The sequence below is a fragment of the Komagataeibacter sp. SM21 genome, from assembly GCF_041402665.1.
Taxonomy (GTDB): Bacteria; Pseudomonadota; Alphaproteobacteria; order Acetobacterales; family Acetobacteraceae; genus Komagataeibacter; species Komagataeibacter saccharivorans.
The window spans coordinates 1-57,671 of sequence record NZ_JBGLOV010000001.1 but is presented as its reverse complement, the minus strand read 5'-3'; the positions used below and the strand labels follow the sequence as shown (position 1 = coordinate 57,671).

At 63.4% G+C, this 57,671-nt stretch carries 51 protein-coding genes (1 of these 51 running past the window's edge); 24 read left to right on the top strand and 27 right to left on the bottom strand.

The window, feature by feature from the left end; translation table 11 throughout:
• From ACBR42_RS00255 to ACBR42_RS00245, 3 genes are all read left to right on the top strand, one after another.
• Positions 1-944: the 3' portion of a cation diffusion facilitator family transporter gene (locus tag ACBR42_RS00255; protein WP_102324734.1), read on the top strand. It extends 106 nt beyond the left edge of the window; the window shows 944 of its 1,050 coding nt (coding positions 107-1,050); its start codon lies beyond the left edge, outside the window; the stop codon is at positions 942-944.
• 22 nt (positions 945-966) lie between these two features.
• Positions 967-1,869: a cation diffusion facilitator family transporter gene (locus ACBR42_RS00250; protein ID WP_102324857.1), complete on the top strand. Its 903-nt coding sequence runs from the start codon at positions 967-969 to the stop codon at positions 1,867-1,869.
• 198 nt (positions 1,870-2,067) lie between these two features.
• Positions 2,068-3,420, top strand: coding sequence for a chloride channel protein (locus tag ACBR42_RS00245; RefSeq protein ID WP_118963558.1), 1,353 nt, complete (start codon positions 2,068-2,070; stop codon positions 3,418-3,420).
• On the opposite strand, the gene ACBR42_RS00240 is transcribed toward ACBR42_RS00245, so the two are convergent.
• The 9 genes from ACBR42_RS00240 to ACBR42_RS00200 form a co-directional block, all read right to left on the bottom strand.
• Positions 3,403-4,440 carry a glycosyltransferase gene (locus ACBR42_RS00240; protein WP_371207012.1) on the bottom strand — a complete coding sequence of 346 codons (1,038 nt, stop codon included), beginning with the start codon at positions 4,438-4,440 and terminating at the stop codon, positions 3,403-3,405. The genes ACBR42_RS00245 and ACBR42_RS00240 overlap by 18 nt on opposite strands.
• 39 nt (positions 4,441-4,479) lie before the next feature.
• A complete protein-coding gene (locus tag ACBR42_RS00235) occupies positions 4,480-5,541 on the bottom strand; it encodes a WD40 repeat domain-containing protein (RefSeq protein WP_102324736.1) in 1,062 nt (353 codons plus the stop codon).
• Positions 5,538-6,539: a GTP-binding protein gene (locus ACBR42_RS00230; RefSeq protein WP_102324737.1), complete on the bottom strand. Its 1,002-nt coding sequence runs from the start codon at positions 6,537-6,539 to the stop codon at positions 5,538-5,540. The genes ACBR42_RS00235 and ACBR42_RS00230 overlap by 4 nt, the downstream gene beginning before the upstream one ends.
• Before the next feature lie 114 nt (positions 6,540-6,653).
• Complete coding sequence (locus ACBR42_RS00225) at positions 6,654-7,751, bottom strand: glycosyltransferase family 4 protein (protein WP_371207011.1); 1,098 nt, start codon at positions 7,749-7,751, stop codon at positions 6,654-6,656.
• A gap of 13 nt (positions 7,752-7,764) precedes the next feature.
• Positions 7,765-8,433, bottom strand: a complete 669-nt coding sequence (locus ACBR42_RS00220) for a glutathione S-transferase family protein (protein ID WP_371207010.1) — start codon at positions 8,431-8,433, stop codon at positions 7,765-7,767.
• Positions 8,430-9,524, bottom strand: coding sequence for a tRNA 2-thiouridine(34) synthase MnmA (gene mnmA / locus ACBR42_RS00215; protein WP_102324740.1), 1,095 nt, complete (start codon positions 9,522-9,524; stop codon positions 8,430-8,432). The genes ACBR42_RS00220 and mnmA overlap by 4 nt, the downstream gene beginning before the upstream one ends.
• Before the next feature lie 127 nt (positions 9,525-9,651).
• Positions 9,652-9,966 (bottom strand): ferredoxin family 2Fe-2S iron-sulfur cluster binding protein, encoded by a 315-nt coding sequence (locus ACBR42_RS00210; protein WP_102324741.1) that lies wholly within the window; start codon positions 9,964-9,966, stop codon positions 9,652-9,654.
• Between the two features lie 29 nt (positions 9,967-9,995).
• The gene (locus ACBR42_RS00205) at positions 9,996-11,177 is read right to left on the bottom strand and encodes a cysteine desulfurase family protein (RefSeq protein ID WP_371207009.1); all 1,182 of its coding nucleotides are present in this window, start codon (positions 11,175-11,177) and stop codon (positions 9,996-9,998) included.
• Entirely contained in the window at positions 11,174-12,307 is a 1,134-nt protein-coding gene (locus ACBR42_RS00200; protein ID WP_371207008.1) for a cysteine desulfurase family protein, read from the bottom strand. The genes ACBR42_RS00205 and ACBR42_RS00200 overlap by 4 nt, the downstream gene beginning before the upstream one ends.
• Positions 12,308-12,883: 576 nt before the next feature.
• On the opposite strand from ACBR42_RS00200, the gene ACBR42_RS00195 reads away from it, so the two are divergent.
• The 3 genes from ACBR42_RS00195 (at position 12,884) to ACBR42_RS00185 (ending at position 15,424) form a co-directional block, all read left to right on the top strand.
• Entirely contained in the window at positions 12,884-13,549 is a 666-nt protein-coding gene (locus ACBR42_RS00195) for an alpha/beta hydrolase (RefSeq protein WP_102324744.1), read from the top strand.
• A 111-nt stretch (positions 13,550-13,660) separates the two neighbouring features.
• Positions 13,661-14,905, top strand: coding sequence for a tyrosine--tRNA ligase (gene tyrS, locus ACBR42_RS00190; RefSeq protein WP_371207155.1), 1,245 nt, complete (start codon positions 13,661-13,663; stop codon positions 14,903-14,905).
• A 12-nt stretch (positions 14,906-14,917) separates the two neighbouring features.
• The gene (locus ACBR42_RS00185; RefSeq protein ID WP_371207007.1) at positions 14,918-15,424 is read left to right on the top strand and encodes a DUF4186 domain-containing protein; all 507 of its coding nucleotides are present in this window, start codon (positions 14,918-14,920) and stop codon (positions 15,422-15,424) included.
• Here the strand turns inward: ACBR42_RS00185 and ACBR42_RS00180 are convergent.
• Positions 15,351-15,716, bottom strand: coding sequence for a Rieske (2Fe-2S) protein (locus ACBR42_RS00180; protein WP_371207006.1), 366 nt, complete (start codon positions 15,714-15,716; stop codon positions 15,351-15,353). The two genes, ACBR42_RS00185 and ACBR42_RS00180, sit on opposite strands and share 74 nt — an antisense overlap.
• Before the next feature lie 113 nt (positions 15,717-15,829).
• On the opposite strand from ACBR42_RS00180, the gene ACBR42_RS00175 reads away from it, so the two are divergent.
• Both ACBR42_RS00175 and ACBR42_RS00170 read left to right on the top strand, forming a co-directional pair.
• Positions 15,830-17,077: an aminopeptidase gene (locus tag ACBR42_RS00175; protein ID WP_371207005.1), complete on the top strand. Its 1,248-nt coding sequence runs from the start codon at positions 15,830-15,832 to the stop codon at positions 17,075-17,077.
• Positions 17,074-17,610: a hypothetical protein gene (locus ACBR42_RS00170; RefSeq protein WP_371207004.1), complete on the top strand. Its 537-nt coding sequence runs from the start codon at positions 17,074-17,076 to the stop codon at positions 17,608-17,610. Before ACBR42_RS00175 ends, ACBR42_RS00170 begins: the two co-directional genes overlap by 4 nt.
• A gap of 96 nt (positions 17,611-17,706) precedes the next feature.
• Here the strand turns inward: ACBR42_RS00170 and ACBR42_RS00165 are convergent, their stop codons facing one another.
• The 4 genes from ACBR42_RS00165 to ACBR42_RS00150 all read right to left on the bottom strand — a co-directional run bounded on the left by ACBR42_RS00165 (position 17,707) and on the right by ACBR42_RS00150 (position 22,647).
• Positions 17,707-18,822, bottom strand: coding sequence for a glycosyltransferase family 4 protein (locus ACBR42_RS00165; protein WP_371207003.1), 1,116 nt, complete (start codon positions 18,820-18,822; stop codon positions 17,707-17,709).
• Complete coding sequence (locus ACBR42_RS00160) at positions 18,819-20,528, bottom strand: heparinase II/III family protein (RefSeq protein WP_102324750.1); 1,710 nt, start codon at positions 20,526-20,528, stop codon at positions 18,819-18,821. Before ACBR42_RS00160 ends, ACBR42_RS00165 begins: the two co-directional genes overlap by 4 nt.
• A 41-nt stretch (positions 20,529-20,569) precedes the next feature.
• Positions 20,570-21,247, bottom strand: a complete 678-nt coding sequence (gene rpe, locus ACBR42_RS00155; RefSeq protein WP_102324751.1) for a ribulose-phosphate 3-epimerase — start codon at positions 21,245-21,247, stop codon at positions 20,570-20,572.
• A 65-nt stretch (positions 21,248-21,312) separates the two neighbouring features.
• Positions 21,313-22,647, bottom strand: coding sequence for an RsmB/NOP family class I SAM-dependent RNA methyltransferase (locus tag ACBR42_RS00150; RefSeq protein WP_110546965.1), 1,335 nt, complete (start codon positions 22,645-22,647; stop codon positions 21,313-21,315).
• A gap of 83 nt (positions 22,648-22,730) precedes the next feature.
• Between ACBR42_RS00150 and ACBR42_RS00145 the strand changes: the two genes are divergently transcribed.
• The 6 genes from ACBR42_RS00145 to ACBR42_RS00120 all read left to right on the top strand — a co-directional run bounded on the left by ACBR42_RS00145 (position 22,731) and on the right by ACBR42_RS00120 (position 29,460).
• Positions 22,731-23,417, top strand: a complete 687-nt coding sequence (locus tag ACBR42_RS00145; protein ID WP_102324753.1) for a YggS family pyridoxal phosphate-dependent enzyme — start codon at positions 22,731-22,733, stop codon at positions 23,415-23,417.
• Between the two features lie 124 nt (positions 23,418-23,541).
• Positions 23,542-25,542 (top strand): potassium transporter Kup, encoded by a 2,001-nt coding sequence (locus ACBR42_RS00140; RefSeq protein WP_102324754.1) that lies wholly within the window; start codon positions 23,542-23,544, stop codon positions 25,540-25,542.
• 5 nt (positions 25,543-25,547) lie between these two features.
• Positions 25,548-26,735, top strand: coding sequence for a radical SAM family heme chaperone HemW (gene hemW / locus ACBR42_RS00135; protein WP_371207002.1), 1,188 nt, complete (start codon positions 25,548-25,550; stop codon positions 26,733-26,735).
• A 52-nt stretch (positions 26,736-26,787) separates the two neighbouring features.
• A complete protein-coding gene (locus ACBR42_RS00130) occupies positions 26,788-27,909 on the top strand; it encodes a nucleoside hydrolase (protein ID WP_371207001.1) in 1,122 nt (373 codons plus the stop codon).
• Positions 27,910-27,928: 19 nt separating this feature from the next.
• Positions 27,929-28,372: a DUF1489 family protein gene (locus tag ACBR42_RS00125; protein WP_110546969.1), complete on the top strand. Its 444-nt coding sequence runs from the start codon at positions 27,929-27,931 to the stop codon at positions 28,370-28,372.
• Between the two features lie 47 nt (positions 28,373-28,419).
• Positions 28,420-29,460: a transglycosylase SLT domain-containing protein gene (locus tag ACBR42_RS00120; RefSeq protein ID WP_371207154.1), complete on the top strand. Its 1,041-nt coding sequence runs from the start codon at positions 28,420-28,422 to the stop codon at positions 29,458-29,460.
• 14 nt (positions 29,461-29,474) lie between these two features.
• On the opposite strand, the gene ACBR42_RS00115 is transcribed toward ACBR42_RS00120, so the two are convergent.
• Positions 29,475-31,424 carry a glycoside hydrolase family 3 C-terminal domain-containing protein gene (locus ACBR42_RS00115; RefSeq protein ID WP_371207000.1) on the bottom strand — a complete coding sequence of 650 codons (1,950 nt, stop codon included), beginning with the start codon at positions 31,422-31,424 and terminating at the stop codon, positions 29,475-29,477.
• Positions 31,425-31,721: 297 nt separating this feature from the next.
• Here ACBR42_RS00115 and ACBR42_RS00110 point away from each other — a divergent pair, with 297 nt between their 5' ends.
• From ACBR42_RS00110 to ACBR42_RS00090, 5 genes are all read left to right on the top strand, one after another.
• On the top strand, positions 31,722-32,255 hold the full coding sequence (locus tag ACBR42_RS00110; protein WP_371206998.1) for a DUF3576 domain-containing protein: 534 nt from the start codon (positions 31,722-31,724) through the stop codon (positions 32,253-32,255).
• Positions 32,256-32,362: 107 nt separating this feature from the next.
• On the top strand, positions 32,363-34,996 hold the full coding sequence (gene leuS / locus ACBR42_RS00105) for a leucine--tRNA ligase (RefSeq protein WP_371206997.1): 2,634 nt from the start codon (positions 32,363-32,365) through the stop codon (positions 34,994-34,996).
• A 2-nt stretch (positions 34,997-34,998) separates the two neighbouring features.
• Complete coding sequence (locus tag ACBR42_RS00100; RefSeq protein ID WP_132305517.1) at positions 34,999-35,835, top strand: LPS assembly lipoprotein LptE; 837 nt, start codon at positions 34,999-35,001, stop codon at positions 35,833-35,835.
• On the top strand, positions 35,832-36,851 hold the full coding sequence (gene holA / locus ACBR42_RS00095; protein ID WP_371206996.1) for a DNA polymerase III subunit delta: 1,020 nt from the start codon (positions 35,832-35,834) through the stop codon (positions 36,849-36,851). Before ACBR42_RS00100 ends, holA begins: the two co-directional genes overlap by 4 nt.
• A 582-nt stretch (positions 36,852-37,433) precedes the next feature.
• Positions 37,434-37,976 carry a hypothetical protein gene (locus ACBR42_RS00090; RefSeq protein WP_282761128.1) on the top strand — a complete coding sequence of 181 codons (543 nt, stop codon included), beginning with the start codon at positions 37,434-37,436 and terminating at the stop codon, positions 37,974-37,976.
• Between the two features lie 520 nt (positions 37,977-38,496).
• Here ACBR42_RS00090 and ACBR42_RS00085 read toward each other — a convergent pair.
• From ACBR42_RS00085 to ACBR42_RS00070, 4 genes are all read right to left on the bottom strand, one after another.
• Positions 38,497-40,164, bottom strand: a complete 1,668-nt coding sequence (locus ACBR42_RS00085; protein ID WP_102323400.1) for an OprO/OprP family phosphate-selective porin — start codon at positions 40,162-40,164, stop codon at positions 38,497-38,499.
• Between the two features lie 167 nt (positions 40,165-40,331).
• Complete coding sequence (gene pstS / locus ACBR42_RS00080) at positions 40,332-41,342, bottom strand: phosphate ABC transporter substrate-binding protein PstS (protein ID WP_371207153.1); 1,011 nt, start codon at positions 41,340-41,342, stop codon at positions 40,332-40,334.
• Between the two features lie 243 nt (positions 41,343-41,585).
• Positions 41,586-43,043, bottom strand: a complete 1,458-nt coding sequence (locus ACBR42_RS00075) for a mannose-1-phosphate guanylyltransferase/mannose-6-phosphate isomerase (RefSeq protein WP_102324762.1) — start codon at positions 43,041-43,043, stop codon at positions 41,586-41,588.
• 63 nt (positions 43,044-43,106) lie between these two features.
• Positions 43,107-43,775, bottom strand: a complete 669-nt coding sequence (locus ACBR42_RS00070; RefSeq protein ID WP_102324763.1) for a hypothetical protein — start codon at positions 43,773-43,775, stop codon at positions 43,107-43,109.
• A gap of 183 nt (positions 43,776-43,958) precedes the next feature.
• Between ACBR42_RS00070 and ACBR42_RS00065 the strand changes: the two genes are divergently transcribed.
• Complete coding sequence (locus tag ACBR42_RS00065) at positions 43,959-45,230, top strand: histidine-type phosphatase (RefSeq protein ID WP_371206995.1); 1,272 nt, start codon at positions 43,959-43,961, stop codon at positions 45,228-45,230.
• Between the two features lie 9 nt (positions 45,231-45,239).
• On the opposite strand, the gene ACBR42_RS00060 is transcribed toward ACBR42_RS00065, so the two are convergent.
• Positions 45,240-46,592, bottom strand: coding sequence for a site-specific DNA-methyltransferase (locus ACBR42_RS00060; RefSeq protein ID WP_371206994.1), 1,353 nt, complete (start codon positions 46,590-46,592; stop codon positions 45,240-45,242).
• A gap of 197 nt (positions 46,593-46,789) precedes the next feature.
• Here ACBR42_RS00060 and ACBR42_RS00055 point away from each other — a divergent pair, with 197 nt between their 5' ends.
• The gene (locus ACBR42_RS00055; protein WP_371206993.1) at positions 46,790-47,740 is read left to right on the top strand and encodes a glycosyl transferase; all 951 of its coding nucleotides are present in this window, start codon (positions 46,790-46,792) and stop codon (positions 47,738-47,740) included.
• Here ACBR42_RS00055 and ACBR42_RS00050 read toward each other — a convergent pair.
• Genes ACBR42_RS00050 through ACBR42_RS00040 form a run of 3 tightly spaced genes read right to left on the bottom strand, consistent with a single transcriptional unit; the run spans position 47,717 to position 48,479 of the window.
• Positions 47,717-47,989, bottom strand: coding sequence for a hypothetical protein (locus ACBR42_RS00050; RefSeq protein ID WP_102324767.1), 273 nt, complete (start codon positions 47,987-47,989; stop codon positions 47,717-47,719). The two genes, ACBR42_RS00055 and ACBR42_RS00050, sit on opposite strands and share 24 nt — an antisense overlap.
• Before the next feature lie 28 nt (positions 47,990-48,017).
• Positions 48,018-48,173, bottom strand: a complete 156-nt coding sequence (locus ACBR42_RS00045) for a hypothetical protein (RefSeq protein ID WP_162900393.1) — start codon at positions 48,171-48,173, stop codon at positions 48,018-48,020.
• 21 nt (positions 48,174-48,194) lie between these two features.
• Positions 48,195-48,479 (bottom strand): hypothetical protein, encoded by a 285-nt coding sequence (locus ACBR42_RS00040; protein WP_102324768.1) that lies wholly within the window; start codon positions 48,477-48,479, stop codon positions 48,195-48,197.
• A gap of 133 nt (positions 48,480-48,612) precedes the next feature.
• On the opposite strand from ACBR42_RS00040, the gene arfB reads away from it, so the two are divergent.
• On the top strand, positions 48,613-49,020 hold the full coding sequence (arfB, locus tag ACBR42_RS00035; protein ID WP_371206992.1) for an alternative ribosome rescue aminoacyl-tRNA hydrolase ArfB: 408 nt from the start codon (positions 48,613-48,615) through the stop codon (positions 49,018-49,020).
• A gap of 21 nt (positions 49,021-49,041) precedes the next feature.
• On the opposite strand, the gene ACBR42_RS00030 is transcribed toward arfB, so the two are convergent.
• The 4 genes from ACBR42_RS00030 to ACBR42_RS00015 all read right to left on the bottom strand — a co-directional run bounded on the left by ACBR42_RS00030 (position 49,042) and on the right by ACBR42_RS00015 (position 55,882).
• Positions 49,042-49,707, bottom strand: coding sequence for an HAD family phosphatase (locus ACBR42_RS00030; protein ID WP_102324865.1), 666 nt, complete (start codon positions 49,705-49,707; stop codon positions 49,042-49,044).
• Between the two features lie 399 nt (positions 49,708-50,106).
• On the bottom strand, positions 50,107-51,603 hold the full coding sequence (locus ACBR42_RS00025) for an efflux transporter outer membrane subunit (protein WP_102324770.1): 1,497 nt from the start codon (positions 51,601-51,603) through the stop codon (positions 50,107-50,109).
• Positions 51,604-51,607: 4 nt separating this feature from the next.
• On the bottom strand, positions 51,608-54,733 hold the full coding sequence (locus tag ACBR42_RS00020; RefSeq protein ID WP_371206991.1) for an efflux RND transporter permease subunit: 3,126 nt from the start codon (positions 54,731-54,733) through the stop codon (positions 51,608-51,610).
• A 6-nt stretch (positions 54,734-54,739) separates the two neighbouring features.
• Positions 54,740-55,882 (bottom strand): efflux RND transporter periplasmic adaptor subunit, encoded by a 1,143-nt coding sequence (locus ACBR42_RS00015; RefSeq protein ID WP_102324772.1) that lies wholly within the window; start codon positions 55,880-55,882, stop codon positions 54,740-54,742.
• Between the two features lie 190 nt (positions 55,883-56,072).
• Between ACBR42_RS00015 and ACBR42_RS00010 the strand changes: the two genes are divergently transcribed.
• Positions 56,073-56,774, top strand: coding sequence for a TetR/AcrR family transcriptional regulator (locus ACBR42_RS00010; RefSeq protein ID WP_371206990.1), 702 nt, complete (start codon positions 56,073-56,075; stop codon positions 56,772-56,774).
• A gap of 391 nt (positions 56,775-57,165) precedes the next feature.
• Entirely contained in the window at positions 57,166-57,609 is a 444-nt protein-coding gene (locus ACBR42_RS00005; RefSeq protein WP_371206989.1) for an Arm DNA-binding domain-containing protein, read from the top strand.
• Positions 57,610-57,671 lie beyond the last annotated feature (62 nt).

Here is a 57,671-nt window from a genome sequence, read left to right as displayed (position 1 = left end):
ATGACCGGTGCGACCATGGCCATGGCGGGGGCTTTGGCCACCATCACGTGCATACGCCCGCGTCCTATGGGCGGGCGTTCGCGCTGGGGATTACGCTCAACCTTGCCTATGTAGCGGGCGAAGCCATATGGGGCGTGCGCAGCCATGCGCTGTCGCTGCTGGCCGATGCGGGGCACAACCTGTCCGACGTGCTGGCGCTGGGGGCCGCGTGGGTGGCGGAAATCCTTTCGCGCCGCTCTCCCAGCACGAATTTCACTTACGGGCTGCGCCGGTCCTCCATCCTTGCGGCCCTTGGCAATGCCGTGGCGCTGCTGGTCGTGACCGGCGGCATCATGTGGGAAGCGGTGCTGCGCCTGATCCATCCGCATCCGGTCGCCGGTGTCGAGGTGATGGTGGTGGCCGGAATCGGCATCGCCGTAAACGGGATGACCGCGATGCTGTTCGCAAGCGGCGGAAAAAACGACATCAACCTGCGCGGCGCGTTCATGCACATGGCATCGGACGCGCTCATGTCGCTTGCGGTCGTGGCCGGGGGCGGGCTGATCCTGCTGACCGGCTGGCTGCGGACTGATCCGGTCATCTGTCTTGTCGTGTCGCTGTCCATCATCCTTGCCACATGGTCGCTGCTGCGCGATTCGCTGGACATGGCGCTGGACCGCGTGCCGCGTGGCATCGATCCCGCGCAGGTGGACACCTACCTGCGCACGCTGCCCGGCGTATGCGACCTGCATGACCTGCATATCTGGCCACTCAGCACCACCGAGACGGCGCTGACCGTCCACCTTGTGCGCGCCGCCACCGAAAACGGTCAGGCGACCGACGGCCTGCTGAACCGGGCCGCGCGCGAACTGCATGAACGCTTCGGCATCGTGCATCCCACCTTCCAGATCGAGACCCTGAACGATGCCGACCAGTGCAGTCTTGCCAGCGCCCACACCGTCTGACCGCAGGGGTATGTCAGCCAGCATGTTTGCCAATACCGATACCAAGATCCTCGCGGCATGGTGCAGCGTTGCCGTCAGCCTTATCGCGCTGGGCATGAAATACGCCGCATGGCGCACCACCGGCAGTATCGCGCTGTATTCCGATGCGATCGAGACAATCATCAACGTGGTGTCCGCCGTGGCCGGGCTATGGGCGCTGCGCGTCGCCAGCCTGCCGCCCGATCACAACCACACCTATGGTCATTACAAGGCCGAATACCTGTCCGCCGTGGCGGAAGGCGTGCTGGTCGTCATTACCGCCGTGACCATCGCGCATGAGGCATGGATCGGATTCCAGCACATGCACCGGCCGGAGGATTCCCTGCTGGGCATCTCGCTCAATGGCGGGGCGGGGCTGCTCAACCTTGTGTGGGGGCTGTTCCTGCTGCGCATGGGCCGTGCCCACCACTCCCCCGCCCTTGTGGCGAGCGGGCATCATGTCCTGTCGGATGTTTCGACATCCGGCGTGCTGATCGTGGGCTTCATCCTGATCCCGCTGACCGGCTGGCTGTGGCTGGACCCGCTGCTGGCGGCACTGATCGCGGTGAATGTGCTGCGCACGGGGTGGGAGATGATGCGCACCTCCATCGCGGGCCTTATGGATGAAGCGCCGAATTCGGAAACGCTGGGCGAAATCCGCTCCATCATTTCCCATACCGCCGCTGGCGCGCTGGAAGCCCACGACATCCGTGCGCGCATTGTCGGCGCCATGACCTTCATCGAATTCCATCTGGTCGTGCCGGGTTCCATGAGCGTGGAAAACGCCCACCATATCTGCGACCGGATAGAAGATGGCCTGCGCGAAGGGCTGGGCGATGCGCTGATCAACATTCACGTCGAACCCGAACGCAAGGCCAAGCATAGCGGGGTGCTGGTCCTGCCCTGACGGGCAGCCTCCCGCCCGAATGGGGTCTCCATCCCGCCATGATGGGGCCACTAATACTGGCAATAACCACCGGGCCTGCGTTAAAACTGGTCCGGCACCCGCAACCGGCCTGCCCAACCCGGTTTATCCGTCCGTGCTGTTACTGAAAGTGCATTGCCGTTCATGCGCACCGACCTGACCGAAAGACGCAAGCGGCACATGCGCCACCTGCGCCGTTCCGCCCGCATCACCACCGAACAGTGGCGACGCAAGCTGGCCTGCTGGGCAGCGGCTGTCGTGGTGGGATTCGTGGCCGTGGGTTTCGCCATGGCGGCGGACGCGGCGGCCACGCTGCGCACGCATATCATCCATATCAATCCGTGGATCATGCTGGTGCTGACGCCGGGTGGACTGGCGCTGTCCTCATGGCTGACACGCACATGGTTCCGTGGCGCGCAGGGCAGCGGCATACCGCAGACGATTGCGACCCTGCATCTGGAAAACTTCGCCATCATCGATCGGCTGCTGGCGCTGCGGGTGGCGGCGGGCAAGATCGTGCTGACCTCGCTGGGGCTGCTGGCGGGGGCTTCCATCGGGCGTGAAGGGCCAAGCGTGCAGGTGGGGGCTGCGATCATGCATGCCTGCGGGCGGTGGCTGAACCTGTCCACTGTCAGCATGCGCCGTGGCCTGATTCTGGCGGGCGGCGCGTCCGGCGTGTCCGCTGCGTTCAACACCCCGCTGGCGGGTATCGTCTTCGCCATTGAGGAACTGAGCCATTCCTTTGAACAGCGCACCAGCGGCACGATGCTCACGGGTGTCATCCTGTCAGGTGTGACCGCGATAGCACTGGTGGGCAATTACAGCTATTTCGGCCATACCGACGTGATCGTGCCCGTGGGCATAAGCTGGATCGCGGTGCCGACCTGCGGCATTCTGGGCGGTATTGGGGGGGGAGTGTTTTCCGCCATCCTGATCCGCGCGACACGCGGACTGCCGGGGGGGCTGGGTCGCTTCGCCAAGGGGCGTCCGGTGGCGTTCGCCGCAAGCTGTGGTCTGGTTCTGGCCATCATCGGCATCGCATCGGACGGGATTACCTACGGCACCGGCTATATCCAGGCGCATGAAATCATCGAGGGGAAGACCCACTACCCCGCGTCGTTCTTCATCCTGAAATTCATCGCCACCATCATATCCTACTGTTCCGGCATTCCGGGCGGCCTGTTTGCGCCGTCACTGGCCATCGGGGCTGGATTTGGCGGCTGGGTGGCGCAGTTCCTGCCGCACACCACACCGGGGGCGGTGGTGCTGCTGGGTACGGTGGCCTATTTTTCCGCCGTTGTGCAGTCCCCGCTGACCGCATCCGTCATCGTCATGGAAATGTGCGACAACCAGCAGGTCACGCTGGCGCTGCTGGCCACATCCTTTCTGGCCTATGGCGTTTCGCGCATGATCTGTTCGCAGGCGCTCTATTCCGCACTGGCGGAAGCATTCCTTGATGGCATGGCGTCGGCCCCCAAGCCACCTGTTGCAAGCCCGCCACCGCCGGTGCCGCCGTTACCGGCACCCCGCTGACAGCACGCGGTCATACAGCGCCAGCCACTGCGCGGTGACGGCCTGCGGGGTGAAATGCGCCTCGTAATCCCGGCGGCCACCCGACACGATCCGGGCCGCCAGTGCCGGGTCATCCAGCACGCGGCGTAGGGCACCGGCCAGTGCCCCCACATCATCAATGGGAACCAGCATGCCATTTTCGCCGTCGCGTATATGCGCGCGCGGACCATCGGCGGCACAGGCCACCAGCGGTATATCCGCCGACCAGGCATCAAGGATAACGGTGCCAAAGGGTTCATAGCGTGACGGCAGCACGCAGATATCCGCTGCCGCCAGCAAGGCCCCCCGATCCGACCGCCAGCCGAGGAAGTGAACCCGACCGGCAATGCCCAGCCTTTCGGCCTGCGCCATAAGGGCAGCGCGCAGGTTGCCCTCCCCCGCCAGCCAGACATGGCAGCGCGGCAGGGCTGCAAGCGCATCCAGCAGGGTTTCAAGCCCCTTGGCGGGATGCAGGCGTGACAGCACCAGCAGTACCGGCGCATCCGCAGGCGTATCCAGCGACTGACGCAATACCGGCGCTTCGGGCCGGACAGAGGGAAAAGTGGGGATATAGGCTACCCGGTCAGCCGGTGCCCCCCGTTCACGCATGGAGCGGGCCATGTCCGCCGTGCAGCCCACGAACCAGTCGCAATGTGCGAAGGGACGCAGATCCTTGTAATTGCCGAACCAGCCAATGACCGGGATGCCTGTGCCCGTGGGCACGATTTCCGCTGCACGGCGCAGCCAGCAATGGATGATATCGGGCCGCATGCGCGCAATCAGCCGCCGCAGCGCCAGACGCGCGCCGAGGCGGAGGGGAAAGCGCAGCGGCGCTGTTTCCACATCCATCTCCGCCGCCCGCATTTCCGCCACGCGCGGCGCATGGGGATGCAGGACCGCCTTCTGCGACAGTCCGGCGGCCTGCAGGCTGAGCATGACATCGGTGGAATACAGTTCCGCCCCGCCATTGCCCTGGGCCGCCATGACATGAAGCACGCGCATGCGCTGTCCCGTTCCTTCCGGCATTGCCGTGACCGCCGCCTATCTGGCGGACAGGTCCACCACGCCGGCCCGTCCGTCTTCCGTGCCGAAAGCCAGCGCGCAGCCATCGGGGCTGAAGGCCAGCGCCGACACCGCGCCACCACCCGCAAGACAGACCGGCAGGATACGCTGCGCGCCCGTATCGGCCATCAGCACCGAACCATCGGCAAAGCCTGCCGCCACGATGTCATGCACCGGATGGCAGGCGATGCGGGTACACATGACACCGGGGATGCCGCCTGCCTCGGTCGGGGGCTTGCCCATCGGGCCACCACCGAAGAACGGCCACATCACGATGGTATCCGCCCCGCTTGTCACCAGCCACTTGCCATTCCGGGTAAAGGCCATCGACTGCACCTTGGACGGATAGCCGCTCATGCGCATGTTATGCCCATCGGACAGGCGCCATCCATGCAGTTCCGATTCCTGCATGGAGGTGACCAGCGCCTCACCCGCCGGGTGGATGGCGATGCCGATATGGCTGCCCTTCCATTCCAGCGGACGGACGGTGTCCACCTTCGCCTGCACGAACCACATGGATGCGCCGTTATAGTGCGAGGCCGCGATCCGCTTGCCCTTCGCATCGAACACGATCCCGCTGACGGTGGAGGGATGCTCCAGCACCTTCAGCGTCGTCTGCCCGCTGGCGTCACGCAGTTCGACCTGCCTGCCCGATGCGAACGCGATCACGCCACCCTTGTCGTTGCACCATGTGGTGATGTGTTCGATCCAGCGCCGCCCCTTGACCAGATCGGTCACGCTGCCATCGGCGGCGACACGGCGCAGGGCGTTGTCGTCCCCCCCGGTCAGGAAGCCGGTGCTGGCGGCATCGGGGGCGATGGCAAGGATCGCGCCGTCATGAACGGTCGTAACATCCCACGCATCCGAACGGCCCCAGTCCGGGCGGCTGGCGACCATGATGTCGCCTTCACCGGTGACAAAGGCGACCTGCCCGCTGTCGCGCGCGATGGCGCAGCCGGTGATCTGGCCTTCAAGCTGTCGGGTTGCTCCCCGCCGCTCCAGCAGGGACGGCGTCATTGTTTCGTTCACGGTCCCGCTCATTTCGCACGGCAGCTTTCAAAACCGCGACGAAGCTGCGGACGGTTGAGGTTACGCCCGATGAACACAAGGCGGGAGACAGGCTTCTCACCCGCTTTCCACGGGCCGATGAAATCACCATCGGCCATCATGTGTACGGCCTGGAAGGCGAAGCGACGGTCTTCGCCCGCATAGTTCAGGATGCCCTTGGCGCGCAGGATATCCGCGCCCTTTTCCTGCAGCAGCGCACCGATCCATGCCTGAAAATGCGCGGCGTCGAGCGGTTCTTCCACCTCGAAGGACATGGAGGTCACGTCCGCCTCATGGGAGTGGCTGGTATCCTCAAGGAAATGCGGGGCGTGTTCAAGCGCGCGCTGCAGGTCGAAACCACCCTGATCCAGCACATCGGACAGGGGCACATCGCCACGCTGCGCGCGGTGCAGGCGCGCGACCGCGTTGATCGAGCGGATACGCGATTCGATGGTCGCCAGCGCGACTTCATCCACAAGGTCGGTCTTGTTGAGGATGATGACATCGGCAAAGGCGATCTGGTTCACCGCCTCCGGGCTTTCCTCAAGCGTCTGGATGACGTTGTAGGCATCAACCACCGTCACCACGGCGTCCAGACGGGTCTTGCCGCGAACGTCCTCATCCACGAAAAATGTCTGGGCCACGGGAGCGGGATCGGCAAGGCCGGTGGTCTCGACAATGATGCCGTCAAACTTCGCGCGGCGTTTCATGAGGTTGCCGAGAATACGGATCAGGTCCCCACGCACGGTGCAGCAGATGCAGCCGTTGTTCATCTCGAACACTTCCTCGTCGGCATCGACCACGAGGTCGTTGTCGACGCCGAGTTCACCGAACTCGTTCACCACCACGGCGTATTTGCGACCGTGCTGGGCAGTCAGGATATGATTGAGCAGCGTCGTCTTGCCCGCCCCCAGAAATCCCGTCAGCACCGTAACCGGCACAAGGGCATTCTGGGCTGCGGCATCGGGCGACGCCTGAACGGTATCGGACATGTGGCCTCCGGTCTTTCACTCTGCGCCATGGTGGCGTGTAGCTTGATCTGTCCAGATATAGGGCCATGCGGCGGCGTGTCCCATACCCGGCAGCGCATAAAAGCCAAAAACCCTTCATCCAGCCCCATGATGCAGGGCGGCAAGGCGGGCCGCCTGACGCAGGGCCACGGCGCGTTCGATGCTGAACCGCGCAGCCCTCGCCCGCCCCCGCACGGCAAGGGCCTGGCGCGCGGGCAGGTCATCCATCAGGGACGCGATCGCCCGCGCAAGGTCGGCAGGCGGATCGGGTGCGCACAGGACACCGCCATCCCCCACCACTTCCGGCAGGCCGCCGGTGGGGGCCGCAACCAGCGCGGCGCCTGCGGCCATGGCTTCCAGCGCGGTGAGGCCAAACGGTTCGGGCCAGCGGCTAGGCACGACCACTATGGCAGCCTGCGCCATGGCGGACAGCACCGCCGCGTGGGGTCGGTAGCCTGTCATTTCCACACCCGCCGCATCCGCGCGGGGCGCAAGGTCAGTCAGGAACGGAGTGGCGGGAGCATCCACGCGGAAACGGTCGGCACCGATCATGTCAAAGCGCCAGCCCGGATGGGAGCGCCGCAATTCGGCGCAGGCGGCGACAAACAGGTCCGCCCCCTTGTCCGCCACGACACGCCCGGCAAACAGCACGCATTGCGCGCGCTCCGCCATGGGGGGCACCGTCGCGGGCAATACCGCGCCATTGGGGGAAAGGAGAACCCGCGCCGCGTGGTGCGCTGGCACGCCATCGACAAACCGCCCGCGCAACCAGTCCGAAACACACGCCACCGTCATACGGCACAGCAGGTCGCCACGCAGGGCGGGCGTATCGGCCCCGCGCATGCCCTGCGGATCGTTATGCAAAACAAGCAGCACCCTGTGGCGGGGGCAATGTCGGGCAATGTAGCGGGCGATATCGGGGCGGTTATGGACTTCAATCACGTCCGTTCCCAGATCGCGCACCACGCGCGTTACCGCAGCGGCATAGCGCACACTACGCCCGCCCGGCGGCCACAGCCCGGGCCGCACAGGCCGGTAATCATGCCGCGGCAGGAGTGAGGCTGCGGTTAGCGGCGCGCCGACAACCACATCGCCGGGCACGGCCAGCGCCGCCACCTGCCCCCCGATGGCCCCGACCGCGCCCGCGCTGAATCCCTCGCGCGCGGGCAGGACAATGGCGGCGGGCCGGATCATGTCCCGATATGGATCAGGCAATGCCTTCAAAACGCGGCTGCCGCCATTCCTTGGGTTCCTGCGCCGCAAGCTGGTACCATTCATCAACCAGCGGATGCGCGCGGACGGCATCCATATACGCCCGCGATTCCGGCGACGGATTGACGCCATAGGACAGGAAACGCGAGACGATGGGCGCGAACATGGCATCGGCCATGCCCATCGTGCCGCCGAACAGGAAGGGACCATCCTTGCCAAAATCCAGCCGGGATTCGGTCCAGATCGCGTCGATGCGCGAAATATCGGCATCGATATCCTGCGTGGTGCCTGCGGCAAGCGGCGTGCCGTCGCGGCCGGTATTCATCGGCATGGCGGCGCGCACGGCGCGGAACCCGGCATGCATTTCGGCTGCGATACTGCGGGCATAGGCACGCTGACGGGCATCGTCAGGCCACAGGCCCGGCGCCTGTTCGGCGCAGTATTCGCATATGGCAAGACTTTCCCACACCGCGATGCCCTTGTGTTCCAGATACGGCACCTTGCCGTTGGGGGAGATGGTGCGGATGGCGGCGGTCTCCCCATTATCGGCCAAGGGGATCATCTGTTCGCGCACATCCAGCCCGGCCAGACGCACCGCCAGCCAGCCCCGCAGCGACCAGGACGAATACCGGCGTGTGCCTATGACCAGAATACCATCGCTCATGATGCCAATTTTCCTTCGCTTTCGTGACGGCGGATGAAACCACCGCCCAGAACCCTGCTGCCGTCATACATCACGCAGGCCTGACCGGGGGCGGGAACCGCACCTTCGTCCAGTTCCACGCGCGCACCATTGCCTTCGGCCTGAAACACGGTGGCGGGGCGTGCGGCTTCGCGCGCACGGATCTGCACCGCGCACCGCATGCCTTCCGCCCCCGGCGGGGTCACCAGCCAGTTCATGTCACGCAGCATGAGCGTGCGGGCGACGGCCTGCGCGCGCGGGCCGATCACCACGCGCCGCGTCGCAGGCTGGATGCCCACCACCATCTGGCGTTCGCCTTCGCGCATCGCCGCATTGCCCAGCCGCTTGCTCTGGCCCACGGTGTAGCGGGTCACACCTTCATGCTGGCCGACCACATGGCCGCTCTGGTCAACGATCTCACCGGCCCCGGTCACGTCCGGGCGCAGCTTTTCCACCAGCCCGGCATAGGAACCATCGGTAACAAAACACAGGTCCTGACTGTCTGGCTTGGCGGCGACGGCAAGCCCGAAACGTTCAGCTTCCGCGCGCACGGCGGCCTTGTCGGGCATGTCACCCAGCGGAAAGCGCAGGAAATCAAGCTGGTCGCGCGTGGTAGCGAACAGGAACCATGACTGGTCGCGCCCGGCATCCACGGGGCGGTGCATCTCAACCCCGTCGGGGCCTTCCACGCGGCGGACGTAATGCCCGGTGGCCATGGCATCCACGCCAAGGTCGCGCGCCATGCCCAGCAGATCGGTAAACTTGACGCCCTGATTGCACGCAACGCAGGGAACCGGGGTTTCCCCCGCCGCATAGGCATCTGCGAAAGTGCCGATCACGCTGTCATGGAAACGGCGTTCGGCATCGATCACGTAATGGGGGATGCCCAGCCTGTCGGCCACGCGACGGGCATCGTGAATGTCGCGTCCGGCACAGCACGCACCCTTCTTGCTGCTTTCGCGTGAATCGTAAAGCTGGAGCGTGGCGCCGATCACTTCATGCCCCTCGTCCACCAGACGTGCGGCAACGACAGAACTGTCCACCCCGCCAGACATGGCCACAAGAATGCGCATGGCTCGGTTCCACTTTCCCTAAATGCCAGCAATGTCCGCAGGACTATCAGCCCCCGGGCACCACAGGTCAAACATCATATTTACGACAGGGCGCGGCCACCGGGGCCGGCGCCTGCCTGTCCAGCCGTCAGGACGTGCGCGGCAGGCGCACGACCAGTCCATCAAGCGCTTCGGTCATCACGATCTGGCAGCCCAGACGGGATGTCTTTTCCAGACCGAATGCAAGGTCGAGCATGTCTTCCTCGTCCTCGGTCGGCGGGGTCAGCTTCGTGGCCCATTCCGGATCCACCACCACGTGGCAGGTCGCGCAGGCCAGCGAGCCTTCGCATGCGCCTTCAAGGTCGACCCCGTTCTTATGGGCGATTTCCAGTACCGACAGACCCAGCGGGGCCGCGACTTCGCGGCGGGTGCCATCACGCTCTATGAATACTATATGCGCCATCTTTCCATCCTGCCTGTATCATCCGCCCGTTACCGGGGCGAAGAACTGCCTGTCGCGCGGCACCGTGCCACAGCCTGGCACAGGATCTCCGCCGCGCGATCCACATCGGCGGGTGAGGTATAGCGTCCGACGGCCAGACGCAAGCCTTCCGCCGCCTGTGCCGCGTCCATATGCATCGCCGTCAGCACGTAGGACGGCACCACCTCCGCCGAAGAACAGGCCGAACCTGTGGACAGGCACAGTTCCGGCACCGCCGCCAGCAGGTCCACCGCCCGCACCCCTGAAAAGCGCAGGTTCAGGTTGCCCGCCAGCCGCCCGGACAGGGTGCCATGCACATGCACGTCCCCACACCCGGCCCGCAGCGCCGCCAGCAGCCGGTCACGCAGGCTGGCCATTCTGACCCGTTCCTGCGCGCCTTCTTCCCGCGCGATGCGGCAGGCCGCGCCGAATCCGACCAGCAGTGGCGCGGGCAGCGTGCCCGAACGCAGCCCGCGCTCCTGCCCGCCACCGGAAAACAGCGGGGCCAGCCGCACGCGCGGCCTGCGGCGCACGAACAGCGCGCCCACCCCTTTCGGCCCGTACAGCTTGTGCGCGGAAACGGAAGCCAGATCGAGATCCCACGCCCGCACGTCCACATCCACCTTGCCCGCCGCCTGCGCCAGATCGCTGTGCAGCAGCGCACCAGCCCCGCGCACCAGCGGCGCGAGGGCGGCGAGGTCGTGCAGCACGCCGGTTTCGTTATTCGCCGCCATGATGCTGACCAGCAGCGTGGGCACTTCCAGCGCACGGGCCAGCACTTCGGGGTCCAGCGTGCCATCGGGCCGGACGGGCAGGATCACCGGCTCGCACCCTTCGCGGGCAAGGTCGCGCACGGATTCCAGCACGCATTTATGTTCCGTCGCCACCGTGATGACGCGCCTGCGCGGATCGCCACGTTCCAGCAGGTGACGGACAGCCCCCTTGATGGCGAGGTTGTTGGCTTCGGTCGCACCAGATGTGAACACGATTTCACGCGCTTCGGCACCCAGCAATTGCGCCACTTCGCCACGCGCCTGTTCCACCGCATCATGGGCCGCGCGACCGGCGACGTGATCCAGACTGTGGGGATTGGCGAAGCTATCGGTAAACCATGGCAGCATTTCAGCCACCACACGCGGATCACACGGTGTCGTGGCCTGATAATCCAGATAGATCAGATTCTGCGCGTTCATGGCCTGCCCCCTGCCCGCGCGCCCAGCCGCAGTGCCATGGCGGTATAGGCGGCAATGAAACCATCGACTTCGACCTGCGTGATCGACCATGGCAGGGAGACACGGATGGCGCAGCCTGCATCCTCTCCATAGCCCATGGCTTCAAGCACATGCGATCGCGCAACCTTGCCCGACGAGCATGCGGACCCGGCCGAGACACCATATCCCGCCATGTCCAGCGCGATGATCTGGGTCTGCGCACTGCATCCGGGCAGCAGCAGCGTGCTTGTATTGGCTAGGCGCGGTGCGCCTGCCCCGCATATCGTAGCCCCTGCGGCCACGGCAGCGGCATCAATCCGGTCACGCCATATGCGGTGTCGGTCCGCCTGCGCCGCCATGCCCGCGCAGGCGATGCGGGCTGCGGCAGCCATGCCTGCAATGGCGGGCAGGCCCGGCGTACCGCCGCGCCGCCCCTGTTCCTGTCCCCCGCCCGCCAGCAGCGGCTGGACGCTGCGGAAGCGGTCGCCCGCCAGCAGCAACGCGCCCGCGCCTTTGGGACCGCCAAATTTATGGCCTGAAATCGCGATGCTGTCCGCGTCCAGTCCGTCCAGCGTGAATGCGATCCGCCCCGCCGCCTGCACCGCATCGACATGCACAAGCGCGCCATGGGCGTGGCACAGCGCGGCGATTTCACGCACCGGATTGATGACGCCCGTTTCATTATTGGCCAGCATGACACAGACCAGCGCCGGATCATCCGCCGCCGCAAGCATCCGTTCCAGCGCCGTCATGTCCAGCACGCCGTCCGGGCGCACCGCAATGACACCGGCCACCCCCGCCGCGCGCACGGCGTCATGTTCCGTCGCCCCCGCCAGCACGCGCCGCCCGGCACCCAGCCCGGTAACCGCCAGCACGTTCGCCTCCGTCCCGCCCGATGTCAGGACGCAGTTTTCCGCCTGCACGCCAAACAGGGCGGCCAGCCCCTCGCGCGCGGTTTCGAGTTCCGCCCGCGCACCACGTCCCGCGCGGTGCACGGATGACGGATTTCCCGCCACCTGCGCCGCCTGCATCATGGCCGCCAGCGCCTCTGGCCGGATGGGCTCGGACGCATTCGCGTCAAGGTAGATAAAGCTATCGCGTGGGGTACTCATGCTGTCCGGCCATATGGGTTGCGCCAAGTCCTTTTGCGACAGGAATTACGATTTATCTGGCATTTTGTGAATCCACACCGCTATAAGGCAGCGCAACATAATATTTATTGCAACGTGTTATGGGGGATGGCCGCATCTTTTCATACCGCTGCCTCAATGTCGCCCGCCCGGCTGCCGGGCATGGCAAGGAGAGCGAACCAGCACGATACACCCCGCCCGGACGGCGCATAAAAGCCATTCTGCGGGCCGGGACACCAACAAACCCTGCACCATATCTGCCCCCCGCGCAGGGCACGCCTGCCGAAGATGCACTTTGCATACAGTAGGTGGAATGCCCATTATCGGGTGGGTTGGTATACTTCCGGGCTGACAGTTCCAGACCGGGCAGTTTCTGTTTCCACCCAGTCAGAGCCGGATGAATACCGGGTACCATCCCGCCCCCGGCGCGGGAATGACGGGTAACAGCGTATTCTCTGCCTGCCGACCTGACGGGGCATCGCCGGTCAGCAGGCTGTAACAGTAACCTTCCCGATGCAATGCCTGAAATGCGTCGGGAAACGAAAATGCGGGATACCTATGCCTGAGGTCATGTTTGCCGGCCCTGATGGCCGTCTGGAAGGTCGATACCACCATTCAAGCGCGCCCAACGCGCCGCTTGCGCTGGTGCTGCATCCCCATCCGCTGCACGGCGGGACCATGAATAACCGCATCACCTACGCGATGTACCGCACGTTCGAGAAGATGGGCTTCTCCGTCATGCGCTACAACTCACGCGGGGTTGGCCGTTCACAGGGCCGCTATGATGGTGGCATCGGCGAGATTTCGGACGCCGCAGCAGCCCTTGACTGGATGCAGATGGTCAACCCGAACGCCAGCGGCCTGTGGATCGCGGGGTATTCGTTCGGGGCGTTCGTCGGCATGCAGCTTCTCATGCGCCGCCCGGAAATCACGGGGTGGATCAGCGTGGCGCCACCTGCCAACCATTATGATTTCGGCTTCCTTGCCCCGTGTCCCTGTGGCGGGCTCATGATCGCGGGGGAAAACGACGAACTCGTACCCGAACCCGCCGTGCGCAAGCTGGTGGACAAGCTGAACACCCAGAAGGGCGTGACCGTGGATTACCGCATTTTCAAGGGTGCGGACCATGTTTTCGCCAACCATGCCGATCAGGTGGCCGACGCGGTGGAAGACCATGTCAGCACCGTCATGAACCGCAAGGCGCTGGCGCTGGCCGCCGACTGATTCACCCACCCGGTGGGGCGGGCTGTTCCATGAAGTGCGGCGAACATGCTAGAGGCTGGTCCGCGCCGGGGCGGCCCGGCCAGCGATGCACATCTCAGCGCGGAACAGATCATGCCCAAGAGTGAATTCCTCCGGGAAGCCGAAGCACGCGGCTTCATATTCCAGTGCACCGACATGGAGGCGCTGGACGCCGCCATGCAGGCCGGTCCGGTAGCGGGCTATATCGGTTTCGACCCCACGGCGGACAGCCTGCATGTGGGCAGCCTTATCCAGATCATGATGCTGCGCCTGCTGCACCGCCATGGCCACCGCCCGGTGGCGCTGGCCGGTGGCGGCACGGCGCGGATTGGCGATCCCTCCTTCCGGGAAGAAGCGCGCAAGCTCATGACGGCGGAAACCATCGCCACCAACCTGCGTGGGGTGGAAGGCTGCCTGCGCCAGTTCCTGCCGCTTGGCACCGGCCCGAACGAACCGCTGCTGACCAATAATGCCGACTGGCTGGACCGGCTGTCCTACATCGACCTGCTGCGCGATGTGGGCATCCATTTTTCCGTCAACCGCATGCTGTCCTTCGACTCGGTCCGTTCGCGTCTTGACCGCGAACAGGGCCTGACCTTTCTGGAATTCAACTATTCCATTCTCCAGTCCTACGATTTCAAGGAACTGAACAGCCGTCATGGTGTGACGCTGCAGATGGGCGGATCGGACCAGTGGGGCAACATTGTGTCGGGCATCGATCTTGTCCGCAGGATGAATGGCGCACAGGTTTTCGGCCTGACAACGCCACTGCTGACCACAAGTTCCGGTGCCAAGATGGGCAAGACGGCGCAAGGCGCCGTCTGGCTTTCGGCCCACCGCCTGCCGGTATTCGATTACTGGCAGTTCTGGCGCAATGTGGAGGATGCGGATGTTGGCCGCTTCCTCAAGCTGTTCACCGACCTGCCGATCGAAGAATGTGACCGCCTTGCCGCCCTTGGCGGGGCCGAAATCAATGAGGCGAAGAAGATCCTCGCCACCGAAGCCACGGCCCTGTGCCATGGCCGCGCCGCCGCCGAGGAAGCCGCCGAAGCCGCCCGCCGCACGTTTGAGGAAGGCAGCACGACCGCTGCCCTGCCCACGGTTACCATACCGTCCGCCCTGCTGACCGAAGGACTGCCCGCCTTCCGCCTGTTCGTGGAAGCCGGTTTCGCCGCCAGCAACGGGGAAGCCCGCCGCCTGATCCGTGGTGGCGGCGCGCGCGTGAATGATGTGGTGGTGACGGATGAGGCGCAGGCCGTATCCGCTACTGACCTGCATGATGGCGCCATCAAGCTCTCCTCGGGGCGCAAGCGGCACATTCTGGTCCGCCCGGCCTGAGGTAATACGGCCATGCCCCGCAGGCGCACAGGCAGGGATGCGGCAGCAACGCGGCAGGCCGACCTGTTCGCGCCTGCGCCGCCAGACCCGGTGGCACCGGAACAGGCCGCCCCGCCACGAGACCTGCCCGCCATATCGCCCGCCCTATGGGAACGACTGGCCTATTCGCGCTTTCGCGCCCGGTTCCATCTGGGCGCAAGGGAACGCGCCTATCTGGACAGACATGGTCTGCCGGAAGTCATGACGCATGCTGCCCGGTTCCTTGCGACCCGTCTGGCCCCCGCCCATCCCGACAAGGATGGCAGGCAGACGCCCTGGCGCGGGCATCCGGTCTTCATCGCCCAGCATGCGACCGGCACATGCTGCCGGGGATGTGTCGCCAAATGGCACGCCATGCCGGCGGGCCAGCCGCTTGATGACGGGCAGCAGACCTATCTGCTGGCCGTCATACAGGAATGGCTGCGCCGGGATGCTGCGGCACAGGATGCGGCAGACACACCCATATCCGATCGTCGCTGATCCAGCATTCATAAGATTGCGCCACGGGAGCCGCCACGTCAGCACCCGGCGCACGGGCGGTGCCATCGGGCGCAAAGCCCCACATATGGGCCGGGCAGACAATGCGCCCATCCAGCACATAACCGGCGGACAGGCGGGCATTGCCATGCGGGCAGCGGTCATCCAGCACGGCAGGACGTTCACCCGCCATCCATACCACCAGCGCCCGCCCGGCACACAGCACGCGTTGCGGGGCCATACGCGCATCCCCCACAGTACACAGCATGCGGGAACCCGGTAACGCCCGTTTCATTAATGCCTTACTCCCGCCCGGTTTGCGGATACCATCTTACGCGCGGTGGGCGTGTCGTCTATCCTGACAGCATTCCGCAGGCATCGCCCGCCATTTACAGGATTTGATGACGCATGGCTTTCTCCCCCCGGCATGAACAGCTTCTGGACCGCCTGGCCGAGGTCGCCGTCCGCACTGGCGTGAACATCGCGCACGGGCAGCAGCTTCTCATCACCGCCCCGCTTGACGCCGTGCCGCTGGTGCGCCGGATTACCGAACATGCCTACCGGGCGGGTGCATCGCTGGTGACACCGTTCTATGCGGATGATGAGGCAACGCTTGCCCGTTTCCATTACGCCGCCGATGATACGCTGGATACCGCAGCCGACTGGCTGCACGAAGGCATGGCCAATGCCTATCGCAAGGGTGCGGCGCGCATGGCGATCACGGGCGGCAATCCCGTCCTTCTGGCCAATCAGGACCCCGAACGGGTATCGCGCGTGTCACGCGCGGCATCACGTGCCGGTCGCCCGGCCATGGAACTGATCACCCGCTTTGCCGTCAACTGGAACATCGTGGCCTTCGCCACCCCCGCATGGGCAGCGCAGGTCTTCCCCGACCTGCCGCAGGATGAAGCGGTCAGCCACCTGTGGGATGCGATCTTTCAGGCATCGCGCGTAACGGTGGATGACCCGGTGGCCGAATGGAAGGCCCATAACGCCTACCTGAACCGGCGCACGACATGGCTGAACCAGCGGCGCTTCGCGGCCCTGCATTTCACCGGACCGGGCACGGATCTGACCGTGGGGCTGGCGGATGGCCACGCCTGGGCAGGCGGCGCCGAACCCGCCGGGAACGGAATCGTGTGCAATCCCAATATCCCGACCGAGGAAGTGTTCACCACCCCGCATGCCCGCAAGGTCAGCGGGACGGTATGCGCGACCAAGCCGCTGTTCCATCAGGGCACGCTGATTGACAATATCGCCGTCCGTTTTGAGGAAGGCCGCATTGTCGAAGCCCGTGCCAGCAGCGGTCAGGCCGTTCTGGAACGCATCCTTGATACCGATGAGGGCGCGCGCAGGCTGGGTGAAGTGGCGCTGGTGCCCGCATCGTCTCCCATTTCCCAAAGCGGCATCCTGTTCCGCAATACGCTGTTTGACGAGAACGCGGCCAGCCATATCGCGCTGGGCCAGTCCTATGCCAAGTGCATGGTCGATGCGGACAGCCTGACCGAAGCCCATCTGGCGCAGCAGGGCGCCAATACCAGTTTCATCCATATTGACTGGATGATCGGGTCCAGCAAAATCAATGTCGACGCCATCAACCACGATGGCAGCCGCGAACCCCTGATGAGACAGGGCGAATGGAGCAACCAGCCATGACCTCTTCCTTCGTGCGCAAAGCGCTTCTGGCCACCGTGTGCGCCCTTGCCGCAGCCCACATGCCCGGCGGCATGCGCCCGGCGATGGCCCAGCAGCCCACACAGCAGCAGGAACTCACCCCCGAACAGCAGGCCGCCATCCAGCGCGACGTGCAGACCGTGGCGCAGTATCGCCTGCCGGATGATTTTTTCGCGCGCATGCTGCCGGTCATCCAGCAGATCAAGCTGGCCCATATCAATCCGCCGGAAACCCCCAGCATGACGCTGGAGGAAACCATCCAGCGTACCCAGTCCATGCCGCAGCTCCTGCCGATCCTGCAGCGCAACCGCATGTCCCCGCGTGAGTTCGTCATGAACATCACCACTTTCGGCATGACGCAGGCCGTGCTGCAGCATCCGCCGCAGGACAGCAAGGACATGCCGCCGCTCAACCCGCATAACATCACCCTGATCAAGACCCATCAGGCCGAAGTGCAGGCCCTGCTTCAGGCCATGGGCGGCGGTCAGGGCGGCCAGCAGGCCCCGGCGCGCTAGATAAAATTTGGGTGCCGTCTTTCAAAAGGCGGCATCTGCCGAAGCTTTTTGCAAAAAGCTTCACCAAAGCCTTCTTTATGGGGCGAAGGCTGCGGTTCAGGCCGCGCCCAGCAGGACCAGCGTGCGGGCCATGACAGCCGCTTCGGTATAACGGGTCAGGGCGCGCGCCCTGCCCGCCTGCCCCATGCGCTGGCGTATTGCTCCGTTTTCCACCATCTGACGCAGCGCCATGGCCAGAAGCGGCACATTGGCCGGGGGCACGAGCGTGCCGGTTTCACCGGGGATCACCAGTTCACGCGGGCCGGAAATATCGCTGGCCACCACCGGCAGGCCACACAGCATGGCCTCGATCACGCTCATCGGCAGACCTTCAAAATGGCTGGGCAGCACAAAAATATCAGCCGCCGCCATGATGGCCGCCACGTCATCACGATACCCCAGACAGACAAGCCGCGTACCCAGCCTTGACCGGGCCTGCGCCAGAAGGGGTGTCATATCCGGGCCCCTGTCGCTGGGCAGGCGTTCCCCCACAATCCACAGTACCGCGTTATCCGGCAGATCCGTCATGGCCGCCAGCAGTTCCGGGTATCCTTTCCCCCGCACCAGCCTTGAAACGGCGAGGATGACAACCTGCCCTTCCCTTACACCAAACTGGTGACGCAGCATGGCACGGCGGTCGGGATCAGGGCGGAACAGGGCCGGATCGCGCCCGTTGCCCGTGGCGGTTGCAGCGGGGTGGATACCAAGCCGCCGGGCCTGCCGGGCATCCGCTTCCGATACGGTCATGTAGATGTCGCTCACCCGTCCGGCGAGCCATTCCAGCGCCAGCGCCAGCGCCCTGCGCAGCCATGGGCCGGGCTGGTTGAACAGGAAACCATGACCGGTATAGGCCACGCGCGGCACACCGCACCACCATGCGGCAAAACGCGCCAGCAGGCCGCTGATGGGCATGTGAGCATGCACCATGTCGGGTTTTTCAGCCCGGATCAGCCGCACCAGCGCCCGCCATGCCCGCCATTGCGCCACAGGCGAGAAAGTGCGGGACATGGGCACGGGCACCACCCGCAGCCCCTGTGCCCGCACGCTGTTTACAAGCGGCCCGTCGGCGCACACGCCAGCCACGTCATGCCCTTCGCGCCGCAGCGCCACCATCAGGGGAAAGAGAAACTGCCGCAGGGAGAAGTCAACATTCGTGACTTCAAGGATCTTCATGCCAGCAGCAGGATTTTTTCACGCTGGAGCGCCCAGCGCACCACCTGCCGCACCATGCCCGGCCTGCTGGCATCGGGCATATCCATATCATCATCCTGTGCCGGGGGCGCGGTATTATCGGCTTCTGCTTCGGCCTCCGCTTCCTCCCGCGCCTTCCTGGCGGCGGGATCGACCCGCACCACCAGTTGCAGGGAAGCGCGCGGGTTCTGCCCGCCGCAATACACGCTTTCCTCAATCCCGACCGTGCCGCCCGCCGCACGGAAGCGCCAGTGCTGCTCCCCCGCGCCCAGCAGGATGGAACCGTCACGCGCATCCACGGCGGTTACGGACGGATGCAGGTGCAGCCGCAGCACGAAGGCAACTTCACGCTCGCCTTCCACCGTTTCTTCCCCGCGCAGGACCTCACCATCCGCACCGAGATAGAGCCTGCGGTAATACGTCGCCCCGGCGGAAGCATGATAGCCATCATGCGACAGGTCCAGCCAGTGCGCGCCTTCCGCCACCACATGCTCCACGCCGACATGCGGGGGCCTGCGCGCCACCGTGCCATCAGGCGCGAATTCGGAGGATGACATGTCCTCCACCACCACAACGGAATGGGCCGCCGTCTGCCGCAGGGCATCCTTCCACGCGGGCAGCACGCCGCCCCCGCAATTGACGATCAGGCGCTGGCGCGCGCACGAAAACTCGAACGACAGCGTTCCCGCATGGGCATTGTGGTCGTAACCCGGCGGGGCAGGAATCCCGGCATCGACCAGCAGCAGCGAACGGGCCGCCTGCATGCGCACGAAACCGCCATCGGGCATGGTGTGGGCCACGACCCGCGTCCGCGTGGCCTGTGACAGCACCATTTCAATCAGTGCATTGGTGCGTTCATGGCTGCCATTGAACAGGGCAAGCCCGCCGTCCCCATGGCGCATGGCGCGCAGCACCGGGCTCATCCGGTCCAGCGCGAGGGCCACGGAATGCGGCAGCGCATGGCGCGCGGCCTGCATCATGGCCCGCATTTCCGCCAGTTCCCGCAGCGCGCGCAACTGCACTTCCGGACTACGTTCGATATGCCAGCCATCAGGCAGGATCTGACTTTCCACCTCCGCATCGATATAGCGGCGGTAGCGGGTCAGGAAGCCGGTATATTCAGGCATGGCCACGGCAACCGCCAGCAATCCCTTAAGGGCGGTCAGGGACTGCCAGCCATGCCGTTCGGGCGGCATGATGGCTGCGATGGTGCGCCCTTCCACCAGCAGACGGGCCATCAGCCGCTGACGGAAGGAATCACTGGCGGAAGCGGCAAAGAAATCATAATGCCCCAGCCACGCCGCCACCCGCGCGCCGATCACGCCACATTCCAGCGCAACAGGATCCTGGGAGGGATGATGCAGCCAGTCATCCACCAGCGCGCGCGCTTTCAGCCGCGCGGCATCCGTGCCCACCGCGCGCAGGTCGCGCAGCCAGCGGAACCCCAGCAGCCCCTCACGGAAAGCAGGCTCGAACTGTGGTGAATCCCACAGCCCCGGCCCGATGGGATGGGTATAGCCCGCCCATGTCAGGCTGCCGCGCGTAAGCTGTGCGCCCGCCACCGGATCGCCCGGCCACAGGTCGCGCATGCTGTGAACAGGCGCCGCGGGCAGGTTCCTGCCGCCACCGAACAGGGGCAGCCGCGCAAGCGACAGGCGCGCGCCACGCGTCATACGCTTCAACGTCATCGCCTACCTACCCCCGCGGAGCATCGTCGCGTGGCATGTCCTCACGCCGGGCTGTGCGCTCCGCCACGCAGACCCTTTATCGCGGCGGCGTAATCATCCTGCCCGTAGACCGAGGTGCCCGCGATCAGCACATCGGCGCCCGCCGCCACTGCCAGCGGCGCGGTCTGGGCCGTGATGCCGCCATCCACGCCGATGCGGATGTCACGACCCGTCGCATCGGCCATGCGGCGCAGGGTTTCGATCTTGCGTAGCTGGCTGGTCAGGAATTTCTGGCCGCCGAAGCCGGGGTTGACCGTCATCACAAGGATCATGTCCACCAGATCCAGCACTTCCCCCACCGCTTCGGGCGGGGTGGCGGGACAGATGGCCACGCCGGGCTTCACCCCATGGTCACGCACATGCTGGAGGGAGCGGTGCGTGTGCGGCCCCGCTTCGACATGCAGGTGGATATGGTCAGCGCCCGCCCTGGCGAAGGCTTCGATATACGGATCGACCGGCGCGATCATCAGATGCACGTCAAAAGGCAGCTTCGATCCGGGACGCAGCGCCTTGATCAGTTGCGGCCCCATGGACAGGTTCGGCACGAAATGCCCGTCCATTACATCCAGATGCAGCCAGTCCGCCCCCGCTTTTTCAACAGCGGCGACTTCGTCCGCCATGCGGGAAAAATCAGCGGACAGGACGCTGGGTGCGATGAGGGGAGTTTTAAGAGCAGCCATGCCTGTTTTTTAACAGAAACCCATGACTGACGCCAAGCTTTCATCGCAGGCCCCTCCCCCTCGCATCAGGCACGGCGGAAGCGCGCGGCGAAGAAGCCATCCATCCCGCCGCGTTCCCCCAGCATGCCCGGATGGGTGCGCAGCCAGCCTTCGGGCGTGCGGGCCTGCGGCAGGAAGGCCAGTTCCTCCTCCGTAAAGGGATCGGGAACCAGCCCCATGGCGGCTGCCGCGGCGGCGCGCTGTTCACCTTCCTCGGGCTGGAGGGAGCACACGGCATAGACCAGCCGGCCGCCGGGGCGCAGCATGTCGCGGGCAGCAGCCAGCAGGCGGTCCTGCCCCTGCGTCATGGTGGCGATGTCGCGCGGGCGCTTGATCCACATTGCATCGGGATGGCGGCGGATGGTACCGGTCGCCGAACACGGTGCATCCAGCAAAATGGCGTCCAGCGGCGCATCGGGCCGCCATTCAGCCGCATCCGCATGGACCACATGCACGTCATCCAGCCCCAGCCGGGCCAGATTCGCGCGCAGGCGCTCAAGGCGGCGTCCCTCACGTTCGATGGCGAAGACCTCCGCCCCGGCGCAGGCAAGCTGGGCGGTCTTGCCGCCGGGGGCCGCGCACAGATCGGCGACCCGTTCGCCCGGTCTGGCGGCAAGCAGGCGCGCGGGCAGGGTCGCCGCCATGTCCTGCACCCAGAAAGTCCCTTCGGCAAAGCCCGGCAGTTCGGCAACCTTCACCGCGCCCGCCGGAAACCGCACGCTGCCATTGGGCAGGACCTCGCCACCCGGTGGCGCTTCGCTGCCGGGACGGATGGTCAGATCAAGCGGGGGTTCATGACCCAGCGTGCTGGCAATGGGGCGCGCCATCCTGCCCCACGACTGCCACAGCCATGCGGGCACATCCAGCCGTGGCTGGTCCAGTCCCTCAAGCGCTTCCGCCCCACCGGCGGATACGCGGCGCAGCACCGCGTTCACCAGCCCGGCGAAGGGCACCAGCCCCCGCCTGCGCGCAAGGGCAACGGACGTGGCGACAGCGGCATGCGGCGGCGTATCGAGGAACAGGAGCTGCGTTACCCCGATCAGCAGGACCACGCGCACCGGTTCGGGCGGTTCACGCTTGAGGAAGGGGGCCAGAATTTCGTTCGCCGTGCCCATATGGCGCAGCACGGTCGCGGCCAGACGGTGGGCGGCGGCGCGGTCGCGCGGTTCCGCCGTGCGGGCGGCGACAGAATGTTCCAGCGATGTGTCGAGCATGCGCCGGTGGGCGATCACGCCTTCGACAATATCAAAGGCGATATCGCGCGTCGGGTCCGGGGCGACCTTGCCCCCCCGCCGGTCGGGGCGGCCCGAGGCAGGACGGCGGCCAGTGGGGCGGGAGGCGGGGGACGAGGGAGACTTCATGTAATCCTGACCTGAGAACGGTGGCGCATGGACGGCCGGACCGGGGACTTGACCGGGGAGGTATTCAGGCCAAGCCTAGAGCCATGTCAACATCCGCATCCATAGCAGATGCCCTGTCGGGCATCCGCACCCGTATCGCGGCCAGCGCGCGCGCCGCTGGCCGTGACCCTTCCAGCGTGGATCTGGTCGCCGTTTCCAAGTTCCATCCGCAATCCAGCGTCATCGCGGCCCTTGAGGCCGGGCAGCGCCTTTTCGGTGAAAACCGCGTGCAGGAAGCGGCCGCGAAATTTCCGGACCTGCGCGCCCGCTGGCCCGACCTGCGGCTGCACATCATCGGTGGCCTGCAGACCAACAAGGCAGCGGAAGCCGTACGGATCGCGGACATGATCGAAAGCCTCGACCGGCCTTCCCTGTCCGATGCGATCGCGCGCGGCGCGGATAAGGCGGGCAGGCTGCCGGGCCTGCTGGTACAGGTCAATACGGGCGACGAAACCCAGAAATCCGGCATAAGGCTGGAAGACGCCGACAGGTTCATTGAAGACAGCCTGACCCGTTTCGGCCCGTCGGTGCGGGGGCTTATGTGCATCCCCCCGCACGATCAGGACCCGACACCCCATTTCCGCCTGCTGGCCGACATGGCAACGCGCCACGGCCTGCCGGTCGTGTCCATGGGCATGTCAGCCGATTTCGAGCAGGCGATTGCCTGTGGCGCCACGCTGGTACGGGTGGGCAGCGCCATTTTCGGGGCGCGGCCAGCCCACCCCTGTTAACGATGTGAATAGCACCTGCGTAGATACGGCCCTTGCTGTGCATGGGTCGAGACGGTAATGCGGGATTATCCGGTCGCGATCTGATGCCGGTTTTCTGTCTTTATTGCCGCGGAGCCGTCACGACATGACGCAACCCACGGGGCCTTCTGCCCCCGGATCATCAACGACGCCGGATGGCGGTGGCCACACCGCCGCCGCCGCGGACAAGAACCCCGCGCCGTCCAAGATTACCGAATACGGTGCCGACCAGCACGAACACGCCGCCAACCCGGTAGGCTTTGCCGCGCTGCTGGGGGTGCTGGGGGTGGTGTTCGGCGATATCGGCACAAGCCCGATCTACGCCCTGCGTTCGACCATCATGGTCGTATCGCAGCACCATAAGATCGAACCGTGGGAAGTGCTGGGCGTCCTCAGCCTTATCATCTGGTCGCTGTTCCTGATCGTGACGGTAAAATACGTCATCCTGATCATGCGCGCCGACCATAATGGTGAGGGCGGGATCATATCCCTCATGTCGCTGGCGCAACGCGTGGCCCCCAGCAACCGGCTGCGCATTGGCCTTGGCATGGTCGGAATCGCGGGGGCCTGCCTGTTCTTTGGCGATGGTATGATTACCCCCGCCATTTCGGTCCTGTCCGCGGTGGAAGGGCTGGAAGTCAGCTTTCCCGCCGCCCACGACCTTGTCATTCCCATCGCGCTGCTGGTGCTGGTCGGGCTGTTTTCCGTGCAGAGCTACGGCACGGGCAAGGTAGGGGCCATATTCGGGCCGATCATGCTGGTATGGTTCAGCCTGCTGGGCATACTGGGTGCGCTCCAGATCCTGCATCACCCCACGGTTCTGCTGGCCATATCGCCCACCTATGCGGTGCAGTTCATCGTCTATCACGGCTGGCTTTCGTTCATCGCGCTTGGCTCCGTCGTGCTGTCGGTCACGGGTGCGGAAGCGCTTTATGCCGATATGGGGCATTTCGGCCGCCAGCCCATCCGCTATGCGTGGCTGTTCTGCGTGCTGCCGTGCCTTGCGCTGAACTATCTGGGTCAGGGCGCGCTGATCATCACCAGCCCCGAGGCACTGGCCAACCCGTTCTTTCTGCTCGGTCCGCACTGGCTGCAGGTGCCGATGATCATCCTGTCCACCATGGCCACGGTCATCGCCAGCCAGGCGGGGATTTCGGGCGGCTTCTCCCTATGCCGCCAGATCATCCAGCTTGGCTACCTGCCGCGCATGCGCGTCACCCACACCAATGCGGAGGAAGAGGGCCAGATCTACCTGCCGGAATTCAACCGCTTCCTCATGGTCGGCGCGCTGCTGCTGGTGCTGAGCTTCCGCAGTTCGGAAGCCCTGGCCTCCGCCTACGGCATTGCGGTGACGGGCACGTTCATGTGTACCTGCGTGCTGGCGATGGTGGTATTCCGCAGGCTGTACCACTGGTCGCGGCCTGCCGCGATTGCGACCTTTGGCGGCTTCTTCCTGCTTGATACGACGTTCTTCGCGTCCAATGCGCTCAAGATCCCGCAGGGTGGCTGGGTGCCTGTCTTGCTGGGCATTGTCCTGACACTCATGATGACGACATGGAAAAAAGGTCGCCAGCTCATCATGAACCGGCAGAAGCAGGACAGCATGCCGATGAACTCGTTCCTTGCGCGCCTGCCGCAGTCACGCATCATCCGCGTTCCGGGCACGGCCGTCTACATGACCGGCAACCCCGATTTCGTGCCTGCGTGCCTGCTGCACAACCTCAAGCATAACAAGGTGCTGCATGATCATGTGCTGTTCGTGACCGTGCAGACACTGGACCAGCCCGAAGCCGATCATGGCCACCGTGTCGCGCTGCAGGAACTTGCACCCGATATTTACCGGATCATCCTGCGTTACGGCTTCATGGAAATGCCAAACCTGCCCCGCGCGCTGGAAGACCTGAAGGCCAACGGCCTTGATTTCGACGCGTTGCAGGCATCGTATTTCACCAGCCGGGAACTGCTGGTGCGTTCGTCCGTGCCCAAGCTTTCGCGCTGGCGCATGTCGCTGTTCCTGTTCATGGCGCGCAATGCGACGCCGGCCACGGAATTCTTCCGCATCCCGCCGGACCGGGTGGTCGAACTGGGCGTGCGGCTGGGGATCTGATCCGCATGGATGACCCGATGGGCAGGGAAGAACCACTGGCGCTTTATGTGCACTGGCCGTTCTGCCTGTCCAAATGTCCCTACTGTGATTTCAATAGCCATGTACGCGCGGAAATCCCGCGCGCGCGCTTTGGCAATGCCCTGCGGCGCGAACTGGCGCATGAAGCGGGCCGGATGGGGGAACGGGCGGAACGTCCGGTGGTCAGTTCCATCTTCTTCGGCGGGGGCACGCCATCCCTCATGGCGCCGGAGACGGTCGCCGGACTGATCGAGGATACGCGCACGCTGTTCGGCATGACGGACGACGTGGAAATCACGCTCGAAGCCAATCCGACCAGCGTGGAAACCGGGCTGCTGCGCGCCTTCCGCGATGCGGGGGTCAACCGCATTTCCATGGGTATCCAGAGCCTTGAACCCGAAGCCCTGCGCTTTCTGGGCCGTGAACACGATGCGCCACAGGCCATCGCGGCGCTGGAAACCGCGCGCGCCCTGTTCAGCCGCATTTCCTTCGACCTGATCTATGCGCGCCCGGGGCAGGATGCGCGGGCATGGCGGCGGGAACTGGATGCGGCGCTGGCGCTGGTGTCGGATCACCTGTCGCTGTACCAGTTGACGATCGAACCCGGCACCCGTTTTGAAAGCCTGTTCCGTCAGGGCCGGTTCCACCTGCCCGATGATGATGACGCCGCGGCCCTGTATGAACTGACAGCGGACGTTGCGGCGACGCACGGGCTGCGGGGCTACGAAATCTCGAACTACGCCCGTCCGGGGGCTGAAAGCCGCCATAACCTGACATACTGGCGTTATGGCGACTATCTGGGCATAGGCCCCGGCGCGCACGGGCGGCTGACGCGCAATGGCGCGACCTTCGCCACGCGCCGCCACCGCGCGCCCGAACCATGGGCCGAACGGGTGGAGCGCACCGGCACCGGTGCCCACCCCGAGGAACGGCTGGATAACCGCGACCGCGCGCGGGAAATGCTGCTTATGGGCCTGCGGCTGGCCGAAGGCATTTCCACCACGCGTTTTCGCCGCCGTACCGGCATGACCGTGCCCGACGCAACCGATCCCGACATACTGCACGCAGCAATCGGGGAAGAATATCTGGTCCATGATCAGGCCACCGGCATACTGCGCGCGACGGCTGCGGGCCGCCTGCGGCTGGAAAGCCTGCTTGCCGCGCTGGTGCTTTAGGAATTTAGGCAATACGATGGCGGATGCGCATCCACGGCAAGGAGTTCACCGCGTGCTTTCTTCCATCCTGTCGCTTCCCGCCCGGCTGGCTACCTGCGCCGCAGCCCTGACCCTTATGGCCTCCACCGCTTTCGCGGCTCCCGCGCCGGCATCCGACGGGCCCGAACTGGTGATCGAGGATAATGATTTCCTTGGCCCCGGTGGGTCGGACCAGCTTTCCACCATTCCGCTCCTGTTCAACCCGCATGTGCGCGTACTGGGCTTTACGGTCGTATCGGGCGATGGATGGGAAAACGCGGAATCCGCCCATCTGCGCCGCCTGCTGGAAATCGTGGGCCGGACCGATGTGCCGGTGGCTGATGGCGCGGTCTACCCGCTGGTCAACACGCGCGCGGCGATGCAGGTGCATGAACAGCAGTTCGGCGCCATACCATGGAAAGGCGCATGGGGTGGCCTTGGTTCCATAGACAAGGCGCCTGACGTGCAGCCCGCCATTCCCGCCATGAAGGAAGGAGCGCCGCATCTTGCCCCCGTGGCGCAGAGTGCGGCGCAGTTCCTGATCGAACAGGTGCATGCCCACCCGCATGAAGTGACCATCATTGCCGCGGGTCCGCTGACCAATCTGGCGCTTGCCATACGCCAGGATCCGACTTTCGCCGCCACGGCGAAGCAGCTTATCTTCATGGGCGGCATGCTGGATACGAGCATGATGTCCATTACCGGCAATGCGGATTTTGCTTCCGATTTCAATATGATCTTCGACCCCGAAGCCGCGCACATCACGCTGACCGCGCCATGGAAAGCGATTACGGGGGTCGGCAGCGTTTCGAACGATCTCATGCTGTCGCGGGCATATCTGGACCGGATCACCAGCAAAAAGACACCGCTTACCGCCTATATCGGCCGTTACTACGACCCGCTGCCCCTGTGGGATGAACTGACCACCGCCATCGCGACCGATCCCACGCTCATCACCTCCGCTGTGGATGCGCGCATGGATATCGACACCAGCCGTGGCCCGCATTACGGCCACGCCTTTGTCGTGCCGGACGCACTGGCCCCGCATGACAGCCCCATGCGTCCGGTCCATATCGTGCGCACGGTGGACAGCGACCGGTTCCGGGAAATGTTCCTCCGTCAGGCGCAGACGGACCTGCCCGCCCACACACAGTAAGGACGGGGAAGCGCATCGCATGCTGCACATGGTCAAACTGGCGGTTGGTATCCAGTCGATCGAGGATCTGGCTCGCCGCCAGTCCCACCAGACACCGCCGGTTGATGACCTTGACGGCACGGATGCCACGGGCATGCCGTGGTTCCGCACCCGCATGTATCCACGAAGGGCAGCGGAAATTGTCGATGGCGGGTCCATCTACCGCGTGATCGCGGGCCGTATCCTGTGTCGGCAGCGCATTACCGCAATCCGTCCCGACACGCGCGATGATGGCGCATCCTGCGCGCTGGTGGTGATGGACCCCGAAATCATCCCGGTCTCGCCCCGCGCCATGCGTCCGTTCCAGGGCTGGCGTTACCTCCGCCCCGAGGACGCGCCACCCGACCTGACCGCCAATGGCCATACCGGCGACGTGCTGCCCGAAGCCTTACGCAACGAACTGGCTGAACTGTGTCTGATCTGATCGCGCCACCACGACCTGCCCCGCTTCCCGCCCCGACACTGCGCGGCCTGACACGCCTGCTGCTGCTGGGCATGGCAGGGCTTGGCCTTGCCGGGTGCGCCAGTTCCGGCGGTTCGCGCTACGGCAACTATTACGAAGGCAAGGCCGCCTACCGCCCCCCCGGTCCCCCATCAGACCCGTGGCAGCCCTATATCAATGATGCGTCGAACCGCTTTTCGGTGCCGCCGGAATGGATACGCGCCGTTATCCAGAAGGAATCGGGGGGCCATGAATATATCGATGGCCACCTGACCCGTTCGGCCAGCGGGGCAATCGGCCTCATGCAGCTCATGCCGCCCACCTATGCCGACATGCAGCGCCGCAATCACCTTGGCTCCGACCCGTATGACCCGCACAACAACATTCTGGCGGGAACGGCCTATATCCGCATCCTTTACGGCCTGTATGGCGCACCGGGGTTCCTTGCGGCCTATAACGCGGGCACGGAACGACTGAACGACTATCTGGAAAACGGCCGTCCGCTGCCAAGCCAGACGGTGCGCTACCTGCGGATCATCACACCCAACCTTGGCACGCAGGTCGCCCTGAGTGGCCCGCTGGCGGTCTACGGCGCGCCGTCGCAGCCGGTAAGCACCAACCCGCCCCCGCTGGGCAGGGGCAACACGGTCCAGCCAGACCATACCTATATCCAGTACGCAACACTTAACCCGCCCGCCCCCGTGCAGCACCGCACCGCCTGTGTACAGGACGCAAATCTTGCGTACCAGCCCGGCACGGCCAACTGCCGCACCGACACCCGCGCCGCCGCACCGCCCGCGACCAGCACGGGCGTGGATTACGGGACATGGATGGTGCAGGTCGGCGCCTTCTCGGCGGAGGGACAGGCCCGCTTCGCCACCACCATGGCGCGGCAGGGCGATTTTGCGCAGCTACAGGGCGCGCGCAGCATGGTCATACCGGTCAACAGACCGGCTGGCGTGATCTATCGCGCCCGTCTGGCCGGTCTGTCACAGGTGGCGGCGGTATCGGCATGCGCCACGCTTAAAAATCAGGGGCTACCCTGTTCCGTCATCAGGCCGGGACAGTAGGGCGGCCCATAGCCTTATTCCGCCGCAACACCCGGCAGGGGCGCGTTTTCCAGCGCGCCCGGCACATGCAGCGCGGGCAGGTGAAGGGTGACATGGCGCAGCAGCATGACGGATGAGAAGCCGAGCGAAAGCGTGTAGTCCCCCGCCGCCACATTCCAGTTCCCGCTCCCCTGCTCCCATTGCCCAAGTAGTCGCAGGCTGACGGGCACGCCCAGCCGCACCGTATGGCCCGGCGCAACCATGATACTGCGCCACCCCGCAAGCCGCCGCGACGCACCGGGCATGTCAGGCGGCATTTCCGCATAAAGCTGCGGCGTCGCCCTTACCGGCCCGCCCCCTGGATTGGTCAGGGAAAAGCTGGCGAGCAGGTGATTGCCCTCACGGGTTACATGCAGATCGCCCAGCGTGAGGTGACTGCGCGTGGACAGGCCATAGCCGAAGGGAAACAGCGGCACGATATGCGCAGATGCGAAGGCCCGGTAATCCGCATCAGCCATGCCCGGCGGGTAGAACCCGCCGGTCAGGGTTACGGGCAGATGACCGGAAAAATCCTGCTGTCCGGACAGCAGGGCGGCAAGGGCCTGGGCATATTCATCGCGCCATGCCCAGGCCTGCACCACGCTGTCCACCATATCCAGCCATGGCATCTGCCGGTCCGGGTCATCGGCAGTCAGGACCACCGCGACATGACCGCCAAGATCGGCCAGTGTGGTAATCAGCCTGTTATCGTCATTACTGCCGGTCAGCATCAGTATCCGCGCGGCCTGTGTCGCGGCGGGCGGCGGGGATGCGCCCGGGCCATCCGGCACGGTGGTGGTGGTAACAGTCAGTCCCGCATGGCGCAGGGCCGCCGCCAGCAGATCACCGGCAGGACGCATGGCATTACGTGTCAGCAGCAGCACCGGGCCAAGGGCCGGATCGAAAGGCAGGACCCGGTTCTCGTTCTGGAGCAGGACGGCGCCCTCCATCTCCACATCGCTCACCAGCGTATCGTTAGTTCCCGGCGGCGTTGACGCATTGCGCGTGCTGGCGAATGGCGGGGGATGGTCAAGGCTGCCCGCCATGTAAAAGGACGCCAGAATATGGGTCGCCATGGCCTGTACCTGCGCGGGCTTTATAGTACCGGCCTGCACCGCCTGCCGCAGGACTGCGCCGAACACATCATGCCCGTCTTCACCGGCCGCGACCTGTTCCATATCGACCCCGGCCGCAACGGCGGCAATTGCGGGGTCCGCGTCATCTTCCTTCATGGAGCGGCCTGCCCCACCGGGCGGGGCGATGACCATGCCGGGGAAGCGCCATGCGTCATGTACCATGGCGCCCAGATCGGTCACGGTCGGGCATGGGGCCATGCCACCGCATAATATGGCCCCGCCATGGGCGATCTCCAGCGCCATGGCCACCCCCAGCAGGCTATGGGATGCAAGCCGGGCGGCGGGAACTGGCTGCGCGCGCGCGGGCACGGTGCCATCGGCGCGTGCCTGTTCCTCCGCCACGACCGAACCGAATACCGGCAGCACATGCCCCGCCAGCAGGCCCGCGCCGATCACCCCCGCCATCGTGCCGGACAGGACTTCATCCTCACCAGCCTGAAGCCGGCCCGAGGGCAGCAGGTCCACCCCGCCCACGCGCACGACCGCGCGGCCATGCTGCCATTCAGCCCGTGCCCGTGCCGTTCCCGCGCGATGTGCAAGATCAGGGTCCCATGTCGCGGCCAGGGCCAGCCATGGCAGCATCGGGCTGGCATTGCCCGCACCCGACTGCATGGGTGCGGAAAAATCCGGCATGCGCAGGACGGGCAGACCCAGACGGGGCACGCCGGGCCATGCCAGCAGCCCGCTGCCGCCCGCACCCGTCGGACGCGCCTGCACCACCGCCTGCTGTTCGGCAGGCTGCATGCGCGCGGCCATCTCCGCGGCATGCACGGCGCCCTGAGCATTTCCTACGCCTGCATGGGCTAACATTGGGGTTCCGGCCCCCAGCAGGCTCACCGCGCACAGCATGGCTGCACGCCATCTGGCTGAATGTTTCATCCTGTCCCGTTACTGTTGAAAAATCCCCTTATTTTTGCGCCTTAATGCCCCGGTTGTCACGCAACGCAAGGTAAAATGGCCATGCGACTTGGCGGGACAGGCGGGGCAGGATATGAAGAACAGACAATGCGACAGGCCAGAACGCATCCCGCCCGGTATCGCCAGCGGGGCAGGCGCATGGCCGGATTACCACATGCGGGGGCCATCCCCGGCGTCCACAGAGGCATCATGACCCTTCGCCCGTCCTATCCCGCCCCCTCCGCCACGCATGCGGGCCGCCGCCTGCTACCCCGCGCGGCCCTGCCCACCCTTCTGGCGACCGCCGTGCTGGCGGGCTGCGGCAGTGCACCGCAACATGACAAAAGCGGGCTGGCCATACCGCAGAATCGCCTGCTGAAGGAAGATCGCGGCGCCAATGGCGGCTCCACCCCGCTGGAGAATGACGGGGTCAACGCCTTCCTGTGGCGCGGGGCGCTGGATACGCTGTCTTTCATGCCGTTCTCGTCAGCCGATGCGGTGGCGGGCGTGATCCTGACGGACTGGTACACCCCGCCTGCGACCAAGGATGAACGCTTCAAGATCACCTGCTTCATCCTGTCGCGCAGCCTGCGTTCGGATGCGCTGCGGGTATCGGTTTTCCGTCAGGTTTATGAAAACAGCCAGTGGGTCGATACCCCCGTTGCGGCCAATACCGTATCCGACATCACGGCCCGTATCCTGACCCGCGCGCGCCAGCTCCGCACCGATAGCGGACAGCACTGATCCTCTGGCGCCGCCACTTCCTTTTTCCCGCCGGGTAGCCCACCGGGCCGCCCGCGCCCTTTCCCGCAGGCCCCGTCGCCTGCCACCGCATACCGAACCAGAAGAAGATGACTGAAACCAGCACCCCACCGGACAGCACCGCCCCCGCCTACGATTTCCACACGGCAGAGCCGCAGTGGCAGGAACGCTGGGCGTCATCGGGCATCTTCGATGTTCCCGACGTGCCCCCCGCCGACCGGCCCAAATATTATGTGCTGGAGATGTTCCCCTACCCGTCGGGCCAGCTTCACATGGGGCATGTGCGCAACTACACGCTTGGTGATGTGGTGGCGCGTTACAAGCGCGCGCGCGGCTTCAGCGTACTGCACCCGATGGGCTGGGACGCCTTCGGCCTGCCCGCCGAAAACGCGGCGCGCGAACGTGGCGTGCATCCGGGCAAGTGGACGATGGACAACATCGCCGCCATGCGCGCCACGCTCAAGCGGCTGGGCTTTTCCTTCAACTGGGACCGCGAAATCGCGACCTGCCTGCCGGAATACTATGGCAAGCAGCAGAAGCTGTTCATCGATATGCTGCGTGGCGGGCTGGTTGAACGCCGCGAAAGCTGGGTCAACTGGGACCCCGTGGACAATACCGTTCTGGCCAACGAACAGGTGGTGGACGGGCGCGGCTGGCGTTCGGGCGCGCTGATCGAACAGAAGAAGCTTTCGCAGTGGTTCCTGAAGATCACCCAGTTCGCCCCGCAACTGCTGGATGGCCTGTCCACCCTGTCCCGCTGGCCCGAACGGGTGCGGACCATGCAGGAACGCTGGATCGGCCGATCGGAAGGGGCGAAAGTCCGCTTCGGGCTGCATGAACCCCCGGCAGGTTTCGACACCGACCTTGATTCGGTCGAAGTATTCACCACCCGTCCCGATACGCTGTTCGGCATGTCCTTCCTGGCCATTGCCGCCGACCATCCGCTCGCGGCCAAGGTTGCGGCCAACAATCCGGGCGCACAGGAATTCATTGCCGAATGCCACCGGCTGGGCACATCGGAAGAAGCGATCGAGACGGCGGAAAAGCGTGGTTTTGACACTGGCCTGCGCGTAGCACACCCCTTCCTGCCCGATCAGTCCTTTCCGGTATGGATCGCGAATTTCGTGCTGATGGATTACGGCACGGGCGCCGTGTTCGGCTGCCCCTGCGGCGACCAGCGCGATTTCGATTTCGCCCGCAAATACAACCTTCCCTTCGCCACGGTCATCCTGCCGCCCGGCGAGGAAGCGGCCACCTTCACCACGACGGACAAACCGTATGAAGGACAGGGCACCCTGTTCAATTCCGGCTTTCTGGACGGGCTGGACACGGATGCGGCCAAAAAGGAAGCCATTTCCCGGCTGGAAGGCATGGGGATCGGTCAGGGTGTCGTCAACTGGCGGCTGCGCGACTGGGGCATTTCGCGCCAGCGCTACTGGGGCTGCCCCATCCCGGTCATCCACTGCACCGACTGCGGCGCGCAGCCCGTGCCCGACGACCAGCTTCCCGTCACCCTGCCCGAGGACGTGACCTTCGAACGTCCCGGCAACCCGCTGGAACACCACCCGACATGGAAGCATGTGGCCTGCCCGTCCTGTGGCAGGCCCGCACTGCGTGAAACCGACACCTGCGACACGTTTGTCGACAGTTCGTGGTATTTCGCCCGCTTCACCGCCCCGCATGCCGCCGCCCCGACCTTACCGGCCGCAGCGGATGGCTGGCTGCCGGTGGACCAGTATATCGGCGGCATCGAACACGCGATCCTGCACCTGCTGTATGCGCGCTTCTTCACCCGCGCCATGCACGAGACCGGGCACCTGCATGTGGATGAACCCTTTGCCGGCCTGTTCACGCAGGGGATGGTCAATCACGAAAGCTATCGTGACGCCGCAGGCAACTGGCTCTATCCCGATGAAGTCGAGCGCCGGGGGGATACCGCCGTCCGCCGCGACACCGGCGCACCGGTCACTATCGGCCGCGTGGAAAAGATGTCCAAGTCCAAGCGCAACACGGTTGCCCCTGTCGCCATCATCGAACGCTTCGGCGCCGATACGGCGCGGTGGTTCGTGCTGTCTGACAGCCCGCCGGAACGCGATATGGAATGGACGGAAGCCGGTGTCGCGGCTGCCGCGCGCTTCCTGCAGCGTCTGTTCCGCGTGGTCCGCACCGTGGCGGAACAGACCTCCGCTGACACCGCCTGCCCCGAGACGCTGTCCCGCGCGGCGGACAGCCTGCGCCGGACCACGCACCGCACCATCGTTGCGGTAACGGACGCGCTGGAAGCCTTCAGCGCCAACGTGGCCGTGGCCCGCCTGCATGAACTGACCTCCGCCCTGACCGATGCGGAAAAGACAGCGGGCGAGGACGGCATGGCGTTTGCCCGGCGCGAAGCCGCAAGTGTCATCTCCCTTCTGATAGCCCCCATGGTTCCGCATCAGGCGGAAGCCATGATAGCGCTGCTGGAACCGGCGGGTAAGCCGGTGGTGGAACGGACATGGCCGACCGCCATTCCCGAACTGCTCAAGGCCAGTGAACTGACCATCGCGGTGCAGATCATGGGCAAGCTGCGTGGTACGATCGCCGTCCCGCCGGACATGCCCGCGGACGAAGTGATTGCGCTTGCGCAGGCGGAACCGAATGTCGCGCGCCTGCTGGAAGGTGCGCGGATCGTAAAGCGCATCCACGTGCCCGGTCGTATCGTCAACTTCGTGGTTGCGAAATAGACATGGCCCATCCCGTCGTCCGTTACACCGGCCTGATCTGCACGCTGCTTGCGCTGGCAGGCTGCGGCTTTTCCCCGATGTACAAGACGACGGGCACCCATCTGGGCGCGGATGGCAAGCCGACCGTGGGGAACGTGCTGGCGGAACTGAAGCAGGTTTACGTGCCGCTGATCAAGGAACGCTACGGCCAGCAGCTACGCCAGTTCCTGCAGCAGGACATGTCGGGCGACGGGCCTGAAAACCCCACCCGGTACTCGCTGCACATCGGCACCTACCTCATGAACGAGGCCGTCGACATCCATGCCGACAACACCAGTGGCCGCACCCGCACCACAGCCTTCGCCCACTGGCAGCTTTACACCATTGCGGAGGACCCGCAGCTTCTGGCCAGCGGCGATGCCTCGGTGGTGGATGGCGTCAACAACAATTACGAACAGTATTTTGCCCTGACGCTGAATCTGGAAAACGTCCGCACCCGTGTTGCGAAGAACATGGCGGACCAGATTACACAGCAGGTCAGCGTGTGGTTCCGCACGCATGCCAAGCCAGCCGTCAACGGGTCGGTCGCGGGCAGGAACCAGCCGCGCTATACCGACCCCAACGCCATCGTCAATCCAAACAACCAGATGCCCGCCCAGGCACCGGGCGCCGATGGCCTGCCCGCGCTGGCGACAGGCCGGACCGACGCACAGCTTAACGAACAGAATAACGAAGATATGGACGTGTCCACCGGGTCCGGCACGACGACGGATACAACGCCTGCCCGCAGCCATGCCGGGTCCGATGATAATGATAATGACACATCGGGCATCAGTATCGGGGGCAACGAAAACCAGTGAAGATCGACGCCCGCGCCACCAGTGCAACCCTGCAGGCGCCGGGCGCGCTGCGGGCCATCATCCTGCATGGGGATGATGCGGGCCTGATCCGCGAACGCGCCACGACCGCCGCCCGGGCGATCTGCCCCGACCTGAACGATCCCTTCCGCGTTGCCGTGCTGGGACGTGACGAGCATGACCGGCTGGAGGAGGAAGTCACTGCCCTTTCACTGGTTGGTGGCCGTCGCGTGATCTGGGTGCGTGACGCGGGTGACGGGTTGCTTGCTCCGCTTCAGCGCAGTCTGGCGCAGCCATCCGATACGCTGGTCATCGTGGAGGCAGCGGGACTACCCGCGCGCGCCAGACTCCGCGCCTTTGCGGAAAAGGACAGACTGTGCGGCGTCATAGGCTGTTACCCGGAGGAAGGTCGCGCACTTGAGGGCGCGATCCGGCAGATGCTGTCAGCACAGAATGTCGGCATCGACCCCGATGCGCTGGGATGGATGGTTGAACACGCCGGACCGGACCGCGCGGCGACCCGCAGCGAGGTGGAAAAGCTGGCGTTGTTCGCGGGCGCGGGTGGCAGGCTGGGGCTTGAGGACGTGCGCGCCTGCGTGGGCGATGCCGCCGGAGTCTCGCTGGAAGACGCGGCCTTTGCTGCCATGGCGGGAGATCGCAAGGCGGCGGACGCGGCAGCCGAACGGGCACTGACCACCGATGGCAGCAGCCCCATCGCCCTTGCGCGCGCGTTGCTGTCGCACATCCATCGCCTGCGCCGCGCACGGATTGCCGTCGATGGCGGCATGAGCCGGGCCGATGCCATGCGCCAGTTGCGTCCGCCCGTATTTTTCAAGCGCACGGACAGTTTCACGCAGGCGCTGGGGCACTGGTCCGCTGCTGCCCTGCTGCGCGCGGCAGAGGAAACGCAGGCGCTGGAACTGGCCTGCAAACAGACCGGCAGCCCCGATATCGTATTGTGCCTGCGCCATGTCGCCCGCCTGTGCGCGCAGGCGCAGCAGGACCGCAGGCGGCGGTAAGTGCGAAATATGCCCACCCTGCCCTGAAACACCTTGCCGGGGTGCGTGTCCTCGGTTAGAAAACGCCTGTGTGTGTCCGCGTAGCTCAGCCGGATAGAGCACAGGATTCCTGGTTTTCAATTGGGCGTCACGACGGGAAACCACGTGACGGATCTGCTCAAATTCGGGGAACGCTCTGGTTTCATACCGTGCCAATCCCGAGCCAAGGCCGGTTCACCCGGCAAGGTGTAGAGACTGGATGGGCAGCACCTGCAGGCCGTTCGCGGCCCATGGTGAAGGGACAGTCCAGACCACGAACGCCATGGCTTCATGGCGGCGGCGAAAGTCGAAGTGGTATGAATCCTGGGGCCGTGGGTTCGAATCCCGCCGCGGACACCACCTTTCGGAACGTGGCCTTATGGCCTGACGTGAGCGCCGGGATATGCGCCGCCACGTTGAATGATGATCCGAAAAACCGATCCGTATTATCCCCGGTTTCTTCCGTATTGACTGGACGATCAGGTCCCGCAAAATCAGCATGGATGCTATCAGCCATGATGATATTTGTGCCCCCGTCGCCCGGGGCGAATGGAACGACCGATCATGATTGCCTATTCCCCGCGCCTGCCCCTTCTGGTTACGGCCCTTATCCTTGTGGCGGCCAGCCTGCCGGTTGGCCCCGCTGCCGCCCAGCAGGCCGAACAGCATGGGCCGACCGCCGAACAGAAGGCGGAAATCCAGCGCGCCGTGCATGAAGCACTCCAGCACGATATACAGACCGTGGCGCAATACAGGCTGCCTACGGATTTCTTTGCCCGCATGCTCCCTATGGTCCGCCAGATCAGGCGCGCCCATATCACGGCCCCGACCCAGACCCAGAACATGACGCTGGCGACAACCATCCGCCGCACGCAGGCGATGCCGGAACTTCAGCCCATCCTTCAGCAGTACAACATGTCGGCGCAGGATTTTGTCATGGCGCTGACCACCTTTGAAATGACCGCCGCGCGGATGCAGGAAACACCCCGATCCAGAAAGGATGCACCTGCGCTTAACCGGGACAATGTGAAACTGATCCAATCCCATCAGGCCCTGACGCAGGCCCTGCTGCATGATCTTGATGACGAGCAGGAATGGCTGCAGTAAATGCCTGTTACTGAAGACAGTTTTTCCGGCGATTGGGCTTAAACCACCCGGATCGGGCATTCCGTAGCCGGTTGGTCGCTCCCAAGCCGCGCAACATAGCGGACACGAAGGACTGTGCAACAGGCTGCCCCTGCGTGACACGCCCCCGGAATCCGGGTCGTCAGCGGGACCAAAAATGCCATGGCGCGGCAGGTGAAAGAATGTAGCCCGGCCCGATGGTGCATCCGCAGTTATAGGAAACGCTCTTCCCATGCTACGTAATGCCAGTCCATCCAAGGTATCATACGGACGTATCATGACAATACTTCCACCTGTTTTTTAACAGACGGAAATATACTTACGTCATGGGACCATTGTACATGGCCAAATTAAATATTATATCCAAAAAACAGACAGAAATCATAAGAAAGTTTTTGGTGAAGCTTTTTCAAAAAACTTCGAAAGGTGTTGCCTCTTTAAAAAGAGGCAACACCCAAAATATTTCGCCGTTTTTTATGAATATTTCTTTTCAGAAAATATTTTAGAAAGCGGCCTGAATACGTCCAGCGACGGAGTTTCCGTCCCGCCCGACCAGATCGTAAAGCTGGCTGTTGCGGCTGACGATGATGTGGTTGAAGTCAAGCATGAAGCGGAAGTGACGGTTGGGATACCAGTTCAGCCCCGCCGACCAGACCGTCTGCTGCCCGCCACGCACGGCGCCTGCAGTGTTCAGGCCACTGTTCAGGTCCGCCACGCTGTATCGCGCGGACAGTTCCAGCGCGCCCCAGTACCCGTGCAGCGGGTCGAACACATGGTCCACACCCGGCGCTGCGAAGGCGCCTTCCTTGATGTTGTAGCTTCGGCCCTTGCCGAACAGGGTATAGTTGGCAGCGCCGTAATAACCGGAGAAGTTCACGCTCTGCTGGTTGCCGACATTGCCGCCGGTATTGTCGCCACGGGTGACGCCGATATGGTAGTATTCACCCTTCAGCACCAGCCGCTTCCAGCGGAAGCCCAGTTCGGGACCCGCCGACCAGATGCTGCCCACATTGCCCACGGTCTGGTTCAGGAACTTCGTCGTCGTCAGGTTGACTTCCGGCCCTTCGGCAAAGGCGTAGCTGCGGCCATTGCTCTTTTCCGCAACCTTGAAGGCGCTGATGGCCGACAGGCCGACATGCACGTCAATGTCCTTGGACATGTACGGACGACCCGCGACACGGAAGGTCGCCCCCGTCTGGCTGTCCGTCACCCCGGTACCGTTACGCGCGCCATAGCTCTGCCCGGTCAGGTAACCGGCGATCCACCAGCGCTTGTCGTAATGCAGGCCACCGATGCTCATGCGCGCATCGCCTGCCGCGATGTTACGCACGATATCGGTGATGGCAGGACGTTCCATCATCTCGAACTCGTTCGAGCTTTCGGAATCTTCTTCCGTCACGCGCGGCTGGAAGTAACCCGCCGTCAGGATCGTGTTGTGGAAACCGGCATAGTTGACGTTGGCTTCATACAGCGTGGTCGACCCGTCCGCCGACCCGTTGCCGAAATCGGGCGTGATGTTGGCGATCCAGTCCTTGTAACGGAACGAGATGGGAATACGCAGGCGACGGGCGTTTTCGGTCAGGCTGGAGAAATCGCCACGGGTTTCGCCCCGGCGCGGCGACATGCCCATGAAGCCGCCGATATCTTCATGGAAGGCCAGGCCGATGGACATGGCATACATCCCGTCCTCGGACGAGATGGTGGGACGGCCACCGGGGAAGCCGATCATCATGCCCCCCATATGCACGGCCTCTTCCTTCTCGTTCGCCGCCCGGAAGGACGCCCAGGAGGACGAGACGCCACGATCCGACGGCGGGGTGCCCAGGTCGGCCTTCTGCATCACGCTGCCCAGGTTTCCGCCCATGCCGCTGTCGCCGCCGATATGGATGTCCTGCGCATAGCTGTCGGGCAGCGGCTGGCCCTTGCTGGCCGCCACGCGGCGGGCCTGGGCTGCATTGGCCGCCGGGGTGTTGTGCGCTTCCGCACGGACAAGGCGCTGGCGCAGCACGCTGATCTGGCCCGACATTTCACGGCGCATTTCCTGCATCTCGTGCTGCAGGGCGAGGATCTGCGCATCCGACGCGGATGCCGCATACGCCTGGTTGATCGAGGAGAGACCCCAGATGGCAGAAGAACCCAGCAGAAGCGATACAGCAGACCGGCGAATCATATTAACCATTCCGTAATGAAGGATGGGTTCATTTAGAATGGGCGCACAATTCTGTGTGTTATGTTTCCAATACAGTTTTATGAAGGATTTATGACACGACGATTGCATAAAAAAATCCGCCCGGAATACGGGCGGATTTCCTTATTACTTCCGGTTTTGCCGGATTATTATTTGGCACTGTCCCACTGACGCAGGATGTCAGTCTTAACATTTGCCGGGACCGGCACATAATCCAGACGCAGCGCAGCCGCATCACCATTCTGCAGCGCGTAGCCGAAGAACTTGCGCACCGCCGCGCCATGTTCAGCCTTGGCCGTGGGCACGGGCACCAGCACATAGGTGGGGGACACGATCGGCCACGCACCCGCGCCATTGGTGTCCAGCAGGTCAACGGCGAAATGGGACGCATCCTTCCAGTCCGCGGCTTTGGCAGCGCGGCTGAAGCTGTCCATGCCGGGGGCCACGTAAGCGCCGCTGTGGTTCTTCAGCTTCACGGTGGTCATGTGCGCGTTGGCGGCGAAGGCATATTCAACGTAGCCGATCGCGCCTTCGGTATTGCGCACGGAAGCGGCCACGCCGTCATTGCCACGCGCGCCGATGCCGCCGGGCCATGCGATGGAAGCGCCCGTGCCCTGACCTTCGCGCCATTCAGGCGACACATGGGCAAGATAGCCGGTGAACACTGCCGTCGTGCCCGAACCGTCGGCGCGATGCACCGTGGCGATGGCCGTATCGGGAAGTTTCACGCCGGGGTTCAGCGCCACGATCTTGGGGTCGTTCCACTGCTCGATCTCGCCACGGTAGATGGCGGCCAGCGTCGGGCCATCAAGCTGGATCTGGTTGGCATTGATGCCGGGCAGGTTGATGACCGGCACGATGCCGCCCATGACGGTGGGGAACTGGAACAGATGGGCGTTTTCCAGCTTCTGCGTTTCCATCGGCACGTCGGACGCGCCAAAATCAACTGTCCCGGCAAGGATCTGGTTCTGGCCCGCGCTGGACCCGACTGTCTGGTAATTCAGGTTAACGCCAGCAGCACTGCGACTGTCTGCCCCCCAGGCTCCGTAGATGGGTGCAGCAAAGCTGGAACCGGCACCTGTAATATCCGCAGCATGCGCCATGACCGGCAGGGCGGTTGCCAGCAGGGCACATGTTAGAATTCGAGCAGGAAAGTACATAATACTCATGTTCTCCGACATGAAGAAGACAGACATGTCTGGCTATCCAGCAGACACGCGAATTAATAAATAAGGGGATGTATAAATAAAAATGATATGTCCATGACAGTTTTATGAAGGAAATATGAACCCCTCCGTCATGGCAACAGTTGTCCGGTGCCGCGTATCCCATGGCCATAAAAAAGGGGGCACGCACGGCCTGCCGCCATATCGTACCCCCTTTTCACCTGTGCCCGGAAGGGATCAGGAGCGGCTGTACACGTCTTCCAGCCGCACGATGTCATCTTCCCCCAGATAGGGACCGGACTGGACCTCGATCAGGGTCAGGGGGATGCGACCGGGATTTTCCAGCCGGTGCACGGCGCCCAGCGGCAGGTACACGCTTTCATTTTCCCGCACGAGGATCGTTTCCTCGTTACGGACGACCTGCGCCGTGCCTTCAACCACCACCCAGTGTTCAGCGCGATGGAAATGCTTCTGCAGCGACAGTTTCTGTCCCGGTTCCACCACGATCCGCTTGACCTGGAAACGGCTGCCTTCAATCAGCGATTCATAGAACCCCCATGGCCGGTAGCAACGCCTGTGGGCTGTTGCTTCCTTGCGGTGGGTCCGCTTGAGTTCGGCTACGATATTTTTCACATCCTGCGCGTGGTCACGATGCGTAACCAGAACCGCATCTTCATTCACGACCACCAGCAGGTCCTTGACCCCGGCGACGGCGGTAAGGATACCATCGGTCCGGACGTAGCTGTTGGTGGTGTTGTTCATCACCACATCACCGCTGACGACATTGCCGTTCCTGTCCTTGGGATTGAACTCCCACAGCGCATCCCAGCTACCGACATCGAACCAGCCGAAATCGGCGGGGATGACGGTCATGAGATCCGTACGTTCCGCCACCGCGTAATCGATCGAGATCTCGGGCGATGCAGCAAATGCCTCCGCATCCAGCCGGTCGAAATCGATATCCGTCCTGCGCCCGGCCATGGCCTGCCCCACGGCAGCGACAATGGCAGGTTCGAATTTCTCCATTTCCTGCAGCAGTGTGCGGGCGGTGAAGACGAACATGCCGGAATTCCACAGGAACCGGCCGGATTCAAACATGGCGGCCGCGCGGGTCGCATCCGGTTTTTCGGTAAACTGTGCAACGGCGAACGCGCCGTCATATCCGGGCAGGCTTTCGCCCTTTTCAATATAGCCGTAACCCGTTTCCGCCTTGGTCGGCATCATCCCGAAGGTCACGATGCGCCCGGCACGCGCCACACGCACGGCCAGATCAAGGGCGGGGCGGATATTTTCCGGCTTCATCATCGCCGCATCCGCCGCCATGACCCACAGGACCGCGTCGGGATCGGTCTCGGCCGCCAGAAGGGCGGCGGCGACGATGGCGGGGGCGGAATTGCGTCCCATGGGTTCGAGCAGGATACGCGCGCCGGTCACGCCAACTTCACGCAACTGCTCGGCCATGATGAAGCGGTGTTCGTTATTGCAGACCACGATCGGCGCGGCAAAACCGGGGCCATGGCTGCGCAGCGCCGTTTCCTGCACCATGGTATGCTGCGAGACCAGCGGCCAGAACTGCTTGGGATAGGAACTGCGCGACACGGGCCAGAGCCGGCTGCCACTTCCGCCCGACAGGATAACCGGAACCACCGGCTCGGGCAGATGCTGTTCCGCTAGTTGCGTAGTGGAGGAGGGCATTATTACTCCTGAAAAAGGATAGACCTGGGAACTATTTGCACAACCCATATTGCGCCGCGGCGATCACTGTACTTTCTGCATGGTCCTGCGCAGAACATCAAGCGAGGCGCGAAGCTGCATCATCTGTTCAAAATCCGCAATCTGCTGGTGACGGTCCGCAAACAGGATGGCATCGACATGAATGACCAGTTTGCGCAGTCGCCAGAACTGTTCAGCGTCCATAATCAGCGTGCGGGACATGTCTTCCAGCGCGCCGACCTGCACATATTTGGTATTGTGAATAGGGTCGTCGTGCAGTTCTTCGAGAAAGATCGGTACAAAACATAATTCAACGTTACACGGCGCGGGCACGAAGGGACGTGTTTCATGCCCGTCGTAAACCTTGACGCGGCTGATATCGAACTTGCGATATTCCTGCAGCAGCCACGCCTTCTGGGCCGGTGGGGCGATCCGGTCGAAATCCTGACGGGTCACGTCAAGAAAAACGCGGCGGTCCCTTATGATCGTCTGGTCATCATCGGCAAGCTGACGGGCATAGGCCGCTTCTTCCTGCGAATGTTTTATCAGGATGTTATGACGGGCGAAGTTCACGTCGCTCTGGCTGGTCCAGTTCAGGTAGGCCGCAGCACCACCAACCAGCCCCAGCAGGACCGGCACTGCCGTACATGCCCACCAGTGCCGCCGGATGAACGCCACAATTCCCGTGGGCCGATCTGTCCATACCAGTTCCATAAACCGCTTCCCCCTGCCCGCGCCGCGCGCCAACAGGAATGCATCACGCGGCGAAGCGTTTCCCGCCCCACAGGGGACGCGCCGTTTTTTTCAGCTACGACACGTTAGCAGAACATCGCTTATCGTGTCATGCGTGGATCATTTCCTGCCCATCCCGTGCCCTTTTGTGTGGGATAAGGCTGCATGCCCAAGCCTGCTTTCCTGCTATCCGCCCTGCTGATTCTGGCCTGCGCGCCATGCGCCCTGCCATGTGCCGCGATGGCGGCGGACGACACACGCCCCACACTTGAACGGGTGGTTCTGATCGCGCGCCATGGCATCCGCAGTCCGACCCGGTCGATTACGGACCTTGATGCCCGGACCCATCGGATCTGGCCCGCATGGCCGGTCCCTCCAGGTGAGATAAGCGCACATGGCAGGGACGACCTGAAACTGATGGCCGCGGCGCTGGGCCAGCATTACCGGCACGAAGGGCTGCTGCCCCGGCAGGGATGCACGCCCCTGATGATAAACGTATGGGCTGACAGCGCGGCGCACCGCACGATGGAAAGCGGCGCCATCATGGGCCATGCGATGGCACCCGACTGTCCCGTACCAGGTGCCAGCCTGCCCGCAGGCACACATGACCCGCTATTCAACAGCTTGCCAGATCCGGTTTCTCCCTCCCTTCAGGCCGCAATCATGACGGACCTCCGCATGGCTATTGCACATGACCTTACCACGCGTCCCGCTGATGTGGACCGGGCGTCAGGCATGCTTCAGGCCGTGATAAACCCCGACGGATGCGAAGCGGGCGGCCCCTGCTTCACCACCCCGGACGGTGCGACGTGGCAGAAGAACGCTCCCCGCCTGACAGGGGGGCTGCAGGACGCAGCCGAGATGGCGGAGGACATGCTGCTGGAATACGCGCAGGGCCTGCCTGTGTCCGCCATTGTATGGGGGCACGATACGCCACGCCGGATCATTGATGCCGTCATGCCTGCCCATAACCATGCCAGCCGCCTGTTACGCCGGATGCCGGTTTTCGCGTTTGCACGCGGGCACGGGCTTGCACGCATGATAACCAGTCTGGTCTCCGCCCACGCCGCGACCCTGCCCGATGGCAGTCCGGTTGCCGCCGCTACGCGGATGATCGTATTCGCCGGGCATGACACCACACTGGACATGCTGGCGGCCATTTTCGGACTGGACTGGTCTTTCCCCGACCTGCCGGACCCGACCGGCCCGGATACCACGCTGGGATTCGAAACATGGCGCATGCCCGACGGGACGCGGCGCGTGCGGGCCGTCATTTTTCATCAGGGGCTGGAAGCATTGCGTAAGGGACAGGCCATTACCGCCCAACCCGATATCCTGCCCATGACTGCGTGCCATGCCGGACAGGACGGACGTTGTTCACTGGATGATTTCAGCCGGATTTTCAATGCCCGACTGGATGCCGCCCGTATCCGGTAAAACGCGCTGTTACGGCGTTCCTGCCGCGGCAATGACCGAAGAGGCGGGGCTGGCGGATGGCACGAATCGGCAGAAGCGGAAACCTGCATCCTGCTGGCCCTGTTCCGCCAGTGCATGGGCAAGACGGGGCTGGGTAACGGTGGTGGCGATCCGTTCATCCCGTTCCATCAGGATGAAGCGCCGTGTCCCGCCATCAGCGGCGTTCAGTTCCATGACCGCCTGCCCGGTCGTGCCTGACCCGCCAAAGGCGTCAAGCACCAGCGCATGCGGGTTGGGACATAAAGCACCAAGCAGATAACGCACCAGCGGTACGGGCTTGGGGTAATCAAAACGCACGCCCTGCCGCGCCAGATCGGCCGCCGCCTGCTGCACGGTTCCCATCCCTTCCAGCACGGTCAGGATATGGCTTGATGCCTCATTACGGTCCTTTTCCATGAAAACCGCACCGCTGGGGGTCAGGTAGAAACGGGTTTTCAGGCCCCGCCGGTCCGTAATGTCACGAAAGCCACCGGCAATGAACGCCATGCACTGCCTGCGTGAACTCCATCCACTGCGCAGGACGACAGGTGCGACCAGACGGCTGTTGCGCACCACCATGGGGACATCAAAACGCGGCCAGAACCCTGCATGCCGGGGTGGAGAGATATCGCCATCTTCAAAAGCGGCAGGAAAGCCCGCAGGCAGCACAAGTTCGGATACCGGATTGCGGGGGCCGTTCTTGATAATGGTATTGCGTATGACCGGCCGCCGCAGCTTGCTGCGCGCGCCCACCTGCGGGGCCAGCACCCGCCCCGGCACGAAGCGCCGTGCGTCACGCGCGAACACCACTACATATTCGTGGTTGGTTTTGATGCGGCTGTGATTGTCGATATTGCCCGCATTGATCCAGACAAAAGTGGCGAGAAAGTTTTCCGGGCCAAATACGTCCTCCATCAGCAGGCGCAGACGCGGATATTCGCGGTCATCGATGCAGCAGGCGATCACGCCATTTTCCGCCAGCAGGCCCTTGAGCGCGATCAGGCGCGGATAGATCAGGCACAGCCACCTGTCCTGACGCGACAGGGTGCGCGCAGCCGGACCAAGTGCTGCATCCAGCCAGCGCAGGGCCGGGGGCGCACTGGCGCTGTCATCATACAGCCAGTCCCGCCGCCCGGTATTATAGGGCGGGTCGATCAGAACCATATCCACCCGCCCGGCATGATCGGGCATCAACGTATGCGCGATCGCCAGATTATCGCCCTGAATGATCCGGTCGCGTCCCTTCCCGCATGACAGGACGGGATCGTGCATCAGGGTGCCGGGGACCATCCGCTCCACATAGGCCGCGACCGCGTGCTTGCCCTCCCATTCCAGCGTGGCCACGTGCCCTCCATCCCTGCTGCATTGTGCCGGCTACTATCGCGCACCCTGTGACGGAAGGGGAGGCTTCTACGCAAACCCATAATAGCATATCGATTACGGGTGATAATTTATTGGCAGAAAACGCATAAAACCGGGCGCGACACAGCACCATACCAAAGCCTGATAATGGACGATTTCCGCTTTGCGGCCTTACGCCTATGATGGCGGCCATGACACCGCCCGACAGCCCAGACACCGCCCGCCGGATTATCGTGACGGGATGTGACCACGCCTATTTTGAACTGGTTACGGAACTGATCGCATCCGTGCGCGACCATACCGATACCCCGATGGGCGTGATCGATTGCGGCATGGACCGTGAACAGCTTGCGTGGCTGGAGGCGCGGGGCATACGGGTCATCACGCCCCACATCCCGGATTACGCCCCGGCGCGGGCCGTAAAACGCAGGCCCAGCCTTGCGATCAATATCTGCAAATTATGGCTGGACCGGATGCTGCCCGATTTCGATCTGATCCTGTGGATCGATGCCGATGCATGGGTGCAGGACGGACAGGCCATCAAACGGATGTTTGCTGCCGCACAGGGCGGCACGCTGGCGATCGTGCCCGAAATCGGGGCCAAGATCGCCAATCTTCTGGGTGTACGCTGGATCTGCCCCGGCTGGATGCAGATCCGCTCCTTCCTGTATAAAAATGCCAGCCGTGCGCGACTGCCCTTTGGTATACGCAAGCGTATCGGGGCCAAGCCGCTGCTCAATGCCGGTGTATTCTGCCTGCGCCGGGACGCCACGATCTGGCCGGTGTTACGCCGCTGGCAGGCCCTGATCCTGCCCCGGCGCGGCATGGCCTTTACGCAGGACCAGCTCTGTATTGCGCTGGCAGTGTATATTGACGGGCAGCCCGTCACGTTTCTGGACAACAGCCATAACTATATCGGCCCGTGGCTGCTGGACAGCACGACGGGCCAGTTGGCCAACCTGTTCTTTCCGCACGCACCGGTGGGCATAGTGCATATGGCATCGCAGACCGCCATGCGCACCGCACTGGAAAACACCATGCCCGTCCCGACCGTGACGGGTGGGGAAGTATCCCTCAACCTGCGCTATAGCGGCCTGCGTAGGCTGTCAGCCAGCCGGGGCGCTGCCTGAAGCCTTTGCCCTGTCCGCTCCATGCGCGGCCTGCACCCGTTCGGCAGCGGCGCGAAGCTGGTCGGCAAGGTTAAGCGCCAGTTCCGGCGGCAGGACGGTTACAACCCGCCTGTCCCCCTTTGGCATATGTTCGGGCGCCGTGGCCATGAACAGGTCCAGCACCACAACGGTATCCTGCGCCGCTTCCGCGCCACAACTGACCGTAGGGTAGACAACCAGCCGTCCGGCGGCATCGCGTTCATCAGTCATAATGGAAATACCTTCTCAGCGGTCGGAACTATCGCGCGGTGGGGCTGCGTGTCTGTTCACGCCGCAGTTTCAGGTTCAGGTCCTGTATGGTCCTGCGTGCTGCGGCCAGTTCATCGCGCACGCGGGCCAGTTCTGCCTTCAGCGCCACGATTTCCGCGCGCAGGGCGGGTGGATGATCAGCCATTGGGAAACCCTTTCCTCAACATCATGACGTCTGGGTGGCAGATGCAAAGCGTGAACGCACCTGTTCAAACAGGGTTCGCGCCGCCATGTCCTTCGTATCGGTATGGTCGATATGATGGCGCATGCGGGCCGCGATTTCATCGGCGTGCAGCACCTTGGCATCCACCAGCATCTGCATAAGGTCCATGACCACGATCTGCTGTGCCGCAATCATCTTGACCACGGGCATCACCTTGGCCTGTGCTGCATCACCCGCTGCCTGCGCCAGGGCCTTGCGCAACTGGTCCGGGACTGCCTGATCGTTCATGGCTGTGCTACTCCGCTCTTGTCATCATGGGACAGGCATGGTGATAGCAAACAGCCTGCACAGCAATGCGGCCCATGCAGGACGGCCCAACACTGCACGCCGCACCATTCGTCAATCAGGACCGTAAACCGCCATGTCGACCCTCACCATCCCCGATGATGAATTACATGTGACCTACATCCTGGCATCCGGTCCCGGCGGACAGAACGTCAACAAGGTCGCAACAGCGGCCCAGCTCCGTTTCGATGCCCGCAACTCCCCTTCCCTGTCCGCACGTATCAAGCAGCGTCTGATACAGGTGGCGGGCAGCCGGATGACAGGGGACGGCGTGATCGTGCTGACCGCCCGACGCTTTCGCAGCCAGATCCGCAACCGGGAAGACGCGGTGGCGCGCCTGCACGAAATGATCGGACAGGCCAGTCAGGTACAGGCGTACCGCGTGCCCACGCGCCCGTCGCGCAGCCAGCGGCGCAAGCGGCTGGACAGCAAACAGCATCGCAGCCGCATCAAGCAGGGGCGCAGCACGCCCTATGCTGACTGATACCTGCCGCGTCCCGGCGTATCAGGCCGCTTCGCGCTTCTGCCGGGACATGATGCGCCGCAGCAGGGGCACGAATTCCGACAGGTGACCGATACGGTACAGCCCCGGCCATTCCGGCGCGGGCTTGTCCAGATCACGCAGCAGCACGCAGGCCATGCCGGCCAGACGGGCGGCTTCGACACCGGCATTGGAATCTTCCAGCACGATGCAGTTGCCCGCCGGGATATTGTCCTGTTCGGCCGCATACAGATACAGGTCGGGCCGGGGCTTGGGCATGTTCAGGTCGCGCCCGGAATGAATGCGCTCTTCATCGAGCATCTGGTCAAGACCCGTGCTGCTGAACTTGGCCTCCATCTCCGCCATGGACGAATTGGAACCGATACGCACCGGCAGGCCGAGCGACAGTGTCGCCTTGAGCATATCTTCCGCGCCATCAACGGTCTGGGCGTCGGTCTTCATCATGGACACGATGAGGTTCTGCACATGCATGTCCCAGTCATCGGGCAGCGTCGCACCGCTTTCCTGTGCGATACGGTCGCGAATCTTGGCCAGTTCGCCACCGGTAAACATTTTATTGGCCTGCTCGTCCGTAATGTTCCAGCCATATTTCCGGGCTTCCCGGGCCATGATGCAGGTGGACAGATATTCCCCGTCGACCAGAACCCCGTCACAATCGAAAATAACCATGCGCAATTCCCCATCGGGGCGCACGGCCGCAGGCAGTTGATTATCGGATTTGCTATGTAAATTCAAAGTTCAGACCCTACCTTTCATGCACTTCTTGTACGCCGGAAAACAAATCATATTGCGACAGAAGCCATGCATTATAGATATGGTACGATTTTCTGGATTGGAAGGATAAAATTTACATTTTTTCGTAATATATTAAATATCAGCAGATATTTATTATTTATTTCATTTAGATGTTTATTTATCGTTTACATAAACAAATCTAAAGTAATTTTATGTTTATGTTTTGTTAATTGTTCTGAATTTACTTAAATACTATTACGGCCCGCCATGTATATAACATGGTCGGGCCGTAATGTACGCCATGCCGGACCGATCGGACCCGGATGCGGTTTCCTATCCCTTGCGGGTGGGCGTCTGCCCTCTGGCCGCAACGGGCGTGGGGGTATGTTCGGTCCACCCGCCGCCCAGCGCCCGATAGAGGGTTACAAGGTTCTGGTAGCGTGAAACCGCAATGGAAATCTGCCATTGCTGCGCCTGCAGCATCGAACGCTGCGACACCAGCGAGGTCAGGTAGGAATCCGTCCCCGCCCTGTACCGCAGCATGGCCAGCCTGTACGCATCCGATGTCGTGGTCACGTATGTGTCCATCCGACCGGTTTCGTCACGATAGGTATCGCGCGCCGCCAGCGCATCCGCCACCTCGCGGAAAGCGGACTGCACCGTCTTTTCATACGCCGCCGCCTTGGAAGCGCGCATCGCGCGTGACGCCTTGAGGTTACCGCTGTTCTGTCCCCAGTTCAGCAGGGGAACCTGCAACTGTGGCGATACACCCCATGTCGTCGCGGCCGACGTGAACAGTTTGTGCGGCTGAAGGCTGCTGATCCCGTCCGACGCAGTCAGCGTGATGCGCGGATAGAACGCGGCCTTGGCGGCACCGATATCGGCATTGGCGGCCAGCAGGTCATGCTCGGCCGCCCGGATGTCGGGCCGGTGTTCCAGCACGTCCGCAGGCAGTCCGGGGGGCAGGTCCTTCATGATGGTCTGCTGCCCCAGCGGCTGGGCGGGAGGCAGGTTATCGGGGATCGGTTGACCGATCAGCAGCGTCAGCAGGTTTTCGTCCTGCGCCACGCGCCTGAGCGACTCATCACGGAACGCCCCGCTCTGCGCCACCTGCGTTTCCGTCTGCCGCACGGTCATCTCATCCGTTTCGCCATGGGCGAAGCGGGCCTTGACCATATCCAGCGTTTCCTGCTGGGAAGCCAGAGTATCATTGGACAAGCGCAGCGATGCCTGATCCCCCAGCCATGAGATATAGGCCGTCGCCACCTGCGAGATGATGCTGATCAGCATGGCCCGCGCGTTTTCACGCTGCATGAGCGCATGTTCCGCCGCTTCACGCGACATGCTGCGGATACGCCCGAACAGATCGATTTCGTAGGACGAGACGCCGATGCCCATCTGGTAATATTTGAATGTTGGCGGATTGCCGGTGTCCAGACCCGGCGCGAAGCTCAGACCGGCCGCACCGGACGGCCCTTGGAATATGGCCTCGCCACCGCCGCCGATGGCCGGAAACAGTCCGGCATGCTGGATATCGAACTGCCCCTGCGCGCGCCGGATGTCAGCCGCCGCCTGCCGCAGGTCCCGGTTTTCACGAATGGCGATGGCGATCAGCGCCTTAAGCCGCGGGTCGGTAAAGAAATCCGCCCAGCCAAGATCCGCCGCCAACTGGTTTTCCAGCACGGGCTGACCGGTATTGGCATAGGCAGGCCACGCCTTGGCCATGGGTGGCGCCGGGCGCTTGTACTGCGGGATCATGGTGCATCCGGCCAGCAGGACAGCCGCGATGCCTGCCGCCCCCGCGCGCTTAAGGGTGGGGAATACGGTCATCTGCTTACTCCTCCACCGTGCGTTCTGACATGCGCCGCACCCGGCACACACGCAGCACGACCACAAAAAACAGCGGCACGAAATATACGGCCAGCAGCGTGGCCGTAACCATGCCGCCCACCACCGCCGTGCCGATCGCAACACGCGCGGCGGAGCCTGCGCCACTGGCGATGGCCAGCGGGAACACACCCACCACGAAGGCGATGGACGTCATCAGGATCGGACGCAGCCGCTCCCGCCCGGCTTCCAGCACGGATTCTTCCAGTGTCGCGCCGTTCTCGAAAAATGCCTTGGCGAATTCCACGATCAGGATCGCGTTCTTTACTGCCAGCCCCACCGTAGTCAGCAGCCCGACCTGGAAATAGACGTCATTGGCCATACCACGCAGCAGGGTCGCCACGATCGCGCCCAGCACGCCCAGCGGGATGACAAGCAGCACGGCAAAGGGAATGGCCCAGCTTTCATACAGCGCGGCCAGACAGAACAGGATCACGACAAGGGCCAGTGCGTAAAGCGGACCGGTGGAAGCGCCCGACGCCATCTGTTCATAGGACAGGCCCGTCCATTCATAGCCGACACCCGGCGGCAGCTTGGCAAGGATTTCCTTGATGGCTGCAATGGAATCGCCCGAACTGTAACCCGCTGCGGGCTGGCCGAGGATTTCAAAGGCGTTGAGGCCGTTATAATCCTCCACCTTCTGCGGCCCGACGATCCACTCGCCGGATATGAAGGCGTTGAACGGCACCATCCCGCCGGTGATGTTGCGGATATACCATTTGTTCAGGTCATCGGGGATCATGCGCGAATCAGGCGTGCCCTGAATATAGACCTGCTTCACACGGTCATCGCGCAGGAACTGGTTGACGTAGATGGAACCCAGCGCCCCCTCGATCGTGGTGTTGATGTCCGCGATGGTAATACCCAGCGCGTTGGCTTTTTCACGGTCGATATTCAGATGGAACTGGGGCGCATCCTCCATACCGTTGGGACGCACGGCGGTCAGGCGATGGTCCTTTGCGGCCATGCCCAGCACCATGTTACGCGCTTCAAGCATTTTGGCATGACCCAGATGCCCGCGATCTTCCAGTTCAAGGTCGAAACCGGTGGCGTTGCCCAGTTCCAGCACGGCGGGCGGGTTGATGGCGAATATCTGCGCCACCGGGTCCATCCAGAAATGCATCATGATGCGCATGGCGATCGCCGCCGATGTCTGGGATGCGGCGGGCCGGTCATCCCAGTCCTTCAGGCGGATGAAGAAGGCGCCAGCACTCTGCCCCTGCCCCGCGAAGTTGAACCCGTTCATGGCGTAAACGGATTCAACATTCTTGCCCTCGGTCTTGAGGATGTAGTCGGTCACCTTGCGGTTGACGGCCGCCGTCTGTTCCATGGGCGTGCCAGCAGGCATGGTCACCTGACCGAAGATCAGGCCCTGATCCTCATCGGGCAGGAAGCCGCCGGGCAGGCGCATGAACAGCCAGCCCACACCTGCGGTAATCAGCACGAACACCAGCATGGACAGCCCGGCATGCCCCAGCACGCGGGTCACACTCTTCTGGTAACCATTGGTCAGGCGCGTGAAATGGCGGTTGAACCAGCCTGCGGCCCCCGTGGTCTTTTCATGGGTGCCGGGCTTGAGCATGGTGGCGCACAGGGCGGGCGTCATGACCATGGCCACCAGAACCGACAGCCACATGGCCGCGACGATGGTGATGGAAAACTGCCGGTAGATCACCCCTGTCGAACCACCAAAGGCCGCCATGGGCAGGAACACCGCCGTCAGCACCAGCACGATGCCGACCAGCGCGCCCGAGATTTCATCCATTGACTGACGGGCGGCGTCGCGTGGAGACAGCTTCTTTTCCGTCATCACACGCTCGACATTTTCCACCACCACGATGGCGTCATCCACCAGCAGGCCAACCGCCAGCACCATGGCCAGCATGGTCAGCGTATTGATGGAGAAACCAAGGGCGGCAAGAATGCCGAACGTGCCCAGCAGCACCACCGGCACGGCGATGGTCGGAATAAGGGTGGCGCGGAAGTTCTGCAGGAAGACCAGCATCACAAGGAACACAAGGGCGATCGCCTCGATCAGCGTGATGATGACTTCCTTGATCGACAGAACGATGAAGGGCGCCGTATCCAGCGGATAGACGGTTTTCAGCCCCGGCGGGAAGAACTGTTCCAGTTCATGGATCTGGGCGCGCACCGCATTTTCCGTCTGGAGCTGGTTCGCACCGGGGGCCAGTTTCAGCGCCATGCCCGAAGCGGGCATGTTGTTGTAGAAGGAATCGGTATTGTAGGTCTGCGGTCCCAGTTCCACGCGGGCGACATCACGAATGCGCACCTGCGAGCCGTCGGGCTGGACTTTCAGCAGGATCTTCTCGAATTCACCGGGTTCATGCAGGCGCGTCGGCCCGATGATGGTGGCGTCAAGCCGCGCACCGGAAGATGCGGGCAGGCCACCAAGCTCACCTGATGAAACCTGAATGTTCTGTGTCTGGATCGCGGTCTGCACATCAGCCACGGTCAGGTTGTATTTGTACAGCCTGGACGGATCGAGCCAGATCCGCATCGCGTATTCCGCGCCGAACAGCGTATGGTCGCCCACGCCGGTCACGCGGCTGAGCGGATCGGAAATGTTCGAGGCCACATAATCGGCGATATCCGCGCCGCTCATGCTGTTATCGGTCGAGATGAAGGCAAGAACCATCATGAAGTTCTTGACGGCCTTCGTGATGCTCAGACCCTGCGCCGTCACTTCCGTCGGCAGCTTGGGCTGCGCAAGCTGAAGCTTGTTCTGCACCTGCACCTGCGCAATGTCGGGGTTGGTCCCCTGTGCGAAGGTCAGGTCGATTTCCATCTGTCCGGATGCGTAGGACTGCGCGGAAATATATTCCAGATGATCCAGCCCGAACATCTGCTGCAGGATCGGGCGCACCACCGTATCGTTCACCGTATCCGCGGACGCACCGGGATAGGTAACGGTGATGGCGATCTGTGGTGGCGCGATGGCGGGGTACTGCGCGATGGGCAGGCGCAGGATGGACACCCCACCCACCAGCATGATGATCAGACCGATCACCCATGCGAAAACGGGCCGGTCGATAAAAAAGCGCGACAGAGACATGGGGGATTATCCTGCCTTGGCCTGCGGGGACACATCGATGGGTGTCACCGTGTCGCCGGGATGGATCTTGAGCACACCTTCGACGACAACGCGTTCGCCATTCCTGATCCCGTCGGTCACAAGCCAGTTCGTGCCAATGGCCTGCTGTGCCGTCACCGACCGGATACTGACCTTGTTGTCGGCATCGACCACCCAGACCTGCGGATCACCGTGTGAATTGCGCTGCACGGCTTCCTGCGGCACCAGCAGGGCTGCTGGGTCCACGCCTTCGGCAAGCTGGGCATGGACATACATGCCCGGCAGCAGCAGCCGTTCCGGGTTTGGCATGACCGCACGCACGACAACCGTGGCCGTGGCTTCATCCACGTTTACTTCCGAAAACTCCATGCGACCGGCATGTTCGTACGTTGTGCCATCTTCCAGCGCGATGGTGATGCTGGCGGCATTGTCGCCCGCCCGTGTCAGCCTGCCCTGCGCCAGTTCCCGACGGAAGCGCAGCAGTTCGGTCGCGGGCAGGTTCACGTCCACATAGATCGGGTCAAGCCGGGTCACGATCGCCACATTGTTCGTCTGGTTCGTCGTGACCAGCGCGCCGACCGTCAGGATCGAACGGCCAATACGGCCGCTGATGGGTGCATTCATGTGGGTATAGCCCAGATCGACATTGGCGCGCTCAAGCTGGCCCTTGGCCGTCTCGACATCGCCCTGGGCCTCACGTTCGGCGGCAAGGGCGTCGTCATATTCCTGCTGGCTGACGGCATGGGCCTTCAGCAGCGGGCCATAACGGTTCAGCTTGGCGCGTGCCGTCATCTCACCGCCCTGCGCGTGGAGCAACTGGCCCTGCGCCGCGTCCACCGCGGCCTGATAGATGCGGGGGTCGATCTGATAAAGCTGCTGCCCGGCCTCGACATCCGTGCCTTCGACAAACAGGCGCTTCATGATGACACCGCTGACCTGCGGACGGACCTGCGCGATTTCGAACGCTTCGGTACGACCGGGCAGTTGAGTATGAATTTCCACCGGCTGGGTCTTGAGTGTTACAACCTTGACCGGCTGTGGGGGCATTTTGGGGGGCGCAGCGTGCCGCTGACAGGCCGCAAGGCCGAGAATCAGAGCCGCCGGGGCTACGACACGGGAATATTGCATCATGGTCACCAACCGGCTTGCATGCCGTTATATAAAATGTTTCTGAATCACAGCCGTGCTCACTGCTGCACATGGCCGCCATAAGAAAGCCAAATAACGAAACTATTTGGTTTTCAATGAATGGAAAACTATATCGTCTCCATAAGGCGGTCAAGCAGCGCATCCATCCAAAAGCGGTCGGAGCATATTACGAATGAGCAAGAACGGGCACGAAGCGCGGTTATCCGCCCCGCACAATTGCGACGGCCGACGGCGCGGCCCCGGTCGGCCACCTGAAATGGAAGAATGCGAACGCCGGGAACGGATTCTGGATGCTGCCTGCATGGCCCTGCAGCAATGTGGCTATCACGCCGCATCCATGGACAGGGTGGCCCAGCTTTCGGGCATGTCGAAGCGGACATTGTACCAGATGTTCGAATCCAAGCAGGACCTGTTTCATACTCTGGTCAGCAGCAGGCTGTTCAATGTCACCCCTGACAAGTGTCACCACATGGATGACCCGGCGCAGGAACTGACGGAGCTGCTCCTGAACCTGGGCAGCATCATCCTGCGCCCCGACCGTATAAGCCTGATCCGGGCGCTGATTACGGAATCACAGGAATCAGAGGACATCCGTCGCATCCTGACCACCCTGCGCGCGGGGGGAAAGGACAACATCCTGACCACATGGCTGGATCGTTATGTCCATCACAAGCAGTACGTGGTGAACGACATATCCATGTACAGCAATATGCTGTTTGGCATGACCATTGGCGATCTCATGCTCCAGAGCCTTGCCTGCGCATCCGAAACCTTGTGGATCGAACAGAACATGCGACCACGCTTCCAGCGTGCGGTACGCATTTTTCTGGCGGGCTTCGCGCAGGGGTGCAACTGCCCCTGTGTCCCTGCCTGAACCCGGTATTCGTTTCGATCAGATTAGGCCTGTTATCCGGAGGCACCCTGTGATCCAGCAGGACGTTCCTGCCTCCGGCTCCGAAGAGGAGTTTCCTGCTGCACATTATGAACAACAAAAAACCCGCCTGTTGAGGCGGGTTTATCGTGTCCGATCAAGGACTTATGCTTGGTTGCGGGGGTAGGATTTGAACCTGCGACCTTCAGGTTATGAGTTCCAATCTAATACTTACATAATTTCCGTACAGAGCCGATTTTTTTACGATAAATGGCGGTTTTTCTTAAGTTTTCACTCGGTTCCCGCTACACTCTCCCACGACTGGAATCGCCCGATTTCACTCCCAAATGATTCCTATTTGATTCCAGTGATTCCAACCGGGAGAGGATATTCCATGGTCAAGATCACGAAACGTTCCGTCGAAGCCGCCGCTAGAACCGGCAAGGAATATTTCCTCTGGGATGACGAGCTTCGGGGCTTTGGTCTGAGGGTCCATCCCTCAGGGCGGAAAATCTACCTCGCCCAGTTCCGCGCGGGCGGGCGCATCCGCCGGGTCAATATCGGACCACATGGTCCCCTCACCCCGGATCAGGCTCGCACCGAGGCCATGAAGCATCTTTCCGATGTCCGGCTGGGCAGCGATCCGGGCGCACAGCGCGACCGCCTGCGCGTCGCCGCGACCATGAAGGCATTCGGCAAGCGGTTCCTCGACGAACATGTCACCTCGCACTGCAAGCCATCGACCCAGTATGAATACCGCCGCTGTGTGGACCTGGAGGGATCGAAGAACTATTGGTCGATGTACCTTGGTTTTGATTTTGGGCTTTTGGCGTGCTGATTGACGCTATCTGGGGTAGCATTCGATCTGCGTTTTGAGCAGATCGAGTGTTGTCCCCTGCT

Excerpts from the sequence above, each read along its gene's own strand:
- ACBR42_RS00250 (WP_102324857.1), top strand. The coding sequence starts at position 967 with ATGTTTGCCAATACCGATACCAAGATCCTCGCGGCATGGTGCAGCGTT.
- ACBR42_RS00245 (WP_118963558.1), top strand. The coding sequence starts at position 2,068 with ATGCGCCACCTGCGCCGTTCCGCCCGCATCACCACCGAACAGTGGCGA.
- ACBR42_RS00240 (WP_371207012.1), bottom strand. The coding sequence starts at position 4,440 with ATGCGCGTGCTTCATGTCATGGCGGCCCAGGGCAATGGCGGGGCGGAA.
- ACBR42_RS00235 (WP_102324736.1), bottom strand. The coding sequence starts at position 5,541 with ATGAGCGGGACCGTGAACGAAACAATGACGCCGTCCCTGCTGGAGCGG.
- ACBR42_RS00230 (WP_102324737.1), bottom strand. The coding sequence starts at position 6,539 with ATGTCCGATACCGTTCAGGCGTCGCCCGATGCCGCAGCCCAGAATGCC.
- ACBR42_RS00225 (WP_371207011.1), bottom strand. The coding sequence starts at position 7,751 with ATGATCCGGCCCGCCGCCATTGTCCTGCCCGCGCGCGAGGGATTCAGC.
- ACBR42_RS00220 (WP_371207010.1), bottom strand. The coding sequence starts at position 8,433 with ATGAGCGATGGTATTCTGGTCATAGGCACACGCCGGTATTCGTCCTGG.
- mnmA (WP_102324740.1), bottom strand. The coding sequence starts at position 9,524 with ATGCGCATTCTTGTGGCCATGTCTGGCGGGGTGGACAGTTCTGTCGTT.
- ACBR42_RS00210 (WP_102324741.1), bottom strand. The coding sequence starts at position 9,966 with ATGGCGCATATAGTATTCATAGAGCGTGATGGCACCCGCCGCGAAGTC.
- ACBR42_RS00205 (WP_371207009.1), bottom strand. The coding sequence starts at position 11,177 with ATGAACGCGCAGAATCTGATCTATCTGGATTATCAGGCCACGACACCG.
- ACBR42_RS00200 (WP_371207008.1), bottom strand. The coding sequence starts at position 12,307 with ATGAGTACCCCACGCGATAGCTTTATCTACCTTGACGCGAATGCGTCC.
- ACBR42_RS00195 (WP_102324744.1), top strand. The coding sequence starts at position 12,884 with ATGCCTGAGGTCATGTTTGCCGGCCCTGATGGCCGTCTGGAAGGTCGA.
- tyrS (WP_371207155.1), top strand. The coding sequence starts at position 13,661 with ATGCCCAAGAGTGAATTCCTCCGGGAAGCCGAAGCACGCGGCTTCATA.
- ACBR42_RS00185 (WP_371207007.1), top strand. The coding sequence starts at position 14,918 with ATGCCCCGCAGGCGCACAGGCAGGGATGCGGCAGCAACGCGGCAGGCC.
- ACBR42_RS00180 (WP_371207006.1), bottom strand. The coding sequence starts at position 15,716 with ATGAAACGGGCGTTACCGGGTTCCCGCATGCTGTGTACTGTGGGGGAT.
- ACBR42_RS00175 (WP_371207005.1), top strand. The coding sequence starts at position 15,830 with ATGGCTTTCTCCCCCCGGCATGAACAGCTTCTGGACCGCCTGGCCGAG.
- ACBR42_RS00170 (WP_371207004.1), top strand. The coding sequence starts at position 17,074 with ATGACCTCTTCCTTCGTGCGCAAAGCGCTTCTGGCCACCGTGTGCGCC.
- ACBR42_RS00165 (WP_371207003.1), bottom strand. The coding sequence starts at position 18,822 with ATGAAGATCCTTGAAGTCACGAATGTTGACTTCTCCCTGCGGCAGTTT.
- ACBR42_RS00160 (WP_102324750.1), bottom strand. The coding sequence starts at position 20,528 with ATGACGTTGAAGCGTATGACGCGTGGCGCGCGCCTGTCGCTTGCGCGG.
- rpe (WP_102324751.1), bottom strand. The coding sequence starts at position 21,247 with ATGGCTGCTCTTAAAACTCCCCTCATCGCACCCAGCGTCCTGTCCGCT.
- ACBR42_RS00150 (WP_110546965.1), bottom strand. The coding sequence starts at position 22,647 with ATGAAGTCTCCCTCGTCCCCCGCCTCCCGCCCCACTGGCCGCCGTCCT.
- ACBR42_RS00145 (WP_102324753.1), top strand. The coding sequence starts at position 22,731 with ATGTCAACATCCGCATCCATAGCAGATGCCCTGTCGGGCATCCGCACC.
- ACBR42_RS00140 (WP_102324754.1), top strand. The coding sequence starts at position 23,542 with ATGACGCAACCCACGGGGCCTTCTGCCCCCGGATCATCAACGACGCCG.
- hemW (WP_371207002.1), top strand. The coding sequence starts at position 25,548 with ATGGATGACCCGATGGGCAGGGAAGAACCACTGGCGCTTTATGTGCAC.
- ACBR42_RS00125 (WP_110546969.1), top strand. The coding sequence starts at position 27,929 with ATGCTGCACATGGTCAAACTGGCGGTTGGTATCCAGTCGATCGAGGAT.
- ACBR42_RS00115 (WP_371207000.1), bottom strand. The coding sequence starts at position 31,424 with ATGTTAGCCCATGCAGGCGTAGGAAATGCTCAGGGCGCCGTGCATGCC.
- ACBR42_RS00110 (WP_371206998.1), top strand. The coding sequence starts at position 31,722 with ATGACCCTTCGCCCGTCCTATCCCGCCCCCTCCGCCACGCATGCGGGC.
- leuS (WP_371206997.1), top strand. The coding sequence starts at position 32,363 with ATGACTGAAACCAGCACCCCACCGGACAGCACCGCCCCCGCCTACGAT.
- ACBR42_RS00100 (WP_132305517.1), top strand. The coding sequence starts at position 34,999 with ATGGCCCATCCCGTCGTCCGTTACACCGGCCTGATCTGCACGCTGCTT.
- ACBR42_RS00090 (WP_282761128.1), top strand. The coding sequence starts at position 37,434 with ATGATTGCCTATTCCCCGCGCCTGCCCCTTCTGGTTACGGCCCTTATC.
- ACBR42_RS00085 (WP_102323400.1), bottom strand. The coding sequence starts at position 40,164 with ATGATTCGCCGGTCTGCTGTATCGCTTCTGCTGGGTTCTTCTGCCATC.
- pstS (WP_371207153.1), bottom strand. The coding sequence starts at position 41,342 with ATGTACTTTCCTGCTCGAATTCTAACATGTGCCCTGCTGGCAACCGCC.
- ACBR42_RS00075 (WP_102324762.1), bottom strand. The coding sequence starts at position 43,043 with ATGCCCTCCTCCACTACGCAACTAGCGGAACAGCATCTGCCCGAGCCG.
- ACBR42_RS00070 (WP_102324763.1), bottom strand. The coding sequence starts at position 43,775 with ATGGAACTGGTATGGACAGATCGGCCCACGGGAATTGTGGCGTTCATC.
- ACBR42_RS00065 (WP_371206995.1), top strand. The coding sequence starts at position 43,959 with ATGCCCAAGCCTGCTTTCCTGCTATCCGCCCTGCTGATTCTGGCCTGC.
- ACBR42_RS00055 (WP_371206993.1), top strand. The coding sequence starts at position 46,790 with ATGATGGCGGCCATGACACCGCCCGACAGCCCAGACACCGCCCGCCGG.
- ACBR42_RS00050 (WP_102324767.1), bottom strand. The coding sequence starts at position 47,989 with ATGACTGATGAACGCGATGCCGCCGGACGGCTGGTTGTCTACCCTACG.
- ACBR42_RS00045 (WP_162900393.1), bottom strand. The coding sequence starts at position 48,173 with ATGGCTGATCATCCACCCGCCCTGCGCGCGGAAATCGTGGCGCTGAAG.
- ACBR42_RS00040 (WP_102324768.1), bottom strand. The coding sequence starts at position 48,479 with ATGAACGATCAGGCAGTCCCGGACCAGTTGCGCAAGGCCCTGGCGCAG.
- arfB (WP_371206992.1), top strand. The coding sequence starts at position 48,613 with ATGTCGACCCTCACCATCCCCGATGATGAATTACATGTGACCTACATC.
- ACBR42_RS00030 (WP_102324865.1), bottom strand. The coding sequence starts at position 49,707 with ATGGTTATTTTCGATTGTGACGGGGTTCTGGTCGACGGGGAATATCTG.
- ACBR42_RS00025 (WP_102324770.1), bottom strand. The coding sequence starts at position 51,603 with ATGACCGTATTCCCCACCCTTAAGCGCGCGGGGGCGGCAGGCATCGCG.
- ACBR42_RS00020 (WP_371206991.1), bottom strand. The coding sequence starts at position 54,733 with ATGTCTCTGTCGCGCTTTTTTATCGACCGGCCCGTTTTCGCATGGGTG.
- ACBR42_RS00015 (WP_102324772.1), bottom strand. The coding sequence starts at position 55,882 with ATGATGCAATATTCCCGTGTCGTAGCCCCGGCGGCTCTGATTCTCGGC.
- ACBR42_RS00010 (WP_371206990.1), top strand. The coding sequence starts at position 56,073 with ATGAGCAAGAACGGGCACGAAGCGCGGTTATCCGCCCCGCACAATTGC.
- ACBR42_RS00005 (WP_371206989.1), top strand. The coding sequence starts at position 57,166 with ATGGTCAAGATCACGAAACGTTCCGTCGAAGCCGCCGCTAGAACCGGC.